Below are 57,671 nucleotides of genomic sequence, written 5' to 3'. Positions count from 1 at the left end.
CGTCATGAACCTTGGGTATTTGGCGATCGCGTTGAAAATATCTGTCGAGAATACATTAATCTACGTTACCAATTACTTCCCTATATTTATAGTCTTTTTTGGGAAGCGGCAACGACAGGCGCGCCAATTTTAAGACCCTTATTGTACCACTTCCCCAACGATCCGAAAACCTATAGCCTCTACGATCAAGTTTTGCTAGGTGCATCGCTGATGGCTGCACCAATTTACCGCCCTGGAGTTGAGCATCGAGCTGTCTACTTACCCGCTGGCACTTGGTATGATTGGTGGAGTGGCGATCGCTATGAAGGCCCGATTCACATTCTTGCTCATGCACCATTAGAAAGAATGCCACTGTATGTTCGTAGCGGTGCGATCGTTCCTATGCAACCTGTCAGCCAATACGTTGATGAAGCCCCACTCGACCAGATTCGGTTACGAATTTGGCCTGGTGACAACGAATATCAGTTATTTGAAGATGATGGACAGACAAGCAAGTATCAAGATAATAACTACTCAATAACTAACATCCGTGTATTTACTCATGCAAACCAAACAGTAGTGGAAATTGCAGCAAGAGTTGGAAAGTGGACACCTCCAACACGCGAAGCGATTGTAGAACTTGTTGGTATTGGAGAGCAACGGTTTCAAGATGACGGTAAGCGACATAGCCTACAATTCTGAAATACTCGTAAAGGTGGTTTTCGAGCCACCATTATTTCCTACTTTAAATTATGCAAGAAAAAATATGCATAGAGGTAGATGAAAGATCGGTCAAAGTGTAACCTAAAATACAAAGAACATCAATGATTAGCTCGTAAGAAACACGTAAGTTTACTACGCTAGATAGATGCGGTTACAAAACACTCAATGTTAAATATTAACCGCTTGCGGCTGCAAGATAGATTTAAAATGTCTACAAATGCACTTGTGGCAAGAGTCGCAAGTGCGATCGCTGTTTTTGTTGGTAGCTTGGTATTAGTTGGCTGGTGTCTGGGCATTGAAGTTCTTAAGCGCGGCTTCCCTGGTAGTCCTGCCACGATGAAAGTCAACACGGCGCTTTGTTTTGTGTTGTGTGGTTTGTCGCTGTGGCTATTTTTAAAAGCAGGAAAGCAGGGGAGCAGCACTTCGGCTACGCTCAGTGACCGAGGAGTAGGGGGGCAGAGGAGCAGGGGGGCAGGGGGAAACAATTCAAAATTCAAAATTCAAAATGACGTTCGCGGACTCGCTAACGCTGCGCTAACAAAATTATTTACCCGTTTCCCTACTCTTCTAATCTCTCAGGTCTGTGCAATAGCTGTCACCACAATTGCAGCGCTCACCCTTTGTCAATATCTGTTCGGCTGGAATCTGGGAATTGATGAACTGGTGTTTCGCGATTCGCGAACTAGTTTAGCGACATTGTATCCGGGGCGAATGGGGGTGAACACAGCACTGAACTTTATCCTGGTCAGCGTCGCCCTACAGATTCTGATTCATCCAAAAACCCACCGCAGTTATTGGTATGCCCAAATTATTGCTCTGATTGCTATTTTAATTTCCTTTCAGGCGCTGATGGGCTATGCCTACCAAGTGAAAGTTCTCTACGGACTGGCCCCTTATACAACATCAATGGCCTTACACACAGCAGTGTTGTTCCTCTTACTAAGTATAGGTATTCTGTGGGCGCGGGCAGAACATGGCTTAATGAGGGTAGTTACAAGTGATAGTTACGGCGGCTTACTTGCACGTCGTTTACTAGTTGCCGCGATCGCAGTACCTTTTATATTGGGATGGGTAATTGTCGAAGGTCAACGGGCAGGACAATACGATCCGGCATTTGCAGTATCAGTGTTTGCGATCGTTCTGATTGTAATTTTTACTATTTTGATTTGGCAAAGTGCCAGGGTTATTGAACGTCTCAGCTATCAACGCGACCTTGCCCAAGAAGCACTGAGAACCTACGAAGCTAAACTAGGAAGTTTTGTAGATGCTAACGTCATCGGTATTCTCTTTAGCGATGTGTATGGCGGTATCCAGCAGGCAAACGACGAATTCTTGAGGATGATTGGTTACGCGCGGGAGGATTTGTTAGCTGGTAAGTTAAGTTGGCGCAATATCACACCACCAGAGTATTTATACTTGGACGAGCAAGGTATCGCTGAAGCACAAGGAAACACCAACGCTACTTGTACGCCCTACGAGAAAGAATTTATTCGCAAGGATGGTAGCCGTATCCCGGTTTTAGTTGGTTACGTGCTGCTAGGAGAAAACCGCGAAGAGTCAGTAGCCTTTATCCTCGATTTGAGCGAACGCAAACAAGCAGAAGCAGAACAACAAAAATTAGCATTGCTGGTAGAAAATAGCTCTGACTTTATCGGCATTGCCACCCTTGAGGGTCAATTACTTTACATAAATGATGCAGGCCAAAAGTTGGTAGGGTTTGCCAACCTTAATGAAGTGAGGCAAAAAGCAGTATTAGATTACTTCATGCCCAAAGACAAAGCCTATTTCCAAAAATATATACTGCCGACTGTACTATCAGAAGGGCGCTGGCAGGGAGAATTCTGCTTCCGGCATCTCCAAACAGGTCAACCAATACCAGTTGATTACAATATCTTCACTGTTACAGATAACAACACAGGTCAGCCAATTGCCTTAGCAACTGTGACTCGTGACATCAGCCAGCAAAAGCAGACCGAAGAACAAATATTACAACTAAACAGGAATCTACAGCGCCGCATTAGTGAGTTACAAACTTTGTTGGAGGTAATTCCCATTGGAATTGGCATTGCCGAAGATCCAAAATGCCAAAATATTAAGGTCAACCCTGCTTTTGCCAAGCAGTTGGGGATATCCTCAGATGTAAATGCCTCCCTCAACGCTCCCTTGGACGAAAGACCAACAAGCTTTAAGATATACCGCGAGGGAAGGGAACTGTCAACAGAAGAACTCCCAATGCAGTACTCTGCTGCTCATGGTGTCGAAATTCTGAATTCTGAACTTGATGTCGTCCATAAAAATGGCAAAATTGTCAACCTGTTGCACTATGTTGCACCCCTGTTTGACGAAGAGGGGAAAACCAGAGGAAGCGTTGGTGCATTTTTAGATATTACGGAGCGCAAACAGGCAGAAGAAGTACTTTTAAATCAGCAAAAATGGCTGGAGGATGTGTTAAATCTGATGCCAAGACCGTTGCTGTTTATCGAACCAGGAACGGCGCGGGTAACTTTTGCCAATCGCTCTGCTGATGAATTAGCTGGGGGCGAATTTCCTAAAGGTGTACCTGCCCAAGAGTATCACACAGTCTACTACTATACAGATGCCGCTGGCGATCGCATCCCCAATGAACTTATGCCAGGAGTGCGGGTTGCCCGTGGCGAACGCCTGAATGGATTGGAGGTGGACTGGCACACTCCCACTGGCGTGCGCTCTCTACTAGTATTTGCTGATACCTTGCCAGCAATGCACGGTCATCCGGCTACCTGTATCTTAGTGTTCCAAGAAATCAGCAACCTCAAGGATGCACAAAAAGCCCTCTCGTTAAGTTACAAAAGGTTAAAGCTACTATTTGACACTGCCAACGATTTATTATCGAGTCAGGAACCAGTAGTACTAATCGATAGCGTCTACCAAAAACTAAGAGACCAAATTGGTTTAGATATTTACTTTAACTATTTGGTTGAGGATAACTCTCAGATAATGCGGCTAGAGTCTTACAGCGGCTTTTCCCAGGAGATAGCAAAGCAAATCGAGTCCTTGGAATTTGCTGAAGCGGTTTGTGGGACTGTCGCCGAGGAGCGTTATGCAATTTCTCTAGAGAATGTGCAGCAATCAATTGACCCGAAAACAGAATTGATTCGTTCTTTAGGAATTACTGCTTATTATGGTTATCCGTTGATTGCCCAAGGACGGTTATTGGCTACTCTTTCTTTTGGCAGCCGCACCCTGTTGAGCTTCACCGACAATCAAAAAGGGATGATGCAAGCAGTATGCGACCAAATAGCGATCGCAATGGAACGGGCTAGTTTAATTGCTTCTTTGCAACAACAAACTGAACAGTTGCAAGAAGCCAATCGGATGAAGGATGAGTTTCTAGGAATATTATCCCACGAATTGCGATCGCCCCTCAATGCCATCCTTGGTTGGGCGCAATTACTGCAACGAAGCAAGCTTAGTGATGCCCAAATGGCTAGGGCAACGGAGACAATTGAACGCAATGCCAAAGCGCAAACCCAGTTAATTGAAGACTTGCTGGATATATCGCGGATGGTTAGAGGCAAGTTACGCCTCGATGTCAGTACTTGTAATTTGGTTCCCATCATTGAGTCAGCCATCAAAACTGTTAGTTTAGCCGCCCAATCCAAGGAAATCGATTTGAGATTTTCCCTGATTCCCTCAAAAGCAACGCCAAATTCCGATTGGGAATTAGAAGTTAATCGCGAAAATATCGAATTTCCAGCAGCACAATCCCAAGCTAATCAACATTCAGAGGACAGCAAGCTGAGTGAAAATTCTCAATATTTAGTTTCCGGGGATGGCGAGCGCTTGCAACAAATCATCTGGAATCTGCTATCCAATGCCATCAAATTCACACCCGTTGGCGGAAGGGTAGAGTTGCAATTGTCAGTGGTTAGTGGACAAGAAAAACAACAGACAACGGATAAATATGCCCAAATTCAAGTGATTGATACAGGCATTGGTATAAGTCCTGATTTTCTTCCTTACGTCTTCGATCGCTTTCGTCAAGCTGATAGTTCTAGCACTAGAATCTATGGTGGATTAGGACTAGGATTAGCGATCGTCCGTAATTTAGTAGAATTACATGGCGGTACTGTGTACGTAGATAGCCCAGGCAAAGAACAAGGAGCGACGTTTACCGTCAAACTACCACTACTGAAAACTCCTCCCCAGTAGTCGCCAGCCCTAGCTATCTAATTGGTATACAAAGAAAATGCTTCAAACACGTTATGCGTCTCATCACGGTGTGTCAATATATACATAAATTTATAGGAAGGCGGTTTCTTTCCTTATCTATATTTTTCATGAATCTTCCCATAGTAGTTAACCATTTACTTACTACGTGCTTGGATTTAAGTAGCCCTTCTACTTACCGAGATTCAGGAGGTTGTTGCAGGCGTAATAGGGTATTGTAAACCTGCTTTTTTAAGATAGTATTATTTTGTAGTTCTATAGTAATTTTGTTGAACTGTTCAAATTTCAAACCATTATCTTCAACAATTTTTTGAGCGTGGTTACAGTAGTTCACTGCGATATCTTGAGCCTTCTTTGGAAGACCATTTATGCTGTTAGAATCGTTGCAAACAATCTGGGGAATTTCTCCATTGCCAATAAGTTTTTTAATTTCTTCAAAGGCATTTTGACGGGCTGGCTCCATTGCTAGCACGGCTTGAGCGTAACTGTTGATTTCAGTATTGTTAACTATTGGTGCTGGAGTTTGAGCCTCAGCTTTAGAACTCAATGAAAAAGCGTTGGAAATCACACTCACAGTAGCGATCGCACCGAAAAATAAAGAACGCGAAAGGGTTCGCTTTCGGCTAGTTCGAGAAAATAAATCGAAATTTTTCTTCATATAGTGTGTGACACGAAACTACATCAGGGATATTATAAGAACTTTGAATTATTTTCAGAGTTGGAAGTTCCAGGAACTGCTCAATAGATCGAGCTTTTATATTTGATTGTCAATTTCCTCGGCATACTTGACAAAGTTCGATTACTTTTGTCTGGAGTGTTGACATTTCTGATGCTCCTTGCTTGAGGCTGACTTCTAATTCCAGGAGTAGGGGTAAGCAAGAGATTAACTGTTGCACAGAAAGCAGCTTGATTTCTTGCTGTAAAAAGTAAATCCGTTTGGGATTACCGATATCAGCAGCTTTAGCGATCGCTTGTTGATTCCGTTCCCCACTTTCTATCATAATCTTGACCCACAGCCAGGTGCGAAATTGTCCAATCAGTGTGGCAACTATCCGTAATCCCGGCTCGGAAGCATTGTTCAAATCTGCCAGTGTTGTCAAAGCTTTAGCTGTATCTCCTGTTCTGATTGCTGCTGCTAATTGTAAGCTATTTTGAGTAGTATTTCTTACTAACTTCGTAACAGTATCTGTGTCTAAAGGCTTATTGCTATCTTGGACATATAGCCGTAATTTCTCTAACTCATTGTAAAGAAGCCGTGTATCATTACCAACAGATTCTGCCAATAAATGAGAAGTATTGGCAGTCAGTTTCACGCCCACAGTCTGGGCTGCTTGATTAACAGATTGCACCAGTAATTCTGTTTTCCAAGGTGGAATGAGAGGAAATTCTCGGAATTCAGTCGCAAACTGTTTTAACAATTTCGTGGATTTGAGGCGTTCATCTGGCTTATTGCGGCTGGTGAGCAATAAAAATGAGTTTTCGGGAATCACAGGTAGCGATCGCCCCAATTCTGCCAACACATTCTCTGGACAGTGCTGACACAGAGTAGTGTTTATCAGCCATACCAAGCGTCCACCAGCGCCAAAAGTAGGCGTCATCACCTGATTTAATCCCTGGATAGCAGCATCATCTCGATCTGGAGAGAATGCAGTGTAATTAAAACTTGTCCATAGAGGATCGAGGACGCGATCGCGCAAAAGTGCGATCGCCTTTTCCATCGCAAAATCATCTTCACCCCAGTAAACATAGATTGGCATAGATAAACCTCTTAGTAGATGGGGAATGGGGAATGGGGCATTGGGCATTAAGAGATTGGGGATTAATTATTCTCCCCTGCTCCTCTGCTTCCCTGCTCCTCTGCTCCCCTGCTCCCCTGCTCCCCTGCTCCCCTGCTCCCCTGCTCCTCTGCTCCCCTGCTCCCCTGCTCCCCACTTCCCACTTCCAAAAATTAAATACTTTTGAAATCATTCTCTTAATCAAGGTAATTTTCCCTAAAATCTATCAAGTGAGAGCATGAGGCTATGAAGATTGGACGACAACTATCAAACTTACTTAAATCGGTTAGCACGACTGACGCTACCAGAAGCCTACAGATCCCAAGCCCAGCATATTCAGGAATCTTCTAAATTTCAGCCACATTCTGGGTTGAGACAAGCAGCGTCCTTTCCTGGCTATACGCTAATTACCCCGCCGGCAGAAGAAGAATCACAAAACTCTGCTTTCTATGCCAAATTACAGACTTACCAACAGGAACTTTTGCAGTTGCCTGTAAACCGTAATTTGATTGTACCTGTACCTGCTGCTAGCTTCCATCTGACTTTAGCGGATTTAATTTGGGACAATGCTTACCTTGACACCTACGAAAAAAATCCTAAATTTGACGAGGAGTTACATTCTTGTTTGGCTGAAATGTTTCAGCAATATCAACAATTGATGACAAATAGGAATAATCCGATTAAATGGCAAATGCTGGGGCTGATACTGATGCCAAGAGCTATAGCCGTTTGTTTAGTACCTCAAGATCAACGCTGCTACGAGGAAATTATTCAATTTCGCCGAACAATTTATCAAAATCCCAAGTTAATTGCCTTGGGTATTGAGCAGCATTATCACTTCACAGCCCATGTTACATTAGCCTATTTTGGGGAGGTTCCATCTGACCTAGACCGCATAAGCTTCAGCACCATGCTTTCTCAATTGAATGAACAATGGCTGTTGAATTTGCCACAATTTTTAATCGATCGTGTTGAATTACGAAAGTTTGACAACATGACACGCTATTATCGTGAACCAGACTGGCCGATTTTAGCTTTTTAAGTAATTAGTTAGTAGTCAGTAGTTTCCACTCACTGACTACTGACTACTCATTATTAATTAACTTAAAATTTCGGTTGTTGATAACCGAGGTAAATTGCTTCTAAAAAAACATCAGGCGTAACAGCTTCTGGCAATTTTTCTAAATTAATAATAGCTTTAACTTGCTCGGCTAGCTTTAGAGAGAGTGAGGCTCTTGCCTTTAACGACATTGCGCCACGTCGCTGCAAATACTCACGAATCACAGCAAAATCATCTGGCATCAATTGCGAGAAATCAGCAATCGCTATTAACTGTTCGTGAAGCTCTTTTGCCTGTTCTGAAATTGTCAATCGTGCAGATGCAGTGGGTGTTTGGGCTTGAATTACAATTGTGCCAGCAGCTAAATCACCCAAGCGCTTTTCGCGGCTACCCAACATAATTAGAAAAGCACCGATAAACAAAGTTTCATCAAAAGGCCGCAGTAAAGCACGTAGCGTTGCTTGTTGTAACCCGATCAGTCTACCATCATCTCGAACTACACGAATTTTAGCAATCCGTTTACCAGGAGTTTGCCCAAACCATAAAGTTTCAAAAAATACAAAGTAGCCGACGTAAATAATAAAACTCACAAGCAATGCGATCGCCATCAGCCACAAAGTTACTGCGCTACCGAAAATATCTACCCAAAAATCTCCTAATTGGTCTGAAATGAGAGACCAAGCTGTGAAAATTCCCACCAAAAGTACAGCCAAAATGTGATAATCAATGACCAAAGCCCAGGCACGATTTCCGATTCCAGCAAGAGTGAATTCTAGTTCTACACTTTCTGGAGTATTAAATTTAACATTATTGAAAAGGTGCATAATCGTCTTTATACTGAGGTTTAAATTTCGCGATCGCGTAACTGCAAGCCTAACCCTTCACGACGACTCCGCAGGTCATAGTAAATAACAGCTTTAATTGCTTGCCAGAAGGGTAAAATAACTGCACTAACTAAAAATAATGTTACTAATATAAGTAAATAAACCATAGCAACAAGGAAAATTGCATTTGTTGAACCATTTATAATATTTGGTATTCCTTGCTGAATTAATACTGGCTGAATTAATGCTTGTATAATTCCTTTGACAATTAACTGAATAACTATTTGTATAGGCATTGGTATCAATAAAGATACGAACATTATTAAAACAATCCGCAATGCATTTCCTTTACTTAATTCCCAACTGCGGCTAACTGCTGTTATCGGATCGAGATGAGTTTCAATTCCTATTAGTACATCAGCTATAAAAAACCTTGCAGCGAACCAAAAAACAGCAGCCAATACAATAAAAACAGCCACAAAATTTAACAGCGGTAAAATCAAATTTAAGGGATTTATCCATTGTAAAGTCTGTAGGAGAGATAGTGAAATTACAAAAAATAGTAAGAGGGCAAAAGAAATCACCAAGAGCAAGAGTACAGTTAGTACAAACATCCATAAACGAGATTTAACTTTACTGCGAGCAGTATTAACAGTTTCGGGTTGATTGACTAATTCACCAAATGCTAATCGTGAAATAATGGCAGCATTAACTAAGAATTTTCCTAATGCATAAAAATACACAAATAGTTCAATTAGTACTACAATCAGCCAAACCAAAAAAGAATTATTGTTAAAGCGCAAGTTCCAAGAAAGTGCTATCACAGCAGGAATCAAAAGTAAAAATGGCAGCAATGACCACAAATACCCGATTAAAGCGAGCGAAAAGTAGGATTTTAGATGAGAGCGGTAAATTCGGAATCCAGCAGTAACTACATTCCCTAAACTCAGTGGTTGTATCTGGCCGGAAGATCCAAAGTTTTCAGACATAATGCTAAATTTTCCTTGAAATTACGGAGATGAATTTGAGGCTATCTTAAGCTAAGTTAAACTCAGTGTTCCCAAAATTCATGAATATTCAACGTTGGATTGCGCGACGAGAACCGAATTGGCAGCGTTTAGATGCCCTATTAAGGCAGATAGAAAAAAAAGGGTTAAAGTCCTTACAGGCAGCAGAAATTAGAGAGTTAGCGAGTTTGTATCGTTCAGTGGCAGCAGATTTGGCACGTGCCCGCACTCAGCAAATCGGCAATACTTTGATCCAAAGTTTACAATCTTTAACAACTCGTGCCTATACGCAGATTTACCAAGGTTCGCGGCGACAAGAATGGCAGGCAATCCTAGAATTTTATCGTTGGGGATTACCATCTGTAGTCCAGAAATCATTTGTATATATTGCTGTGGCAACGGCGCTGTTTCTAATAGGCGCACTAGTGGCTTGGTGGTATTCTTGGCAAAACCCCAGCTTTATGCCTTTGATTGTACCTGAAAGCTTGATTACCAAAGTACGAGATGAGCATAAATTATGGATGGGTTCAATTGTCGGTGTTGAACCTCTGGCATCCAGCGGCATCGCAATCAATAATTTGTCGGTGTCTTTTGGGGCTGTCGCCGGTGGTATGACAGGTGGAGCATACACAGCCTATTTGATGGTATTTAATGGTTTATTAATTGGTGCTGTTAGTACTTTAGTTGGCCAAAATAATCTGGCTTATCCTTTTTGGGCCTTTGTGTTTCCGCATGGTTCCTTGGAATTACCCGCGATTTTTTTTGCTGGAGGCGCAGGATTTTTATTAGCAAGAGCAATTTTATTTCCTGGTAAATATCGCCGTGGAGATGCACTGAAATTCTATGGTTATCAGGCAGTGCAGCTAGTATTTGGGATTGTACCAATGTTGATTATTGCTGGTGCGATCGAAGGCTTTTTCTCCCCTAATCCTAATATACCTGATGCAATTAAATATTTGGCAGGAATAGGATTATTTATACTTTTGGTAATGTATTGTAACCGCAAGAAAGCATGAAATAATTTAGATAGCGGCTGATTGGCAAATTAAAAAAATATTTTAGAATAAGGCAAATAGTAATTATGTAAATAAATCATCATAAATTGAAGCTAGGATAATCATGGTACAAACATCAAATAAAAGATTGACTCTAGAAGAGTTTCTCGCACTACCAGAAACTAAACCGTATTGTGAATACATTGACGGTCAAATCATTCCAAAACCTATGCCTCAAGGAAAACACAGCACTATTCAAGGAGAACTCTGCCCCACAATCAATTCTGTTATCAAAGTACAAAAAATGGGTTGGCCTTTTCCCGAATTACGTTGCACTTTTGCAGGACGTTCTATAGTTCCCGATGTCGCTGTATTCTCTTGGGCAAGACTTCCGATAGACGAAAATGGTGATATTGCCAATACATTTGCCGCAGCACCCGACTGGATAATTGAAATTCTCTCCCCCGAACAAAGCCATACAAAAGTTATCAAAAAAATCTTACACGCTCTCAATCACGGGACTCAAATGGGTTGGTTAATTGACCCTGATGAGCGCTTCATTGCTGCTTATCCTGCGGGACAACAACCTTTACCTTTTGAGGAAATTGAGTCTGTTTTACCAGTGCCAGAATTTTGTCAGGGGTTACAGTTGACGGTAGGTGATATTTTTGGATGGTTAAAGGTGACTGCCTAACAAATATTTACTGCAAGCCAACTTACTATTCTTACGCTGAAATATGCCAAGACGCACAAATGATATGCCAAAACGCATCATCACCGAATTATCTTAAAAAAATTATTAGTATCGTTATTCATAATATGCAGCAAGCCGATCGCGTCTCTGATTTTACGGCTTTCTTTAGCACCGATGAAAGTCGGATTGGTCAAATGGTTGAATTTGGCACTACAGAGCAAATCTTTAACAACCCATTAGACTCCCGCACCCGCGACTACATTTCAGGGCGTTTCGGTTAAGATACTTTCAAACGTGAATTATTGATTTTGTCGAACTAGCTTGCACTAGAAGATACTCATAAAATGTAGTTTAAAAAATTTACTAATCTTTATAAAAAAATAACTCGTCACTATCTATGAGAAATATACAGCAATACAGTTCAGTTAAGCCTAAAACTCAACTTCTACGTAGGTTAGCTTGAGGAAGGAAACCCAACACTTTCTTGACTTTGTTGGGTTTCACTTCGTTCTAACCAATCTACAATTTTGTTAACTTAACGGTATTTAAATATACAGCAAAATTCAGAATTCAGGAGTAAAACACGCTTTATATCTGGGTAACAGACTTAGCTTCTGTACTTCACCAAATTGAAATCTGCTGTATGTATGATATATTTTGATTTCTACGTAGCTATTTTAAATCGAACTAGACCTAATCCTTTTTCATAAGAAAGGATGCTATATCAGTCAAGGTGCAAAAGATGGGTATAAAAAGCCTGTAAAAGATCAATTTTAGAACACAGTCTTGATACAAATATCTAATAACACTTTATTTGCTGTATGACTACTGTATAGCTACGTAATTTCCATGAATATCTCATTTTGGCAGTAACATAGTGAAACGGCATTGCTGATTTGTACTGTTTTACTTAATCAAGTTTTATTTCATACGTTTTAGGAATATGAGTAAACTAATTCCAGCCATCAGAGTCAAAAACTTCAGCTTCTATTACGACACTCAAAAGATAGTTGAAGGCGTGTCAATGGATATTTACCAAAACCAAGTCACGGCAATTATTGGTTCTAGTGGTTGTGGGAAGTCTACTTTTCTTAAATCGTTAAATCGCATGAGTGAATTAGAAGCAGAAGTAAAAGTTGAAGGAAAAGTAGAATTTTTTGGGCAGAGTATTTATGAGCGTCGTGTCAACATCAATCGCTTACGTCGCCAAGTTAGTATGGTTTTTCCCAAACCAAATCTTTTTCCCATGAGCGTTTACGATAATGTTGCTTATGGGGTGAAGTTAGTTGGATGGCATCCGAAAGTAGAATTAGATGGAATTGTTGAATCTGCCATCAAAGCTGCCGAACTTTGGGATGAAGTGAAAAATAAGCTGCACAAATCTGCTTTAGAGCTTTCTGGTGGTCAACAGCAAAGATTATGTATTGCCCGTGCTTTAGCGGTCAAGCCGAATGTTCTTTTGATGGATGAGCCTTGTTCAGGCCTCGATCCTATGGGTAGTATAAAAATTGAGAATTTGATCCATAATTTGCGTTCTGAGTTGACAATTGTGATTGTTACTCACAATATGCAGCAAGTTACTCGCCTATCTGATTTTACGGCTTTCTTTTATAGTAATGAAAATCGTATTACTCAAATGGTTGAATTTGGTACTACCAATAAAATCTTTACTAACCCTGTGGATTCTCGCACCCGCGACTATGTTTTTGCTCGTGTCGGTTGAAGTGTTTCTTAAATTCTAGCTATTCAGAGGGTTAATACATAGTGCAAGCGGAAATGAGGAATTAAATTGAATTTCCGCTTGCTTTAAGTTTTTCTGGTGTTGGGCAATACGAACTGATGTTGACAGTACTTTTTTATACTATATACTTAAAGAAAAGTATCTGCTCTAGACCACCTGAATCATAAAATGAAATGTCCCCGGTGCGAATCTACTTCATATCGTAAAAATGGTCGTCGGAATGACAAGCAGAATTACCTCTGCAAAAATTGTGGTAAACAATTCCTAGAAGTTGCATTCTCTCGTTCGTTGGAAAGTGACTTGCTTGCTAACAGCAACGGACACAGTAAAGTATCTATACATGAAGCTAGAGAAATTTTTTTAGTAAAAAACTTACAAAAAGAAAAAGTTACAGAGGAAAGACTTAACCCTTTTAGTTTTATCTTAGCTGAAGAACTGCTGCAAACTATATTATCGCCTGATTGGCTAGAATCTACTGCGTTCAATCAATTACTCCTCAAAATTCAGCAAAAAAATGAAATTAAACCTAAGCTAGAAACAGGAATCTCTCTTCTACTTTTGGATGCAGAAAACTTAAAATTAGATGTAAATTCAGAATTATTTTTAGCTAGTGTCTGCAAGTACCCTCTCCAAGTTAAAATAGCATTTGCTAACTGGAGAAATCCAAGCACTGGTAAGCAAGACATTGAATTGTATAACCGTGGCTATCAACTTGTCCATGTACCTGGAGGTAAGGACAGTGCTGATGCAAAAATGATCGCATTTGGTTCTTGTATTTTACACTCTTATCCAACAGTTAAAGAAATTTTGGTCTGTTCTGGTGATGGAATTTTTATCCACCTTTGTAACCAACTCCAGAACCAAGGATTGATTGTCTACTGGGTACGTAGACAAGGGTCAACTTTGCATATAGAGAACCGAAGTAGTGGCAAAATTACTGATTATTCCTTAGCAATGGCAACAGAAGTTCCATCCTTGGAAACAGTGGTTGATACAATTCAAGATTTAATTAAAACTGAACAGGAATCAATCAATGCTCGACTAGACAGTTTGGTAGCTGTTGCAACTTTATTTCAAGAAAGATGCGATATCGATATTAAAGATAATCCAAAAAAAACAGAAGCTGAGAAAATCATCCCTATTTTAAATAATTCATTTTCAGAATCTATTCAAGAAGAATCAGCGGAAAATCCTAATGAAAAAACATTAGAGAAATTACTATTAAAAATTATTCAAGATATACAAATAAACTCTCCTCAAACTAAATTATCTGTGTCAAAGCTAGGCTCAGAGTTACGTAAAATAACCGGAGAATCTCCTAATTCGATTATTAAAAAATTAAAGTTAGGTTCCAATTTTACCAAATATTTAGAATCATCTTCCACATTTACATTAAAGGCGAGTGGCAAGGAATATGAAGTAATGGCGCTACTCAGCGAGTAAATACTTTCTAGATGCCTACGTACAAGCTGAGCCTGTAATTCTGTATTATGTAAAATAGATGTAAAGAAATGTAAATGATACAATGCAGGATAAAGTTGTTGTTATTGTCGGTGCTAGTGGTGGTATTGGTTCAGCTTTAACACAAAAACTTGCGCCTACTGGAGTCCGGTTGGTACTGGCTGCCAGAGATGCGGTGCGTTTAACCACATTGGCTGCTGATTTACCAGGACAAGTTTTAACTGTTCCCACCGATATTACTGACCCCAAACAGGTAGATACTTTGATAGAAAAGACGATCGCTGAGTTTGGTAAAATTGATATTTTAGTGAATGCAGCTGGTGCTGGTATACTCAAGCCCTACAACAGCCTAGAACCCGCTGATTTAGACAAGATGTTAGATGTCAACTTAAAAGGTAGCTTTTACACCACTCAAGCGGCCGCTGAAGAAATGCAAAAGCGCAAGTCTGGTCACATCTGTAATGTGGTAGGAATTCTGGGCAAGCATTCGATGGGGATGGCAGCAGCTTATTCGGCTTCTAAGTTTGGTGTTGTCGGTTTTAGCAAGTGCATGGCAGAAGAACTCAAGCGTTTTGGTATCAAGTTCACGCTATTCTACTTTGGTGGGGTAGATTCTCCTTTTTGGGATAACGTCAACCTAAAAGTAGACCGAAAAAAAATGCTCAGTCCTGAAACTGCTGCCAATGCGATTTTCTTTGCTCTTTCTGCTGAACCGCAAGCTGTACCAATGGAAATTAACATTCAACCTGATAGTCATTTGTTCTTTTAAAGGTGGAGTAAGTGTACATAATTATTGCTTAGGAAGGACGTGAAAATCTAGCAAAAAAGGCAAAATTTACAGATATATAAACTGTTATGCTGGATTTTCAATATCTATGAAAATTGATCGCATTCATTTCTATGTAGAAGACGCCAAAGTGTGGCGGGATTGGTTTGTACGCCATCTTGGTTTTCAAGCAGTAACCGATCGCATCAGTTCATTTCACACTTGTACAGAAGTGGTGAAAAATGGTGATGTCTGCTTTTTTCTGTCTTCACCACTATTACCTACAAGTCCAGTAGCTGAATTTCTGCGTCAATATCCACCTGGTGTGGCAGATGTCGCTTTTGCTGTCGAAGATGTCGAAGGCGCGATCGCACTAGCTCAAAAACACGGTGCGACAATCCTACAACCCATCCAGGAACGCCAAGAAGGTACGGAATTCATCAAATGTGGCAAAATTGCCGCCTGGGGTGGACTGACTCATACATTAATAGAAAGGTCATTGGTCATTTGTCCGTCGTCATTTGTAACTAACACAAATGACAAAGAACAAATGACAAATGACAACACTTTTACCGCCATAGATCACATAGTCTTAAACGTAGCAGTTGGTGAATTGGATCGTGCTGTGGCTTGGTACGAAAAAATTCTAGATTTTCAACCCCAGCAGGCATTTAAAATTAAAACCAATCGCTCTGCTTTACACAGCCAGGTGATGGTTTCGCGCAACGGTAGCGTCCAATTGCCAATTAATGAACCTGCTTCTAAGAATTCTCAAATTCAGGAATTTCTAGATGTCAATCGGGGCCCAGGAATTCAACATATTGCCTTGCGGACGACTAATCTTGTGAGTGCGATCGCTAAATTTCGTGCCAGTGGTTTATCCTTACTCTCGGTTCCTCAATCCTATTACTCGCAGCTAAAACAGCGGCCAGGACTCACGCTATCACCCTTAGAACTAGAAGCGATCGCTCAACAGGAAATTCTGGTGGACTGGCAAGAATATACTCCCGTAGGGACAAAACAAACCGCGCCCCTACTACTGCAAATTTTCACCCAGCCCATTTTTGAACAGCCGACATTTTTCTTTGAATTTATTGAACGCCGTTTCCAAGCTCAAGGTTTTGGCGAAGGTAACTTTCGCGCCTTATTTGAAGCTATTGAAAGCGAACAAATCAAACGCGGTACTTTGCAATGATTGCCTGAGTACAAAATATCAATTGAAATTAGCTAAAATTGATAGTCTCGAAAAATAGCCATACATCTGAGATAATTTTAATAAAAATTAACATTTTCCGCCGATGCTAAGATTGATTACTGACTTCGACGGCCCAATTATTGATGTTTCCGAACGATATTACCGCGTTTATCAATTCTGCTTAGATAAAACCCGTCGCCCAGATCAAGTAGTGCAAGAACTTCCGAAAGCGGAATTTTGGCAGTTAAAGCGATCGCGTGTTCCTGAAAAACAAATCGCCTTAAATTCCGGGTTAGACGAAGCTCAAGCTCAAGAATTCGCCCAATTACGGCGGCAAACGGTGCATACAGAAGCTTATTTCAACTATGACACCCTCGCGCCTGGCGCTGTGGATGCACTGTTAAAAATACAACAAGCTGGAATTGATTTGGCAGTTATGACGATGCGCCGAGTTCGAGAACTAGATTATGCCTTTAAAAAACACGATTTAGGGAGATTTTTCCCGGAAAATCGTTGTTACTGTCTGAGTAACGACTACGTTAAAACTCGCGATATTGAAGATAAGCCCTTGTTAATGGCTAGGGCATTAAAAGAACTGCCCCCAGCTGCTGATACTTGGATGGTGGGAGATACGGAAGCTGACATCACCGCTGCGAAAAATTATGGGATTAAGGTGATGGCTGTAGAATCTGGGATTCGCGATCGCACCCAACTAGAACTTTACCACCCCGACTTAATTGTTCAGGATTTTAGCGCTGCTGTAGATTTAGTTCTAAAAGCTAAACACCTTGTCTAAAAGGCTCTGTACCTGCAACATATTCAATTGATCGGCATTCGGGTTGCAAATTAAAATAGGAGTCAGAATAGGTATTCTGACTCCTGACTTTTTATTTTAGAAGAACACACATAAACCATGTCTTCTTTATACAAACCTACTTACGGCAGTGGTTTAACGTAGAAAACTACTAACTAACCACAACAATATAAACGTCACTACAGTAGAGAACTGATTCGTTTCCAGACTGATAAATGATATTTGTGGTAAGAGCCAGCTAGCAACTAGTCCCCCAACGATTAGGCCAATTATTAAACTGACCAGGGTGAACAAAACTGCTCGGCCAAATTTGCCTTCCTTGCGATTAAGAAAGTAAATACTAGTGCCCACGCCAACCACCAATGCTAACTGCAAAACCTGATCGCCTCCCTCTGGATAGAACAGGCTAATAGAACTCAAACCGAGAAACCAAGCTCCTGGTAAGAGTATATCCGCAGGAGTTGGCTGATCCAGCATCCGTTGCAGCCATGCGGGTGACTGCTCGCGAGGGGTTGGACTTTCTTTAGGAGGCGATTGCACTCGCAACTCTGGAAACCGTATCCGCTCAGGGACTTTGATTTTACCTTCCTGGCGCATCCGTAAGCGATCCATTAAAATCGCATCGTAAGCTGCCTCAATCACTTCTAAATGCTTGGCATCGCCATTATGTTGCTCGAATAGGCGATTACGAGCATCCTGAATTTCATCGAAGCTAGCCTCTTCTGATACCCCAAGTTTTTCGTAGGGATTTTGATCGCTCATGGGAGTTTGTTACTTCAGCCTCAATCAGCGGCAGTCTTTTATCGAATAAAAAACAGCTTTAGGTTTTATTTTGATCGAAACTAAAGTCTCGACCTAATTTATATGCCCTACCAGGATAGTAGCACGGGTTAGTTTGATCGACTTTGTAATTTCAACTATAGTCACTTTAACATATCGCTATAACTCCGTGTATACCCTCATGTCGTTGTCTAATTCTGGCTCTAATCTAGAATTTGAACGGAGAGTACCTAAAAGTCATGGTTTTTATGAAAAAATCAACTTTAATGTTTCAAATTTGGCAACTTACTGTGCCCTAAAAGAGTTTTTTTTAATTATACTGAATAATCGCTTGTGGTATATATCCACATATCGATTTAAAATTGAAACGTTTTAAGTTGCCACCTAACTGGGATTGAGAAGGTGTCTTGCTATCAAGAACGGTTGCAGTTAAAGTCAGAGCGCTTATATACTGTTGGCTAACAGAAGTTTCGCCTTCTAATTGCCTACAATCCTGATTAGAGTATTTATTTTGAGCGATCGGGATTGTTATACCGTAGCCATGTAGATTCTTAGTTAGTCCTAAAGTGGCAACTGCGTTTTTACGCAATTCTCTTGTTAATCTTACGAATTTTTGTGCAAAGTAATGGTCATGGCTCCCGCCAAGATTCTTGTAGTTGACGACGACCCTGCGGTTCGGAATTTAATCCAACGCTTTTTGATTAAACAGAACTATCAGGTGGAGGCTGCCGAAGACGGAAAAACAGCCTTAAATCTATTTGAGCAATTTAACCCCGATCTGGTGATTCTAGATGTGAATTTACCAGATGTCACAGGGTTTAACCTCTGCCAAGAGATGCAAAGTCGTAATGGTGTTTTTGTTTTGATGTTGACTAGCCGTGCTGACGAAGCTGACAAAATTCGCGGCTTTGCTAAAGGTGCTGACGACTATCTCACCAAGCCTTTTGGGCTAGGAGAACTAGAAGTCAGAGTCGGAGCTATTTTGAGGCGTCAGCGAGTGATAACTACGGCCGAGCAGAAACGCTTGGTATTTGAAAAACTTATGATCGATCCAGTGCGACGGGAGGTAGCACTTAATAACCAAGCAGTACCCTTAACTGCTCTGGAATTTGACTTGTTGCATTTTTTAGCTAGTCATCCAGGCCGAGTTTGGCGGCGGGCGGAGCTAATCCAAGAGGTATGGGATTATGAATATGTCGGCGACCAACGGGTTGTAGATGTACATATCGGCCAAATTCGCAAGAAGATTGAAATTGATGCTAGTCAGCCAGCATTAATTCAAACTGTACGTGGCGTAGGCTATAAATTTGAATCCCCTGCTCATCCCCAGCATTTGGAAGCCAAATCCTAAGTTTATAGTCTAGAGTTTTTTAACTCTTGACTGTTGACTCTTGGGGTAGTGGTTGATGAATTTTCTTGGTTTTAGTAACAGACAAATTTAGATAATCAAAATAAGTAGATATTCCTCAAATACACCCCAAACAGTGATTTGAGATATTTATTTGTCTATCTATTTAAGATAGTGGACAGGGGAGAGAGTCCACTAGAAAAAATTTCTTGGCATGTTACCGTTTTGGTAGATATAACGGTGCTGAGATTAGAGTTCATAGGGTAAATAGCTGTGCATTGGTAGCCAACTTAAGCTAAAGTCCTCTTGAAACCCCATTTCTACCCTCTATCTTGAAATGCTGCTCATTGGGCTGCTGCTGTAAGTCAGGGAGGCGGCAGCCTCAAAATAGGTATTCCCAGTCTTAGACTGAGAAAAAAGGTAAATTCCGGTCCGTTACCAACTACTTTTGGCTATAAGAGAAACTATTAGAACTTTTTTATGGATCGGAATCTACCGATCTTTTTTATTTTAATATTGCCGATCGCTATTAGCTTAAAATCCCGTCAATGGGGCACGGTATGCCGTGCCCCATTAATAGGGGAATAACGCCCTTGATACCAGTACCTATGGGGTGTCTAGTAAATTAGCTGTTGCTGGTGAGTCGGTACAGGGCATTTCTACTGTGGAGTGGTGGAACAAAGTTTCCAGATAGACTCGAGCCGCACGGCGATCGCTATCTCCATTTTGGAGTAAAAACAATGATAGTGCCGCCGTCAGTACTCTGTTTTCATCCCAATCGGGATGGGTTTCTAAGTAGTTTTTTAAGGATTCGTGGAGTGTTTCAGGAATTTCTGTAAAGATGCTAACCGTTGATTTCATGAGATTTTCCTCCTATGAGGATAATCAAGAGGGACAAGTTGCTTGCGGTAAAGCGGTTTAGGGCTTTACACGCTCTTTCGCTATCCCGACAATCTGCACTTACATCTGATGGTAATATATTTTACACATTTGATGCTAGCCGATTGAACGGATTATAAAAGCAAGCCGCATCATTGTGCGCCAAGAGGGGGTGGGTTTGTCAATGCTGCGAAATGTTAAAAACGATTGTATAAAAAATAAATACGAACGACAGAATAGGCATTTAAGGCAATTTTTTGTTACTTTACTTCATAAAAACTCAGTCCTTAAACTTCTTTGGTACTTATAATCAACAATCCCCAGTAAGACAGCAAGAAGCCTATTAGCTCGTATAGCGCCTGTGGAAAACTGCTAAAATCCCTGTGGAAACGCTGTGGAATGAGTGAGGAAAATAGTAGCCAATGATAAGAATTACAAAAATGTCATCAACCTATGACATTTAAGCTCATGAAATTAGCTTCTCAATCTCAGTTATCATCGTGGTTGCCCTCGATACATCCCCAGGTCTGGATTTTCGCAATTGGGAGATTTCTCTCAGAAGTTGGCACCGGCTGTACCTTGTTTTATGCCCCCATCTTTTTTGTTAATCAACTTGGTTTATCTGCAACCAGTGTTGGGGTAGCCTTGGGTAGCGCCTCGATTTCCGGCATTCTAGGGCGGATTGCAGGTGGTTCTTTGGCTGATTCTGAATATTGGGGACGCCGCCGCACTTTATTGCTAGCGACGGCGATTTCAGCAATTGCTTCTCTAGTTTTAGCGACAACCAATAATTTCACTACTTTGATAATTGGTAGCTTGATTAGCGGTTTAGGGATAGGTTTCTATTGGCCGGCGGCTGAAGTTGTGGTTGCTGACGCTAGCCAAATTGACAATCGCCGCGAAACTTTTGCGATCGCCAGACTAGCTGATAATCTTGGGTTAGCGATCGGAATTGTGTTGGCTGGGTTTTTGATCGCGATAATTGGGAGTTATCGCTGGCTATTTGTGATTGATGCCATCTCTTTTATGGTATTTTTTGGGGTTGTCTATGTGGGGATTAGTGAAACTGAACAACAGCAGATAGAGGAATCTGAAAAGACAGAACTTTTTGCTGCTTGGATGGCAGTATTAAGCGATCGCCGTTTCCTGGTCTACATCGCAGTTAATATATTCTTTACAATCTATATTTCTCAAATCCACAGCACCCTGCCGCTTTACTTCAAAAACTTTGTCTTTGTCGAAAGTACCGCCAAGGGATTTGCTGAAACTACCATTAGCGGACTATTTGCTTGGCATCTAGTGTTCGCAATTATTTGTCAGTTGCCTGTCACTAGTATTTTAAAACGCTGCTCTCACACACTCGCGCTCACTGTTTCCGCCATTTTCTGGGCAATTGGTTTCGGCCTGATTTGGGTAAGCGGTACAGCCCCATCTCATCATCTGGTTTGGGTAATATTGGCATTGGGAGTATTTGCAGTGGCGATTGTTTCTTATACCCCATCTGCTGCCTCTTTAGTGACTGAGTTAGCCCCAGAAAATCAACGCGGCGTTTATTTCTCCATCAACGCTTTATGCTGGGCTGTTGGCTCTTTTATTGGTCATCCCTTGGGTGGATGGGCATTAGATCGACCACAAATTATTACTAATAGTTACTGGCTAGGCTTCATCTTGAGCGTAGCGATCGCTGTGGTAATTTTACAGTATCTCAATCGAATTCTGGCTGAGTAGGGGCGCACAGATGTGCGCTTATTTTCCCTCTATTGACGACGTTCTTGGAGCTTGCGATATACCGATTTTAAATCCACTTGATGGTGGGCTAAGGCAACCAAAGTATGATATAGCAAATCAGCCACTTCACCTGCGATCGCATCTGCTTCATCATCCTTAAAAGCCATTACCACCTCAGCGGTTTCCTCACCAATCTTTTTCAAAATTTTGTTATCGCCACCTGCGAATAACTTAGAGGGGGTTGAAGAGGTTTAGTAAGTTATCTTTATACGTGTTAATTAATGCCGAGGTGTATAGATGAGGATAACTGCTGAGGAGTTGTTGCAACGATATGCTGCTGGGGAAAGAGATTTTACTGGGGTTGATTTGAGTGGGGCTGACTTGAGTGGTATCAATCTTACTGGGGCTAACTTGAGTTTTGCCAATTTGAGTAGTGCTAATCTCATCGGTTCCAATTTGAGTGGTGCTAACTTGTTTAGAGTCAGGTTGGATAATGCGGAATTGGTGGGTGCTAACTTCGCTGGGGCTGATTTGAGAAGAGCCAAGTTGGAAAGTGTTTACGTGAGAGGAAGTGCTAACTTCGCTGGGACTGACCTCAGAGATGCCTCCCTGACTGTTCTTTTCGAGGGCGTTAATCTGACAGGGGCTGACCTCAGTGGTGCTGATTTGTATAGGTCTTGCCTGGAAGACACTATCTTGAGGGATGCTAACCTGACTGGTGCTGATCTGACTAACGTTTCTTTCAGGAATGTTGACTTTACCAATGCCAATTTGATAGATGTCACTAATATGAGTTTTGACAGTCATGATACTGTTATTCTCCATAACACCACTATGCCAGACGGCAGTATTATCACTGATAACCGTTGGAGTGGATAAGGAATAAAAACTATTCAGCAAAGATTTTTCACAAATCCACGGTAGGATGAATTGTTTTTTTGATCTATTGCCGACGTTCTTGGAGCTTGCGATATACAGATTTTAAATCAACTTGATGGTGAGCTAAGGCAACCAAAGTATGATATAGCAAATCAGCCACTTCACCTGCGATCGCATCTGCTTCATCATCTTTAAAGGCCATTACCACCTCAGCGGTTTCCTCACCGATTTTTTTCAAAATTTTGTTATCGCCACCTGCAAAGAGTTTACAAGTGTAAGAACTTTCAGTAGGATGATCGCGGCGATCGCATATTATTTGAAACAATTGCGACAATGTATCTCCTGGAGGTGAGACAATCTTCCCTTCTATTTGGTGAAAACAACTGCGCTCTCCAGTATGGCAGGCAACATCTCCTAATTGTTCTACGCCAATGAGCAGCGCATCACTATCGCAGTCATAACGGATACTCTGCACTTTTTGGATATGCCCAGAAGTCGCCCCCTTGTGCCACAATTCTTGCCGGGAACGGCTCCAAAACCAAGTTTCTTCAGTTTCTAAAGTCTTTTGTAACGACTCCTGATTCATCCACGCCATCATCAGGACAGTACCATCTAGATAGTTTTGGACTATTGCAGGCACCAGACCCCGTTCATCGTAGCGAATTTTCTCAACCGGGATGGTGTAATGCAGCGATCGCGAATCGTTAGAAGACATACCAGCTAGTTTGCTCTAATGAGAATAATTTATGGATTCACGATACCATTCAAAATAGGGCAGTTGGTATGTTTTTTTTAATTAAATATCCAAAGTCAAGTCTTCATTGGACTTGCATAACATAATGTTATTTTTTTGGTTCCGCTAATTTTATAGGATAGAAATTCTAAGCAGTGTTTGACCCTATTCTAAGATAGACCGTTTTATTGCCCACTGTTAGGAGAGAACTTTGGTAAATACCACAATTAAAACAACAAAATCACAAGAAGTCTTCGCCGCGGCTCAAAATCTCATGCCCGGAGGAGTCAGTTCTCCAGTTCGTGCCTTTAAATCTGTGGGCGGACAACCCATCGTTTTCGATCGTGTCAAAGGCGCGTATATTTGGGATCTAGATGGCAATAAATACATAGATTATGTAGGCACTTGGGGCCCAGCTATTTGCGGTCATGCTCATCCAGAAGTAATTGCAGCGTTGCATGAAGCTTTAGAAAAAGGCACCAGTTTCGGCGCTCCCTCAGTCCTAGAAAATGTTTTGGCAGAAATGGTCATCGATGCCGTTCCTAGCATCGAAATGGTCAGATTTGTCAACTCTGGAACTGAAGCCTGTATGGGAGTTTTGCGGCTGATGCGGGCTTTCACCAACCGGGAAAAAATCATCAAGTTTGAAGGTTGCTACCACGGACACGCCGATGCGTTTCTAGTAAAGGCGGGTTCAGGTGTTGCTACACTTGGTTTGCCAGACTCACCGGGAGTACCTAAATTAGCAACTAGCACCACTCTAACTGCACCTTTCAATGACTTAGAAGCAGTCAAAGCTTTATTTGAAGAAAACCGCGACGAGATTGCCGGTGTCATTCTTGAGCCAGTCGTCGGCAATGCTGGATTTATCGCACCTGATGCTGGCTTCCTAGAAGGGTTACGGGAACTAACTCACGAGTATGGAGCGTTATTGGTATTTGACGAAGTGATGACAGGCTTCCGCATTGCTTACGGTGGCGCTCAAGAAAAATTTGGCGTCACTCCCGATTTAACAACCTTGGGTAAGGTGATTGGTGGTGGTTTGCCAGTAGGGGCTTATGGTGGCCGCCGAGATATTATGTCAATGGTTGCGCCCGCCGGCCCCGTATATCAAGCTGGGACTCTTTCTGGTAATCCCTTGGCGATGACTGCTGGGATTAAGACTTTAGAATTGCTGCAAAAGCCAGGTACTTACGAGTCTCTTGAGCGAATTACTAAAAAACTAGCAGATGGTTTGCTGCAAATTGCCAAAGAAACTGGTCATGCAGCTTGCGGCGGTCAAATCAGCGCCATGTTCGGCTTATTCTTTACCGCTGGCCCAGTTCATAACTACGAAGATGCGAAAAAGTCTGATACAGGCAAATTCGGACGCTTCCATCGCGGAATGTTAGAGCGTGGTGTTTACTTAGCACCCTCTCAATTTGAAGCTGGGTTTACATCTTTTGCTCACACAGAAGAAGACATTGAGCAGACTTTAACTGTTGCACGCGATGTAATGTCTAGTCTGTAACCCTTTAAAATAAGGGATTTCCAAATAAAAGTATCCTTCCTGTTAACTCTTGTTGTGGGGTGGGCATCTTACCCCACAAAATGGATGATTTATAGGAAGTCCCTTTTTTGAGACAGAAACAAGCGTGCGGAATTTTCGGACTCACTTTAAAAGCATTATTTGCAGAATTTTCAGCAGTTAATGGTGTTCAATGCTCTAACGCTGCTGGGGATCGAAGAAATTTTTTAACAGATTTGCTCTCTACCGTCATTACTCAAGAAAGGTCACATCTTCGTCATCATTTCGCAATGGCTTCGTCAATAGAATATGCAATATTTAGCCTACATTAAGATTCATAGTTAATGAGGCAGGATTAATAAATTATAGGGGGTTAAGTCCCTCGCAACTAAGAAATGTCAAGTTTTGTGGCTCTTATCTGAATGTCCGTTGCAAAACTTAACTTAATTACAAATTATTTTACTTGCCTTTTACAGTTCTCGAAATTTCCTCATACCCTATAGATTACAAAAATTAATGCGTAAGAAGGTTCTCACCTTTATGGTGAGGGTTTTGCTTATAGATATTAGATTATCCATCGGGTAAGGTATTTTTTCAGAGTCAGGGTTGGAGCTAACTTAAAAAAATATACCAGTCATAACTGTAGCTTGTATGGTAAGGCTTACAGAGTAGAAAAAGCTGCCATAAGTATTGTGAAAAAAAGATGGTTCGACCTTGAAGGAGCTATGAAGTGGACGACAATAAGTCATTTTTTGGTCTGCAAAAAATATTAGTTACGTTGCTTGTCTTGAGTGGGAGTGTGAGTGTCAGCACGATGATGCTTATTAAGTCAAGCTCCTCTAATGCTCAAAGTACAGAGAATATAAATGTAAACAATCAACCAAGCAAAGTTGGAATTCAGCAGCAGATTGAAGAACTCAAAGCGACGATGCTTAGAAGTTGGCAGCAACAAGTACAAACAAAAGGTTTTTCATATACTGTGCCACTACGTTTTCAAGGGGCAGTAGTTGATGCGGCAAAATTGACTCCCAAACAGAAAGTAATTGCGCTCACCTTTGATGATGGGCCATGGCCTGAAAGTACCGGGGAAGTACTAGATATTCTCAAAAAAAATCAGATTAAAGGGACATTTTTTCTCATTGGGCAAAACGTGAAGAATTATCCAGGCTTAGTAAAGCGGGAGATTGCTGAGGGTCACGTAATTGGTAATCACACTTGGCATCATTGGTATCAATTCTTAAATCCACAAGCAGCTGCCTATGAAATTGACCACACAGCAGACTTGATTTATCAAGTGACAGGGATTAAAACAAATTTATTTCGACCACCAGGGGGAATTATGCATAATGGGGTGGCTAGTTACGCTAGAAATAGCAAATATGCCATCATTCGCTGGTCATCTGACTCTGTAGACTACTCACGTCCTGCTGTACCAAAATTAATTAATAATGTGTTTAGGAGGGCCAAGCCAGGTGGAATTGTGCTAATGCATGATGGTGGTGGTAATCGCTCTAAAACTGTGCAAGCTTTACCAGAAATTATTGCCAACTTTCGGAAACAGGGCTATAAATTTGTTACTATTCCTGAACTTTTAGAAATGCAAGATAAAGATCAAAAACTAACTGCAAACAAAAAAACCGTCCAAAACTAACATCTGAACGGAATTTTAACGTATTAATACTTTATACCAATCTAGTTATGTTGCCAGTTGTGCTGATACCTTACAACTACAAGTCAGGGGGTAAAATCACCTGATCGATTGCGTGGATTACGCCGTTACTACCTGTGATATCTGCCTGTGTTACTTTAGCATCATTGACAGTTACACCGGTAGCAGGATCGACTTTAACGTTGATTGTGCCACCTTCGAGGCTTTTAACTTCGCCAGACTTTAAGTCAGTAGACAATACCTTACCAGCTACTACATGGTAAGTTAAAATCTTGAGCAATACTTCTTTGTTATCTGGTTTTAACAATTCTTGCAAAGCATCTGGTGGCAACTTAGCAAAAGCTGCATCAGTGGGTGCAAAAATAGTTAAGTTATCTTTGCCTTGCAAAGCTGCGCTTAATCCTGCTGCTTTCAAAGCCTTGGTCAAGGTGGTAAAGGAAGCGTTTGACTCTGCCAAGGCTAACAAGTTTTTGCCTTGATTGTTACTTGCTCCTGGTTTTGGTGGAGTTGTAGAAGGTGTATCAGTAGATGGTGTGGTAGGTTGAGTTTCGTCCGGGATAGGACGTGGGGTGCGGGGTGTAGGTTCACTAGGTGTAACACTACCACCACCACGGTTATAGGGAGGCTCGTTGAAAATACTTGGTTTGGGATTTAGCGTTGCACCACTATTCTGTGCTACTGGTTTGCGTTTGGTATTGCCCTTTTCTATTTGGGAAACAGCTTCGGCAGGTGTATAAGTGTTTGCTTGGAGGCGTTGACCTTGGTTATAGGGAGTTTCGTTGAAAATACTAGGGTTAGGATTTAGTACCTCTTTTGCATCAGATGGTAAAGTAATGAGGACGCTGAAACTAGTAAATCCTGCTATGCCTGCCAACGCGGTCAGCAATTTGCTGTAATTTGTCTTCATAAATTTTGTTTTTCTTTTTGTCCACACATTACATAAAGATTTATAACATTTTGCTATGCACAAAATCTAACTCAAGAGGGAAGTAAGATTTTTCTCTAGAAGAGCTTGTGCTAGTGAGGTAAGATATTTAACCTCGATTCGCGTTGATAAGTATGAAATATATCTACCATATATTTCGCAAATTTTCTCTATCACACGAAAATTTAAAAATCCCACTCGGTGTAACATAAATTCTCAGAAAGTGTGAAACTCTTACCCCTACAAGTTATGAGTTAAAATTGGGTCTGGAGAAAAATTATACTCAAAAGACAATTTATATACATACTTATACGTAAAATAATAGTTGATTCATAAATCCTGAATTACATAGAGAAGAAGGCTATATTTCCTAATTAACCATTGATTATTCAGCAAAAACACAGAAATTAATTACCGAAATCTTTTAACGTAGACTAACGCTGACAAAAATTGCACTAACTGTTGAAGACTCACGAATGAGGGGTTGAGTTTATTTAGATGCTGAATTAAATTACTTAATTATTTGATATTGCAATCTATCAGAAAACAATATTTTTTTTAATTGATAATTTTGCCAAAAATCAGGCATCGGTTAAACCCTAATGTCAATTAAATAGACAGCTAACCAACTAATACCAATAAAAATTACTTAAACTAAAGATACAATTGTAAAGTTAATAAGTTGACCAGTTACAAGAGATAGAACACATGCTGGAATTATACCAATGGGAACTCTCTCAATACTCAGAGAAAGTGCGCCTAATTCTAGATTTTAAAGGACTAGATTACCGCAAAATAGAGGTCACGCCTGGGATTGGACAAGTGGAACTGTTCCGGCTGACTGGTCAAAGACAAGTGCCTGTATTAAAGGATCGTAATAAATATATTGCGGATTCTACGGAAATAGCTAAGTATTTAGACTTAGAGTATCCCGATCGCCCCATAATACCGCAAGATTCTAAACAACGGGGTTTAACTTTATTAATAGAAGAATGGGCGGATGAGTCCATAGGCATCAAAGGTCGCAAAGCACTATTTGCAGCCGTAAGTCAAGATCAAAATTTCCGTAAGTCTTTATTACCCACCTCAACACCAGATATATTTAAAAGTCTGGTTCAAGGAGTACCTAGTGACTTACTGACAGTGTTGGGTTTTGGCGTAGGTTACAGTCCAGATGTGATACAGTCAGCGATCGCATCTTTAAAACAAGACTTGGAAGCCTTGACGTTATTATTGGCAGATAGTCCCTATTTAACAGGAGATGAGCCGACTTTAGCTGACTTAGCGGTGGCTGGATTATCGATATTACTTAAGTTCCCCTCTGGGCCCTATCTGGATTTACCAGCTTCTATCAGAGGTAAAGGATTGCCAATCTTTGCCGAGAATATAGATTATGCACCATTCTTCACCTGGCGCGATCGCCTTTACACCCAATTCCGCAAACCTTTAATTAGTACTACTCCATCAACAGGAAGTGCGCCAACCTCGATTCAGATTGATTAGATAATTGGGCATGAGAAATTGGGCATGGGGGATGGAGAAGAAAAACAAATGACCAATGACCAATGACCAATGACAAATGACAAATGACAAATGACTAATCAGATGAATTCGGCACAGCCATTAGGTTCGGTCATTCAAGGTTCTTTAACTGAAGGTTTAGAAGTCCGATTGCATCCTGACATTTCTGTAGAAGATATGCGGGTGGGTAAATTTCTTGTTGTGCAAGGGATGCGATCGCGTTTTTTTTGTATGCTGACAGATGTAGCATTGGGAGCTGCTAATGCCCGAATTATTGCTAATCCCCCCAGTTGGGAAGACACTTTTTTACGAGATGTTTTAGCCGGAAGTGGTACTTACGGTACTATCAACCTCGCGCCGATGTTGATGTTCACTCCCGAAACTGAAGAATCTTTCTCCCCAACAAATGGCAAATCAGCAAATCCTTTCCTCCCATCGGTGACGGGTTTGGCTTCATTTGTGCCCCAAACCAGCACGACGATAGAATTGTTGCCTGTTAAAACTATTCCTAGTCACTTTAGTCAAGTTTACGAAGCAAGTGTTGAAGATTTTCGCCGGGTATTTGGTTGGGAAGATGACCCCCAAAGACGCAACTTTTCCATCGGCAAACCTTTGGATATGGATGTGCCGGTTTGCATCGATTTAAATCGCTTCGTGGAACGGAGTAATGGGGTATTTGGGAAATCTGGTACTGGTAAATCTTTTCTAACGCGGTTACTTTTAGCTGGCGTTATCCGTAAAAATGCGGCAGTCAATTTGATTTTTGATATGCACTCCGAGTATGGCTGGGAAGCCGTTGCAGAAGGTAAGAACGTCAATACGGTTAAAGGTTTAAAGCAATTATTTCCCAGTCAAGTGGAAGTTTACACCCTCGACCCAGAATCGACAAAGCGGCGTGGTGTGCGTGATGCCCAAGAACTTTATTTGAGCTATGAGCAAATAGAAGTTGAAGATATTAAGTTATGTAGCCGAGATTTAGGACTCTCTGACGCAGCCTTAGATAACGCCAATATTCTGTATAGCGAATTTGGCAAGTCTTGGATTGTCCAGTTGCTAAATATGACTAACGAAGAAATCGAGATGTTCTGCGACGAGAAGCGCGGACACAAAGGCTCGATTATGGCATTGCAGCGCAAACTCTTGCGGATGGATAGCTTGAAGTATATGCGAGCAGTTTGCCCCCAGAATTATATTAGTAAAATTGTGCAATGTCTGGAATCTGGGAAGAATGTTGTGATAGAATTTGGTTCCCAGTCTAATATGCTCTCTTATATGTTGGTGACGAATATGATCACCCGACGCATTCACGAGCATTATGTCAAAAAAGCAGACAAATTTCTGCAAAGCAAAAATCCTTGCGATCGCCCCACCCCATTGATGATTACCATTGAAGAGGCGCACCGTTTCCTTGACCCGGCTATCGTCCAAAGTACTATCTTTGGGACTATTGCCCGCGAACTGCGAAAATATTTTGTCACACTTTTGGTAGTCGATCAACGTCCATCAGGCATAGATAATGAAGTTATGTCGCAAATTGGGACTCGTATTACCGCTTTGCTGAATGATGAAAAAGACATTGACGCGATTTTTACAGGTGTATCTGGTGGTAGCGGACTGCGATCGGTATTGGCAAAGCTAGACTCGAAACAACAAGCTTTAATATTGGGTCATGCCGTTCCCATGCCCGTAGTAGTCCGCACCCGACCTTACGACGCAACTTTTTACGCAGAAATTGGTGAGCCAGCCTGGGAAGAAAAACCTGACGCAGAAGTATTCGCCGCTGCGGAACTAGCCAAAGCTGACCTTGGATTTTAGATTGTCATTTGTCAGTTGTCCTTTGTCCTTTGCAAATGACCAATACAACTCTTGGAGACGCTCCGCCAACGACTACGCGGTGGTTGAATCTCGACTTCGCTCGATTTTTGCGCAGTTGAAACTCAGTACAAATGACAAATGACCAATGACTAATGACCAATTCGTGACATCCCTCCATTGTCACAGCAAATTAAGTTCGGTTATCCGGCTAGTTTTTGGCAACAGAAGAGGGGTTTTTGGCGTCACTATAGATATAGTCAGTGATTTCAAGGAAATTTAAATTTTTTTTCTATAACGGCTGCTTTTGAATTATAATGATAGGTTTTATCTTAAGATAGTTTACTATTTGGCTGATTTATCGTATTATAAGTTAAGTAGAACTCATACCGACTTCAGATTTACCGCTCGGTGTTAGTAACTGTCCAAGAGAATAATTCTCAAAAATAACCAGCGTGCTTATAAAAGATTGAAAATTTAGGGAAGGTAGAAAAACCTATCATTGGGGGCTTACCGTTTTAACAACGGCTGCATTAACTAATTTATTTTGGTAGCTCTTGATATTTCATGATAGATGTACTACTTTTACCCATCCATTTTAGTAATAAAACATACATTATCTTTACGAAGTAGAGGACATCGCACCAATGCCTACTGTCAATACCCAAACCGAAAACCTCAACACCAAATTCACGGCTGATATGGTGCGAACCTATCTGCGAGAAATTGGTCGTGTACCACTGCTAACCCGCGAACAAGAAATTGTCTTTGGGAAGCAAGTGCAACAAATGATGACGCTGATCGACGCCAAGGAAGCTTTGGCGAAGAAGTTGCAACGCGAACCGGATATTTCAGAGTGGGCCGAGCACGTTAAACAATCGGAAACCGATGTGCAACAAACAGTGGCGCAAGGTAAGCGGGCAAAGCAAAAAATGATCGAAGCGAATTTACGCTTGGTTGTTGCTATTGCTAAAAAGTATCAAAAGCGGAATATGGAGTTTCTGGATTTAATCCAGGAAGGAACACTAGGATTAGAGCGGGGTGTGGAGAAATTTGACCCGATGAGGGGTTATAAGTTCTCAACTTACGCTTACTGGTGGATTCGCCAAGCAATTACTCGTGCGATCGCTCAACAAGGTCGTACCATCCGCTTACCGATCCACATTACCGAGAAACTGAACAAAATCAAAAAAGTGCAGCGCGAGTTAGCTCAAACTTTGGGGCGATCGCCGACTCCAGCCGAAATTGCCAAAGCACTAGAACTAGAACCTGCTCAGATTCGCGAGTACCTGAATATGGCTCGTCAACCAGTTTCTTTGGATGTGCGAGTTGGGGAGAACCAGGATACTGAGTTGCAAGAAATGCTCGAAGATGATGGTCCATCACCAGAGTATTACACCAACCAGGAATTCTTACGCCAAGACTTGAACAACCTGCTAGCAGAACTAACCCCGCAACAGCGAGAAGTTGTAGCTTTACGCTTTGGTTTAGAAGATGGTAATGAAATGTCATTGGCGAAAGTTGGTGAGAGATTGAATCTCAGCCGCGAACGCGTTCGTCAGTTAGAGCATCAAGCTTTGGCTCATCTGCGTCGCCGTCGTGCCAATGTCAAAGAATACGTTGCTAGTTAAAACAAGAGACGCGAAATTTCGCGTCTCTACACCACCTTGGTGATGCGCTTCCTGAATTCAGGAGGCGATTTTTTTTTGCTGAAAACTTAGCGGCGAAAGCGGAGGCTAATAAAGATTAGTACAGCAAAGAAGACACCAATGCCTACACTCCAGCCAAAAACTTCAGCCCGGAAGCGGAGATGTTGTTGATAATCGTTAGGCTGGGCGAGAATGACGGCGGAGGCTATTTGGCTACTGGCAAGTCCAACACCTGCGATCGCTATAGTTGTATTGAGAGTGCGATCGCTTTTAGTTTGCTCTAGGTCAATAATACCTTGGATAGTGTTATTGAGATTTTGCAGCAAGGTTAATCCTGGACTGAGAATCACATAATCTACTTCTACTTGTCGCTGATATTTTTTGCCATAAAATTCACTTTCGCTAAACTCTTGGAGAAATTTTAAGTCGCTACTTGTGTATTCTTTCTGGATATATGCTAAACGAGATTTATAATTTTCTAAGTTTAATTGAATAGTCTGGCTTTGATTTTCTAGATCGTTTAAGGCAATCGTGTAGTCTGATAAGTTGATTAAATTATTTGTCAGACTTTCTTGGAGTTTACTTAATTTTAAGCTGTTGGTTTGCAGCAACCTTGGTAATTCGATTGTCTGGTTAATCGATGGTTGAATTTCGATATATTCTTTTTTGAGAATCTGTTTTTGATAGCGACTTTGATAATATGACCAAACTACTTTATGACGGTATTGGCATAAACGTAATAAATCATAATATACAGCTTGTACTTGTTTCCTCATCTCATCTGGTGAAATATGTTCGGGAAACAACCAAATTAAGATATGATAGCTTGATTTTCTAAATTCATCCCAAAATTCTTTACCATCTACGCCTAAATCTTGTGGACAATACCACAATTCAAAAATCGTACCTTCTTGGAACTTACCCTTGCCAATAAAATCTCGTTGCCATTTGTAATCGCTGACAATTTTGGTGTAACATTCTTTGGCTATCTCTTCAACTTCCGCCTCTGTTTTAGTGTTGGTTAGCTTTCCCCAAAGTAACCAAGTTTGTCCAATTGTGCCTGTTTGCTGAGATAAGCGATTAGTAATTTCTTCTTTTAGTTTTCTAAAAGGTGCGCCGTCAATATCTTGGGGAGCATAATTAGGTTTACTGTCAGCATCTAATTGACCAGAATAGTCAACTTGTAGCGCGTAAGTATCACCAATTTGCAGAGGATAGTAATAGCCATCTAGAGGTGATGGAAAGTCTCTAGTTTGGGCTTTTCCGAGCAACTTTACATCTCCACTATTATTTTTATGCTTCAGGAATTCTTGGTGCTTTTCCTGAAAGCTCGTTTTATCTAAATCGCCATATATTTTTCGACAAAAATCTTGGCAGTTCTCGTTGATTTTTGTCTCATCTTCTCCTAAACCATCTTTTAAATCGTAGAGGAATAAATCAATACTGGGATAAATAATCTTCTCAGTCATTTACTGTTCTGCCATGAATAAAGTCCCGAACCTTTTGCAGAAGATTTGGTTTTACAGCTATCTTTGCAGCAGATACCGAATTATTGTTACTAAAAGCATTAAATGCTGCATTCGTCAATTCCGCAGTTGGTTCAGTTGGTAAAGGCAGAGGTGGTAAACCTTTAGTACGTTCGCCAGTTTTTTCAATTCTAGTAAGTTCTGTTTGATAAACTTTATCTAAGGGTGGATAACTTTCGGCGATCGCATCTAATTTTCCGATAATATTATCAGGATCGACTATTAGGGCTTTGCTGATGTCATGTAGCTGTGTTTGGATATTGTCTGGCAAAGGTTCATCCAATTGTGTGAGAGCCGTGAGGAAGGCTGTCAGAGTAATTATGTTGTTAGGTTTCATAGAGATTTTTTAGAGTCATCTATTAATGTCTCACGCAAAGGCGCAAATAAATAAGAAATTTTATCCACCAGTAATTGTGAAAGCTGCCCAATAGTAGGGATGGTGAAAAGGTTGTTGGTTCTTTTCTGATAACTCCATTTGACTAATTTGATTAAGTTTTCTTCTGATAAAAGGACGGAGAGTCGTTTCATCTGATGCTAACTTAGCCAAGATTACTCGATAAATTCTTTCAAGTTGACTAAATGTTAAACTACGTAACCATTTTGTTGCTTTATTGAGGGCAACTACTGGCGATTTGCCTTTCTTTATTTGCCAGTAAAAGTAAATCATTAAAAAACTACTAGCATCGTCAGTCACAGTCCACAATGTACTAACGACATCGGTAACACCCTGATAGAGAAAGGCACTGACTAAACCAACATATTCAGCAGTGATAGTTTGATTGCTAGTGATGGCAGTTTCACAAGATGAAAGGCTAACTAGTTGATATCCTCTGAGGTTCTCAATATGAAAAATCTCCTCTAAAGTCAGTAACTCTTTACCGCTAAGAGCCAAAGCAGATTGTTGAGGATTATGGAAATTATAGGTGCTATGTCCTGTGAAGTGAAAAATAGCGTAACGATCTTTTAGGGCTGCTTTAAGTGTGGTATTCGTCGCGGCTTCTCCAGAAATTCGTTTCGGCGTAGGGTTTTGGAATAACTGGGTAATAGCAGCAGATTCGATTTCTGCATGGGGCAAAATAGGAAAACCTTCACTGTCGGGATGTTCTACACTCAATAGGGGCAATTCACCAATTGCTCTGAGATTTGTTTGCTTCAAGCTTTGTAAGGTAATACCTATTTGGGCGCTAGGTAAATAGGTGATGGTGAAGTTATCTGTAAATATTGCATGGAGTGGTAAGCGGTGCAAATCACGATGAGGAATGAGAATTAAGTTTGTGATGCCGTTTAATTCTTCTTGAATAGCAGAAATATTGAGGATATTTTTCAACTCCTCAAGTTTATCTGGCATTAACTGTCGCCAAAGTTTGTTTTTGGGGCTTTGTTCGTCTTTTGCTTTGTCTCGATAATCGGCATATTGTTGATTCCAATTTTTCACCCAGCCTTCAAAATCGCGTAGACGCAGATCCCCTCTAGCCCCGTTTAAAAAGAGAGGAGTTGTAGGAGCATTTTCATTCTGGCTGGAAAAGGAGGGAGTAGAGAGGATGATGGGTGATGGTGCGTTGTGTTTCAGGATGAAAGTGTGTAGGGCGTAAGGGCTGAGATGCCAATAAACAACAGCAGTTGAGGGATTCAGCAGTTGTTGCATTGTTGAATAACTGGCAGAGGAAATTTCATCAGTCCATTCATCCAAAAGCCAACGCAAGCAGGTATTTTTGCTCTGTTCTGCTAATTCAACAGCTTGTACTAGCTTCTCAGACTGCACAGCTAAATCAACAGTTAACTGTTGAAACCATGCAAATTTCAGAGCTAGTTGTTTTTGACTTTTATCAGAGCGATTTAGTTCATTTAATAAGCGCCGCAATAAATCAGTACCCTGTCGCTGGAGTTCTGTAACTTCGGCTGTTTCGTTTAAATCTAACTGGACGTGAATCAAGTTTTGCAAAACCTCTAGATGCAACTCAGGAAAATTTGTTGCTGTAAGAGTTTGTAGTGCCTTTTTGTAGCTGGTAACAGCTTTGTCAAAAAAATAGCGGGCGTTATAATCATCTCGCCCTCGCAAATAATGAGCATCACCTATTGTCTTATGCAATTCTCCCGAATATTGTGGGTGCGTGTCTTGCGGGCAATGCTTCAAACCTTCTTTATAGTTTGCCAATTTACCTTCATAGCCAGGCTTGTTTAAATCGGGATTGTTAAATTTTTGAGCAAATTTTTGAGCAGGGTCGGGTACTGCTGCACTAAATAAATCTATCCTCTTTCCAGTTACGTTTCCTCGGTTAATCCAACCTAAGTGTAAGTCTGGTTTTATTTCGAGAGCTTTGTCGTATGATGCGCTTGCTTCTTCTAGTAGCTCTAAGTTAAATAGCGCATTACCCCGGTTGTACCAAGCTTGGTGTAAGTCTGGTTTAATTTTGAGGGCTTCATCATAGAATGTGATCGCTTCTTGAAATCGCCCTAATTTAAATAACGCCGCACCCCAGCTGTTTGAAACTTCGTGGTCGTTGGATCTAATTTTGAGGGCTTTAGCGTAGGATATGATCGCTTTTTCAAATTGCTCCAAATTACTCAGCGCATTACCCCGGTTTTGCCAAGCTTCGTGGTCGTCGGGTTTGATTTTCAAAGCTTCGTCGTAGGATGTAATCGCTTCTTCAAATTGCTCTAAATTACTTAATATGAAACCCTTGTTGTACCAAGCTTCGTAGTGGTCGGGTTTGATTTTCAGGGCACTTCCAATAGATACAATTGCTTCTTCAAATCGCTTTAAACTACTCAGCGCCAAACCCCGGTTTTGCCAAGCTTCGTGGTCATCTGGTTTGATTTTCAAGGCTTCATCGTAGGATGCGACTGCTTCTTCAAATTGCTCTAAATTACTCAGCACATTACCCCGATTGTACCAAGCTTGGTATAAGTCTGGTTTGATTTTCAAGGCTTCATCGTAGGATGCGATCGCTTCTTCAAATCGCTCTAAATTACTTAATATAAAACCCTGGTTGTACCAAGCTTCGTGGTCGTAGGGTTTGATTTTCAAGGCTTCATCGTAGGATGCGATCGCTTCTTCAAATTGCTCTAAATTACTCAGCGCATTACCCCGATTGTACCAAGCTTGGTATAAGTCTGGTTTAATTTTGAGGGCTTTGTCGTAGGATGTGATAGCTTCTTCAAATCGCTCTAAATTACTTAATATAAAACCCTGGTTGTACCAAGCTTCGTAGTCGTCGGGTTTGATTTTCAGGGCACTTCCAATAGATGCAATCGCTTCTTCAAATCGCTCTAACTTATTCAAGGCTGTTTTAAAAGATGTGTTTGCTTCCTCATATCGCCCTAACTGACGCAACGCCACGCCGCGATTCTGCCAAGCATCATAGAAATCAGGTTTAATTTCAATAGCATTGTCGAAGAATGCGATCGCTTGTTCATATAGCCTGAAACCATACAGCACCGTCCCTTGATTAAACAAAGCTTCTGCTTCATCTGTAGTAGATTCACCAACAACATCAACTTGCTTAATCCCTTCTTGATTTCGCCTTCTCTCGGCGTCCTCTGAGCCTTTGCGGTTCATTTGCTGCAACCATGTATTGCTTTTGTAGTGTATTTTAGCAATTTTACGGAAAGTTATATCGGCGGTTGAAAAACGTATCTACAGAACCAAAACCCACCTTCGTGGGTTTTAAACCCTCAATTTTTCCTTAATCTACGGAGGTAGACTTTGCCTGTGTAGGCGCGAATGACCTTCACCCTAGCTCTAAGTTGACACACATGCTATTGTTAGTCCATACAATCGCAATGTAACTCAAAACAATCGCATTATCAGGCGAAACAATCGTATTGTCAGCCTATAGTTTAGATAAACAAAAATATTTACAGTCATTGTGAGCAGAGCGAAGTAATCCCAGCCTTTGCGATTGCTTCGCTTCGCTCGCAATGACATTGTGTAATTAATTATAGTTCAGCCGCGATTTCTAATCGCCAGGGCTACATCCGTTTCAAATCTTGTAAAACTTCGGTGGCTGATTGATAGCGATCGCTAAAATGATAGCAAACCATTTTATCTAAAATTGCCGCTAATTCTTCACTCACTTGCACTGTTTGCCGCCACATCACATTACCCGTTTCTGGATCTGGGTGAAGTTCTTGCGGTGGTATCCCAGTTATGGCTTGAATAGCAATCATTCCTAAAGCATATATGTCACTGCATAAGCGGGGATGACCGGCAAATTGTTCTGGAGGTGCATAACCCCGCGTCCCAATGGCTACTGTGGCTAATTCTGTTTGCTCGCTACTCGACGGTTGCATCAATTTGACAGCACCAAAGTCAATCAATACCAGCCGATTATTTTGAACGCATCTAATAATATTAGTCGGTTTAAGATCGCGATGAATCACTCGATGTTGATGAACAAATTCTAGAACTTCTAAAACTTGTTTGAGCATCTCGATTACAAATGATTCATTCTGCACATTCTGTACGGGTGGTAATTCTTCGCTTAGGGTATGTCCCTCAATATATTGTTGAATTAAATAAAATTCGTGGTTATCTTCAAAATAAGCAAGTAGTTCGGGAATCTGATGATGTTTACCCAAAATTTCTAAAATTTCAGCTTCACTATGAAACAATCTGCGAGCGACTTGCAAAAATCGTGTATCTTGACGCGCTGGCATTAACTTTTTAACTACACAAGTAGGATTACCCGGCCGTTGAGTATCCTGTGCTAAATAAGTCCGACCAAATCCACCTGCACCAAGAGTTTTAGAAATTTTGTAGCGTCCACTCAAAAGCAAATCACCTGATTTTATTTCTGGTGAATCAACTGGGGGAGGAAAGTCAACAGACGAGTCGGGAATTGCTGTTTTATCTTCTAAGAGTACATTTAATTGGGCGATCGCTTCTTGTTGTTTTTCAATTTGCAGAACAATCACCTGAGTTTGCCGCTGATTTTGGTAGCTAGTATAAGCGATCGCACAGATACTACTAATCGCCAACGCAAGAGCCGGAGGGATTAACGGCACCCATCCAGCTTGTAAAAACAAAGCAACGCAGATTACTACTAAGCCAAATAGAGTTATCGTTTCTACCACTAGCAAAAGCAGCGGATTTTGCCACCGCAATGCTAAAACACCACCTAATAGCGACCAGCCCCATACCCAAATAAGTTCCACCCAGTTTGGCCAATACCAAATCAAGGGTCGCCCATCCAACACTGTACTGATGAGTTGACTTGCTATCTGTGCATGAATCAATAGAGCAGGCATTCTGGCTGGTTGATCTGGCAAAGCGCTGTAGGGCGTATAAAAGCCACCTGGAGGGATATTAGCTGCTGTAGTGCCAATAATTACCAGACGGTCTTTGAATAAACTGGGGTTGACTTGCCCACTAAGAACATCTGTGAGGGTTACTTGGTCGGCGAGGCTGTTGGGGTGACGGTAGTTTAATAATATTTGATAGCCTTGTGCATCCAAATGTTGGTAGCCGCCAGAATTAGGTTGTAAACGCCGGAACAGGATTTTACCTAATATAAAATCTCCTTTTTTAGTGAAATCGTATTCAATACCTTGTTTTTCTAGATAATTAATTGCAATTAATGCACCAAATGCAAATTGTGTTGTACATTTCTTATCTGTAGAGTTAGCAAATAATAAAGTGCGGCGGAGACTTTGGTCGTTTTCATTGTCAGCGACCACATCGCTAAACCCAACATTATCGATAGCGGCATTCGGCGGCGGGGGAATTTCATCTCTACCCAAACTGCTGAACAAACAGGTAGTGACAATGTTATCTTGATTTTGGAGATTAGCCGCCAAATTATTGTCTTCCGGTCGGAAAAGATATAAACCAACAATTCGCGGTTGATAAGACTCTATTTTCTTTAATAGCTGATTGATTGTCCGATCTGATAGAGGCCATTTCTCGCGTTTGAGATCGTTATCAGTAATTTTTACTAGCACAATCCGCCGATCGGGTGCTTCTGCTGGCCGCGATCGCAACATCTGGTCATAAACTCTTAACTCCCAAGGCTGTAACCATTTAAGTTCCCGAACTCCCCAGATAAAGGCGGTAACTCCGACACTGGTAACAAAAATAATTTGCAGCCAGCTTTTGCTCTTAGAAGTTTCACGGGAATCCTGAACTTTGACAAAAGGTAAGCGGAGTTTTTCTAATAGTCCACTAATCACGGCGTTGCGGCGATAGCCTGAATTGGGTAGATTTGTAGGCGCAGAAGTTAATTTTCGGAAGCTAGGTTAAAAGCTATTTAACCTGATGTTTATATTAATGTAGCAATTTAGTTGCTATTTAGAGACTTTGACGTATTCCTATTTTTAAAGCAAGCTTACGTCCAGCGTCAACCATAAAATCAGATAAGCACTAATCATCTGTTTGAGATGTTTGAACATCTTCAACAGAACTGGTAATTGGGAAAGAAATCGGATTAGGAGATGGAGTTAGTGAATCTAACTGAGGTTGTTCAAGTGATGCTTCAATGCTTGAATCAGCAAAATAGGAACCAACGATCTTATCATAGTTAGAAGCAACAGCTAAAAAAGCGCCACCCAAAATATAGATAGGTAATGGCAGATTAAATTCTTGCAACCAGTCAAACAGTTCCGCTAAGGCAAACAGCACTAAAAAGCAAGCAAGCCAAACCTTCATATTTTTATCCCCTGAATTGAAACAATTCTATTACTAGCTTAAATAGCTTGCATGATAGTTGATGTAATACATAATCACTAACTTACAAGAATGCAGAGGGGCAGAGGGGCAGAGGGGTAGAGGGGCAGAGGGGCAGAGGAGAAAAATGATTTTCGGTACAAGCCCTGCCCCTTGGCGATCTTCTTCCCCATTGCCCCCCTGCTTCTTCTTATAACCTTAGATGGGTGCAGTTAGAGCCATAGCATCTGCTATATTGCATGAGAAAAATCAAAATATATTTAGCTTATGCCAGCAATCGAACAGCCAAGGATTGCACAGTTGGTTCGTGAGACTCGGCAGTGCCTTAAATTTACACAGGTAAAACTGGCAACGATATTAGGAGTTTCCTTCCACACTATAAATCGATGGAAAAATGGACAGACACAACCTTCGCTACTGACGATGAAACAAATTGCAGAACTATTACGGCAGATGGGAGAATCTGGCGAGTCGCTTTTAGCCAAATACTTTTAAAATGAGTGAGAACCTGAAAGCTCAAGAGGTTATTGATTTGCAGCAATATTTGAGCGAACAGCAAGTTGCGCTGCGCGATAGTGAAGCACGCTACCGTTCACTGGCAGAGGCCAGCGCATCCATTGTCTGGAGGGCAGCACCTTGGGGCAATGTTGTTGATGAGATTCCAACTTGGCAGGGGTTCACAGGGCAAAGTCCCGAACAATATAAAGGATGGGGTTGGGTTGAGGCTCTACACCCAGAAGATCGTGCATCGATGGTGGAAATTTGGCAACAGGCGTTTCCTACACGCAGTGTTGCAGTTGCTGAGTATCGCGTTCTACGGCATGATGGCGAATACCGTTATATGAATATACGCGGTGTGCCTATACTCGATGAAATAGGCGAAATCCGCGAATGGGTGGGAATGTGCGTCGATATTACCGAACGCAAGCAGGCTGAAGCCAAATTGCGCGACAGTGAGGCGTGTTTTCGGCTGCTGGCTGAAAATTCAACTGATATTATTTCACGCCTTACAGTAGATGGAATTATTCTGTACGTTTCACCAGCTTGCTACACAGTACTGGGATATCAACCAGAGGAGCTAGTTGGTCATCCCAGCCAGGAGTTAGTTCACCCTGATGATTTGGTAGAGATTGCGAAAAATTATCCAGTCAATGCTGATTTACCAGATATTTATACCATTACTCACCGTGCCCGTCACCAAGACGGACATTATATCTGGTTGGAAGCAACTATTCGAGCTATCCGCGATCGCCAAACTCAAGAAATTTTAGAAATGCAAGCGTCTTCGCGAGATATCACTAAGCGCAAACAAGTGGAAGAGGAGCAGCGTTTCTTAGCTGAAGCTAGTAGGATTTTGGCTGCATCATTGGATTACGAGATAACCCTAGCAGGTTTGGCGCGTTTAGCAGTGCCGGAAATCGCTGATTGGTGCTTAGTTGATATTATTTGTGACAATCAATTAGTCCGTCGGGTTGCAACAGCCCATGCCAATCCAGAGAAACAAGAATTGGTAGAACAGTTACAAAATTATCCGCCTGATTTGGCACAAACAGTAGGTGTTGCGAAGGTAATACGGACGGGTAAATCAAAAATTACTCATTTTATTTCTGAGGAACAAATCCAAGGGTTAACCCACAACGCCAGTCACTTCAAAATATTGCAAGAACTAAATCCAACATCTGGGATGAGTGTACCGTTAATCCTTCGGGGGCGAGTGCTGGGAGCTATGACTTTGGTATCTTCTTCAGGTCGTTTCTACGATACCAAAAACCTGATGTTAGCTGAGGAGTTGGCTAGCCGAGCGGCGATCGCTGTTGATAATGCCCGACTCTACAGAGAAGCACAGCAATCTCAACAGGCGGCTTTACGCGCAGCATCTCGCACTACCCGTCTGCAAGCAATTACCGCTGCCCTTTCTGAATCTCTAACTCCGACACAAGTTGCTGAAGTAATTGTAGAGCAAGGTATAGCAGCTTTGAGAGCTAGTTCTGTTTTTGTGGCACTACTGACTCAAAGCGGCACTGAATTAGAAATTGTCCAAACTGTTGGCGGGCAAAAAGAAATATTAGATTCCTGGCGTCGATTCTCGATTAATGCATCCGCGCCACTGGCAGAAGCAGTAAGAACTAAGCAGCCTATTTGGCAAGAGCCAACCGAAACAAGGATTGCTCGTTACGCAAATCTTGCCAAAGAATACGCTCAGTCCAACTACGGCGCTTGGATTTCGATTCCACTGATCGTAGAGGGACGAGCTATCGGTGGAATGTCTCTAGCTTTTACCGAAATTCAGAACTTTAATCAAGACGATCGAGCCTTTATGCTGGCACTCGCACAGCAGTGCGCTCAAGCGATGGAACGTGCCCGTCTATACGAGGCAGAACAAACCGCCCGGAAAGCAGCAGAAAATGCCAACCGAATAAAAGATGAGTTTCTGGCAGTACTTTCTCATGAATTGCGATCGCCACTCAACCCAATTTTAGGTTGGTCAAAGCTACTCCAAACCAAAAAACTTGATGAAAAGACAATCCCTCAAGCGCTGAAGACTATTGAGCGAAATGCGAAGTTACAGGCTCAACTGATTGAAGATTTACTGGATATCTCCCGGATTTTACAAGGTAAAATCAGCTTGAATATCTACCCAGTCGATCTGACATCTGTGATTTCGGCAGCAATGGAGACAGTACGGCTATCAGCAGAAGCTAAATCAATAGAGATGCACATCAGCCTGGAACCAAATTTGGGACAAGTTTTGGGAGACTCCAACCGATTGCAGCAAATCGTTTGGAACCTGCTCTCAAATGCGGTTAAGTTTACACCAGAAGGCGGACGGGTTGATATTCGACTATCATCATGTTCTAATGTCAACTCAGCACCCAGCACTCATAACTCAGCAATCATTCAAGTCAGCGATACAGGTAAAGGCATCGACCCCAATTTTCTGCCTTACGTGTTTGAATATTTTCGTCAAGAGAATAGCAGCACCACCAGAAAATTTGGTGGATTGGGGTTAGGATTAGCGATCGTTCGTCACTTAGTCGAACTGCATGGCGGGACAGTGCAAGTAGAAAGTGAGGGCGAAGATCGGGGGGCAACTTTTACTGTAAGATTACCGTTAATCCAAAATCAATTAGAGATTAAACAAGACAGTAGCAATTCTGAGCCATCCTCAAATTTGAATGGTGTCAAAATTTTAGTCGTGGATGATGATACAGATACGCGAGAATTTATTGTCTTCTTACTAGAGCAGTATGGGGCAAATGTAACAGCAGTAACATCAGCAAATGAAGCCCTAGCTACTTTAGCCCAATCCTTGCCAGATATACTTTTAAGCGATATTGGGATGCCAGAAGTGGATGGATGTATGTTCATGCGACAGTTGAGAACACTGCCACCAGAGCAGGGAGGAAAAATTCGCGCGATCGCACTTACCGCCTATGCTGGAGAAATGAACGCTCAACAGGTGCTAACAGCCGGATTTAACAAGCATATTGCCAAACCAGTAGAACCAAGCGAATTAGTAGATGCGATCGCCAACTTAATCGCTGAATAAACCTGCCTCTACCTTCAAGGCTACCAACCAAGGGAGATAATAAAGTAAAAAGTCCCAATGCAGAATATTGGAAAATACGCTTTAAGACTGTACGGCGTTGTGGTTGAAATGACTTGTTCATCAATTATGATTTTCCTCGTAAGTTTTAGCGTTTACGTTGTCAGTCTTACTTTCAAAAGCAAGTAAGATAATCGGAAGTTATTATTTAAACCTCCTAGAATACCAATCCACGATCAAAAAATGAGATTGTGCTAATTCAACAAATCTCATTTTGCATTTAGCAAATTGGTATTCTAGTTTGTTTAAAAAAACAAACTTCATGTTTGATTATTCTCTACTTTTCACTTATCAGTGTTGGTGGAGTAATAGTTGCATATTCTTGAGGCGTGAGCAATGCTTCTTTAACATCAATCTTTTTGGGTAAGATTTTTTCGTTATAGAACAAATCAGCAACACTTTGCTGGGCTTGCATTAGTTCTGGAGTAATTCCTCTGAGTCGATAAGTAGCACGACTAGAAATTATTTCCTGAATGGGTAAATCAATTTTGAGTACAGGTGCTATGAGTTTGGCTACTTCTTTACGATTCGCTTCTGCCCATTGACCATTTTTATCAATTTCTTCTAAAATTATCCGAACTAATTCGGGATTTTCCTTAGCAAATTCTCGTGTTCCTACATAGTATCCGCCTGGAGTACCGATATTTGTCGCATCTCTCAGCACACGCGCACCGTGGAGTTTTTCTACCAAAGCTAAATGAGGATCGCCAGTTACCCAAACTGGAATAGTGCCCTGAATAAATGCACCACGAGCTTCGACATTGGGCATACTCAAGACTTGAATATCACTATATTTTAAACCTACTTCTTTTAAGGCTTGGATGATAAAATAGTGAGAAGCAGAACCTTTTTGAAAGACTACTTTTTGACCTTTGATATCAGCTAATCTTTTAATTGGAGAGTTTTTCGGAACTGCGATCGCACTACCTTTACCAGAATTAGGGCCAAGTCTTCTCCCAGCCAAATAGATAATTCTGGCACCCGCAGCTTGGGCAAAGATCGGAGGCGTTTCTCCAACTGAGCCAATATCAATTTTGCCCACATTCATCGCCTCCATAAGTTGTGGCCCTTGAGCAAATTGCGACCACTCTACTTTCAAACCCAAAGGCTCTAAACGTTTTTCTAAAACTCCTCTGACTCTAACTAAATCACCAGAGCTTTGATACCCTATTCGCAGTAACTTTGTTTTAAAAGTTATAGTCTTAGCTCCTGCTGGCTCTGCTTTAGGAACAGTTCCTGTATTTGTGTTAGATACAGTTGACGTACAACTAATTAAAGTAGTAGATAAAGCTATAAAACCAGGTATTAAAAACAATGAAAATTTACTAATTACTGTTGTCTTAGATTTCACTAAATTTTGAAACATTTTTGCACCTCAGCTTTTGATTAAATACTGATATAAAAACATTAGCGAAAAGCTTAACTTTTCCAATTACTAAAGTTGATTCTAAATCCCGAATTCCGAATTTTTATTCAATTACTTATTAGACTTAATTAAATTAGGCGTGAAAGCTGCATATTCTTCTTTATATTTTGCTTTTATAGGTTTAGTATTTAGGCTATACTCAGATAGTATTTTTATCTTGTTCATTTTTGATTGTTGCAGCTTATTCATAGAAAAAATGAGACTTTGCGAAAACCTGAAAAGTGCCATAATATGTTTTATCTTTAAAATTAATAATTTTCGTTGTAGCGCTTTAAACGAGTGCTAATAAATCTCAGTTTCAGTTTAGATATTATCAAGTTTTGTTTGGACATAAAGTATTTATAAACACTTGTTTAAAACAAAAACAATTAAGATTTTTATTATTTGTATTGATAAGCATATAGTGTGAGATTTAGACAAGTTTAATCAGTCAAGAGTCAGAATAACTCTTGACTCTTGACTGCCTTAAAAATGTATAGAATCAAATGCCCATTAGCTTAATCTTCTGAGCTATAAATCCTAAAAGGGACGACTACCTGCAAGGCTAACCCGCTTTAATACTCGTCGCTCATTTGGATCAAATGCTTGACGGTAATGCAAGGTAGCTTGATTATCCCAGTAGACGATATCACCTACAGACCATTTGTGTTCGTAGTAAAACTTGGGTTGAGTTAGATGTTGTCTCAACTGTTCAATCAGTTTAAATCCTTCTTCCGGCTCTAACCCGACAATTTCAACTTCTGTAGCAGCATCTAAGTAAAGATGCTTTTTACCACTTTCTGGATGTGTCCTAACTAAAGGATGGGGAAAGATCGGACTGATTAAAGGAATAGTTTTGTCTAAACGATACAAAGAGCGGGGTGCATTCCGATCTCGCAAAAATGGGTTGTAGGTAATTAACTGCAAATCTGCAATCCGTTCTTTGGTAGCTTCATCTAATGCCTCATAGGCTAAATTGGTGTTTAACCAATACGTATCTCCACCATGAGTTGGTATTTCCAACGCATAAAGAAGCGAACCACTAGATGGGGTAGGAGTCCATTTGCGATCGGAATGGAAAGTTAATTCTCCAGTACCAGCATAGCCACCATCGACATTGGAAATTGGAATCACTACCGGAGTTTCTCCTGGTTTAGAAGCCAATACTGGAGTTTCATCAGATGGTACAAAAAGCGCACCAAAGTATAGAGAAAAGTTCAAAAGTTCTCGATCGGAGAGCTTTTGGTCTTTGAAGATTAAAATGTGGCGATCGCGCAAAGCTTCTTTAAGTTGTAATATGACTTCAGGCGCGATCGCTTGACTGGCATCCAGATCGGTAACTATCGCTCCCAAAGGAGCATCGATAGGACTGATTTTAACCTTTGTCAAAGTCGAGATAGCCATAATATTCTCCTGTGTTTTAATTTTTTATTGGGTATAACTACTTATTAGCTAATACATCTGAAGGAGTAATTTTGGCGTATTCTTCAGGTGTCAAAAAACCGTCTCTAACATTTACCTTCTTGGGGATAAGCCCTAAGCTGTACCACTTATCTGCAACTTGCTGTTGCTTAATAATGGTTTTATCAGTGATTGGTACCAGCCCATAGTCATATTTCTGATGCATTATTTCTAGAGTTGGTGGATCTAGCTGAGTTACAGGAGCAAGTAATTGTGCAACTTCTTTGGGATGATCCTTAGTCCAGATTTCTGCCTTTTCTAACTCCTCTAGAAACACTTTGATAACATCAGGATGAGCCTGATAAAATTGGCGTGAAGTTGAATAAAAGTTGCCAGTATCCCGCAACTTACCACCATCTGCTAAAACACGAGCTATTTTATTTTGTACATTTCTAGTAGCAAATGGCTCCCAAATATACCAAGCATCCACCTTGCTCTGACTGAATGCCGCATTTGCATCTGGCGGCGCTAAAAAAACTGATTGCACATCGCTCAGTTTCAACCCCGCATCTTCTAACGCTTTAACTAATAAGTAGTGGCCAATAGAAGCTTTCTGGAAAGCTACTTTTTTACCCTTCAAATCACTAACACTTTTAATCGGAGAGTTTACAGGAACTAAAAGTGAAATAGCTTTACCACTAGGGCGTGTAGTAGCTAGATAAACAAGAGGCGCTCCGGCTGCTTGTGAAAATACAGGAGGCGATTCGGCTGTAGATGCAATATCTAGTCCATTTGCATTCAAGGCTTCTAGCTGTTGTGGCCCAGCAGCAAACTCAGGCCACTGTACTTTAAAACCCAGAGGCTCTAATCGCTTTTCCAAGGAACCCTGTTTTTCTAAAACTGCTAAAGCAGAAAGTTGTTTGGAACGTACAATCCGTACTACTTGTTTCTCAGTTGACTTCTCTGTAGTGCTAGATGAAGCTACCGACTCAGGGGAAGCTGGTGACTGCTGAGTGCTATTTTTTGCTTCACCACAACTTGATAGGGCCGTCGATAGCATTAAGCAGTAGCCTAGAGCAAACAATAAAGAACGACGTGTTGTTCTCTGGCTTTTTCTGAATTCAAACTTTCCTTTTAAAGCTGGCATGGGTTGTTTTATTGATTTTCCTCTAAGTGGTTAAAACATGATGATTAATTGCTATGTAAAAAAACAAAAAATCTTTTTTATTAAGTTATTTAAGAATTAAAAAAATACTTTTAACTCAAAAAACTTTATCTATTAACTTAAAAAATAGGTGGGTATAACCCACCCTAAAACGACTCGAGGAACTGAGAATTTAATAGTTAGGAGGCAAAAATTTAGGAAGTGGAGTGAGTCTTTCTCACTCCAATGTCGTGCTAGTGGAAGATTGAAATTTGTGAATGAAGCTCTGTTTTATTTGCGTGCAATTTTGTTAGTGCTTCCAAGCGACTAAAATTGTAGCTTGGAGTTCTTCTGTAAAATGTCCAGACGGCTCAACTGCGAGTAACGCTTCTCTGAGATCCTTTTCAAATGCTGGGGCGTTATCGCCATAGAAAATTTTGAGAGAGAAGGCTGTAGTGTATAAGTAGCCAAGATAGCTATCGACAGTCCAAGATTTTTCAAATGGCACTTCATAGTTTTCTTGACGAGCAAAAGCCGAATTGCCAATTACGACTTCATGGGGAGGATCGAGTGGTTTACGAGTGCCTTGTCCTCGTTGTCCAGTCCGGCGTTCTTCACCTAACCATTTTTTCACTACTCCAACAGCAGCTTGTTTCCAAGGTAGATTGCTTTCCCAAGGGTTATCACCAGTTTGAAGCAGTGCTAGCGCACCATCATCAGTTAGCAATTCATAAAGGCGCTCAAGCACTAGTTCGCGTTCCATCCAGTGGAAGGCTCTACCAATTGTGGTTAACTTAAATTTCCCTAAACTAGAGTCAATTAATTCTGCTCCTTGTTCTAACCAAGTAATATTATTTGCTCCAACTGCTGCTGCTTGCCGTTTAGCTTCTGCAATCATGCCGGGATCGGGATCGATCGCCACAACTTCTTCAAATTTGGTTCGTAGACCAATTGAAATTAATCCTGGGCCAGTACCTAAATCAAGGAGTCGTCCTTCACCATTGAGATTAAATATTTCGGCTAATTTGTCAAATACAATCGGTGGGTATTTGGTTCTATATTGAGCGTAGCCCTCTGCGGCTCCCTCAAATAAACTTGGGTCGTAGGTAGGAAGTGTTTTTAGTTGAGTCATATCAATTTTGGATTTTAGATTTTGTAGAGACGCGATTCATCGCGTCTTTGGGGATAAAGGTAGAGAGAGAAATAACCAATGCACTAAGAATATTGGGTGATGACGGGTAGTTGATCGTTGAGTACCCAATCGCCGATCGCACGTAATTTGTAGTCCACAGGATCGTGCAGGGTAAAGGTTCGCAAATCTCGCCAGTAACGATCAAATCCATATTTGGTTGCTGTGGCGCGGGTTCCTGTAACTTCAAAGATGCGGTTGGTAATATCTATACCTACACGGCTAGCTAATGCCTTGGCTGCGGACACTGCAATGGCAACTTCTCCCCTTTCTTGATGAGTCAGTTCTGCATCCTTTTCCCAGGCTGCTTGTACCTTCTTGGCTGCTTGGTCGGCTAGTGCGATCGCAGCTTGAATTTCCACCCAAAAATCACCGTAATGATGCAGAATATATGGGTCTTGAGTCGCACTATCTACACCTGATGTAATCCACGGTTTAGTAGTAGTTTTAGTATATTCACGAGCGGCGGCGAAGGCTGCTTTTGTAATTCCTAGATAAATATTGGTTTTTGTTAGCTGGGCAATAATGCCAAGAAAAGTTGAGAAGGCACTATCACGGGGATTTGGCGGCCCCAAAATCTCATCTTTTTCTACTAGGACATTGTTAAATGTATAACTACCGCTATCAGTGCGGCGTTGCCCGATGTTGTCCCAATCTTGATTAGAAACTAACCCTTCCCTGTCTTTGGGAATTATGAATATGAAGGGCAATTCTACACCATCTTCTAAAGCGGAGAATACCCGGTAATCTGCAACGGAAATACCTGTACCAAAGCTTTTAACACCATTAACCCGAAAATTGTCACCTTCTGGGTTAATTTTCAGCCTAGTATCCTTTGTATTAATCGCATTTGCCCAAAATAAATTATTTTTAGCAGTTTCTCTATAATATTTTTCCTTTTGGGCTGGCGTGCCGGAAACGTGAGCCAAAGCCGTCAAGTTGAGATGATTACCATACAATTGACCAATTGAACCATCAGCTTTTGATAGCTTTCTGACAATTTTTAAAGCATCAATCCAAGTAGCTCCAATCCCACCATATTGCTTAGGTACAATTAGTGGTAGCAGTCCACTTTCACGCAGTTTATTAATTTCCTCTTCTGGAACTCCAGCTTTAGCATCCCGTTCAACTGCGGATTGAGTAAGTTCCTTGGATAGAGAAGTTGCTAGGTCAATGTAATCTTTTGGTTTTGTAATATCTACTACCATAATTAAACCATTTTTGTGTAGGTTAGTTTTTGCAAGTCGATGCAATAAAGGTATAAACCAATGCATCAAAGGCACAAACCAATGCAATAAAGGTACAAGTCGATGCATCAAAGGTGCAAACCGATGCAATAAAGGCGCAAGTTAATGCATCAAGGGTGCAAGTCGATGCAACAAAGGTGCAGATTGTTGGTATTAGACACAGAATTTAGGAGAAATGTAGAGTGGGCAAAGCCCACGCTACAAATGAACAGAGGAAATGGAACATGGAACGTTGTAAAGAATTGTCCTTTGTCCTTTGTCATTAGTCCTTTGCAAATGACCAATGACTAATGACAGTTACTTCTTGGTCGCAAGATATTCATTTGCGGCTTTCTCAACACCTGTACCCTTGAAGAAGTCTTGATTGAGACTGGTGTACAACTCCAAAGGATGGATTGAGAGGAAGTAGCGGAGGTCTTCTTCGGTAATGATTTCGCGTTCTGCCATTGAGTAGGCATTGGCTGTAACGGCGGTGATATCAGGCACATCCCAGTGACCGGAATCGGAACCTAAGAATGCTTTAACTCTGTCCCCAAATGGGTTAGCGGCACGATTAAAAGCCTGGGATACACGGGTATCGTCTGATTCTGTACCGAAGTAGAAATGATTCAAGAAGCGATCGCGCACATCTTCTGGCTTCTCAATTCCCGCTAGTTCAAATTCGTCGAGTTCGCCCGGATTTTCTGGAGCCAATAATTGATGATGGAATCCTAAACCGTCACCAATCTGATCTAAGCGTCCATCTACAAGTTCGCCACCGTAGCGGGTGTACAACTCTACTAATGCTTCCTTGTCGATAATAGCAGGATTGTTATTTGACAACAAATGTTGTTTGTTGCGGGTTTCCCAATGCCAAATAATATCGGCGTATAGACTAGCACCCCAAGCTGAACCACCTTCTAAAAAGGCAAACTTTAATTGTGGGAAGCGGCGGGTAACTCCACCAAAGAACAGCGATTTGCATAATGCTTCTGCTGCAAAGGCGAAGTGATTAATGTGATTGTACTGGGCGTTGGTGACAGAACGTTGAGTTGTCCAACCTTGGCTAGAAGCGTGAGTTGTGGGTACAACTTTCAGTTCTACGCACTTAGCCCAGAATGAATCGTAATCATACTTGCTATCTAAGCCAAAGTTATCAATCCAAACTACTTCGTTAGCGACTTCTTTGCCATACTTCTCAAAGGCAGGAATTGGACGACGGACGTAACCGGGGATTTGAATTGCTTTGAGTCCCAGAACATTCACCGCATATTCCAACTCTTCAATCCCTTCTTCAGGAGTATGTAGGGGAATTGCCGCGATGGGTGTTAGGCGGTCAGAAAAAGGACGGAAAATGTCAGCATGGTAGGTGTTAACTGCCCGACAAACGGCCCGCCGCATTTCCTCGTTGCCGATATTCGGGGCCATTGTTGCCAAGTTGGGGTAGACAACGGCAAAGTCTGTACCTGCTTCTTGCAAGCGTTCGTGCAGCAACTTGGGTAAGCTAATGGTTGCCAAATTCAAAGTATTTTTTGTCGGACGACCCCACCAGTTAGGGCGATTGGTGCGATAAGCAAAACGTTCTTCCCAACTTTGCTTGTACCATTTAAAGCGAGAAGATCCTGGTAAATTCTCTTTGAAACGTTCTACAAGTTCAGTTCCACCAACTTGTTCTAAATAATCTAAAACTGCTGGTTCAAATTCTTGGGTATGTACATCGGTATCAATGATGGGATAACCAAGTTTTTCCCGAATTTGAGCAGACTTGGTTTTTTGTGGACGGTCTAGAGCAATCGTCATGATAGTTTACCCTATTTATTCAAAAGATTGGTATTTGGGTATGTAGTAAGCGCTGAAGCGCTTTCTTCAGCACTAAAGTGCTTACTACGAACAATGATTTTTAAACCTTGCTAGCCAAAAATTCATCTGCGGTTTTCTCGACAGCCGTACCTTTGAAAAAATCACGATTCAGGCTGGTGTACAACTCCAAGGGATGAATTGACAGGAAATATTGCAAATCTTCTTCGGTGATAATCTTGCGTTCTACCATTGAATAGGTATTAGCTGCGATCGCAGTAATATCAGGTACATCCCAATGACCAGAATCAGAACCTAAAAAGGCTTTAACGCGTTGGCTTTGCCCGCCGTAGGCATCGCCATAAGGATTAGCTTTGCGGTTAAAAGCTTGAGCTACACGGGTATCATCTGATTCTGTGCCGAAGTAGAAATGATTCAAGAAGCGATCGCGGATATCCTCTGGCTTGGTAACTCCTGCAACGGCGAATTCATCTAAATCACCGGGTTCTAGAGGAGATAATAACTCAGCGTGGAAACCTAAACCGCTACCTAGTTGATCCAAACGACCATGTACTAATTCGCCACCGTAACGGGTATAGAGTTCTAGCAGTTCTTGGCGATCGATATTGGCGGGATTGTTATTTTCCACCAAATGATCTTTATTGCGAGTATCCCAATGCCAAATCAAATCGGTGTACAAACTAGCACCCCAAGCTGCACCTCCCTCTAAGAAAGCAAACTTGAGTGTGGGGAAGCGGTGAGTTACACCACCAAAAAACAGAGATTTACATAGTGCTTCCGCAGCCGATGCAAAGTGACCAATATGGTTGTATTGGTAATTGCTAATGGAACGGCGATTTATCCAGCCCATACCGGAAGAGTGGGTGGTGGGTACAACTTTCAGTTCTACGCACTTCGCCCAGAAGGGATCGTAATCATATTTACTATCCAAGCCAAAGGTGTCAATCCAGATGGCTTCGTTGGCTACTTCTTCGCCATACTTCTCAAAGGCGGGAATTGGGCGGCGGATATGTCCGGGGATTTGAATTGCTTTGAGTCCCAGCACTTTCACCGCATATTCCAACTCTTCGATCGCCTCTTCGGGCGTGTTCATTGGAATAGCAGCAATGGGTGTTAAGCGATCGCTATAAGGGCGGAAAATATCAGCGTGGTACGTGTTAGTTGCACGACAAACAGCCCGCCGCATTTCTTCATTCCCGATGTGTGGAGCCATCGTTGCCAAGTTGGGGTACACAACGGCAAAGTCTGTACCAGCTTCTTGCAAGCGTTCGTGCAACAACTTTGGCAAACTAACGGTAGCTAAATTTAGGGGATCGTTAGTGGGACGAGTCCAGAAAGGAGGGCGGGCGGTGCGGTTAGCGCGGCGTTCTTCCCAAGATTGTTTAAACCATTTAGAGCGAGATGCACCCGGTAAGTGTTCTTGAAAACGCTGTGCGATCGCAGTTCCAGCAACTTGCTCTAAGTAATCTAAGAATGCTGGGGGAAATTCTTGGGTATGTACATCGGTATCAATGATCGGATAACCAAGTTTTTCCCGAATTTGAGCAGACTTGGTTTTATGTGGACGGTCTAGTGCAATAGTCATAGTTTCTACCTGATTTTTCAATTGGATTGGGTAGATAGTCAATGCTGATTCAGAAGGTTGTTTACTCTCTTCTCAACAGCAATTCTTTTGAAGAAGTTGGGATTTTTCTTTATATGTGGCGTGATTAGTAAAGATAAAATCTCGAAAATCAGCTTCACTGATAATTCCCTTCTCCATAAATTCTCTCTGCGTTCTCTGCGCGGCAGTCGCTCATGGGGGAAACCACGCCAGATGCTCCACTTGGGGAGACCCCAAGACCGCACTGGCTCCCCAAGACCGCGCTGCCTTGCCTCTGTGGTTCGTTAAAAAAAACAAGATAAATAAAATTAACGCGGCTGTTCATTAACAGCCCAATCTGTTAATTTAAAGTCCGACTTTGCTAAACCCTGCGATACTAAAAAGTTCTTCGTGCCTTCTAAAAGTTTTACACCCTCGGCTGGTAATGGTTCTTCTGATACCTGTTTGAGTGGAAACGATACTTTTATAATATCGATGGGATATTTAGTAGTTTGAGCATGATACTGATAGTATTCTTCAGAATTAGCTTTTAAATCCTTGGCTGCTTCTGTCAGGATTCCATTAAACTTCTGCGGGAAATCAGGCTGTTTTGCCAGAAAGCTTTCGGTTGCGACAACTAATGATGTCCCTGACAAACCTTTATGATTTGCCGAAGAATCAATTACTGGAAACCCTTGCGATTTCAGAAAAGGGCCTAGATCGCTTGAGGTTGCATAAGCTGCGACATCACCACGTTCTAAAGCTGCTTTTGCCTCAGTAGTCATCAAGTGAACAACTTTTACATCCTTGGCAATTTTAGCTTCAGCTAATAGTCCCAGCAGATATCGATGCATATAAGAACCTTTTTGGGTGGCTATTGTTTGACCCTTAAGTTCAGCAAGCGATCGCGCACCATTCTTCTTTGCCACTAACCAAGCTGTTGTATTAAATTGACTGATTCGTAGCAATCGGGTTTCTTGACCCCTTGCTCTCAAAATTATGGCTGGTGTATCGCCTAAAGAGCCAACATCTAATTGTCCGGCGACAAGCGCTTCATTTAGATCCGGCCCGTTAGGAAATCTTGCAAAAGTAATGTTTTTAAATCCCGCTTGTTGCAACTCACGATCTAAAATTCCTTTTTTCTTTGCCCAACCAAGTGGCCCTGTAGGTTCTGAACTACCTACATAACCTATACGTAGCGTAGAAATGTTATTGGATGCAGCAACAGTGTTATTAACATTAACAGCCTCAACAGATTGAGCAGATTTAGTTTCTCCTTGGCTACATCCTGTAGTTAGTAGCAGTAGGACACAAGCCACTGAAGTTGAGAATCTCTTACTAGACATAAGGTATCTAGGGCGTGTTTTCAAACCTCTGGTTAAGCAAACTAGTCTTTGAAGATCCCCCCAACCCCCCTTAAAAAGGGGGGCTTTAAGAATTTCTTTTTCCTCCTTAAAAAGAAGGGCTTTAAGAATTTCTTTTCCCCCCTTTTTAAGGGGGGTTAGGGGGGATCTTCGAGTTTGAACACAGTCACTAAACTCAAAATTCCTAACTTTTCTAGGACTACGTTCTGCTTCCTGCTTCTTGCCTCCAGCCTTCTTTAATGCCAGCATGACTTTTTCTTTGCCGTACTATTTCATCTGCTTCAAAATTTGGAATGTTTCATCGGCTTTTGCTGTTGATGTACGTTTGTGTCCCCAACCGATGTTTTGCCGATAACTACCCAGTAGCCCCACTTCTGCCAATTCTGCCTCGTTGACTGAAGTCGTCACATCGCTTTCTGGTGCTACATAAAGGGCATCAACTGGACAATACAATTCGCACATATAACAGGTTTGGCAGTCACTCTGTCGGGCAATGGTTGGCGGCGCATTAGGTACTCTGTCAAACACGTTGGTTGGACAAATATTCACGCAGATATTACATTCTATGCACCGCGACTCGCTGACCAACTCAATCACACTGCTGCTCCTATTTTGGGTTGTGACTTTTCTGTACCATGTAAAGACTGACTCTTCACCCAAACTCGATCTAATCCGCCACTAATTAGGTGATGTTGCTGGTTAGCATCAAGTTCTGGATAGTCTAGATGTCTGTGCATCCCACGAGTTTCTTTACGTTCAATGGCACTGCTGTACATCCACCGCGCTGTAGCTACCATTGCCGCAGCTTCTCGCGCCCTGGGAAGCTCTTTCTCTGATGTTACCTGGCTACTGCGGAGTTCTTGCCAAAGATGATTTAGCTTACCCAAAGACTCGGTTAAGCCTTGTTCTGTACGGAAATAGTTCTTTTCGTAAGGGAATACTTCAGCTTGGACTGCTTGAATAATTTCATCAGTTGCTAAAGAGCGATGCCTTCGGCGGCAAGCTACGCTCCCACTCTCTAATACTACCTCTCCAACTCCCTTAACTTGTCGTTGAGTTTTGTATTCTCCCAAACTGCGGCTATATTCAGCAGCCGATTTCCCCGACCAATAGCCAGAAGATATTGCCCAAGCCGCATTATGACTACCACCGCCAGTAAATCCGCCACAAATCAGTTCTCGTGTAGCAGCATCTCCGGCCGCATAGAGTCCCCGTACAGAACTGGCACAACTCTCATCGACAATCCGAATTCCCCCCGTTCCGCGCACAGTTCCCTCTAGGCGCAGAGTCACAGGGAAACGTTGGGTAAATGGATCGATGCCTGCACGATCGAAGGGTAAAAAGAAGTTGGGCTGTGCTAAACGCATAGATGCCCGCATCGATTCCGCCGCTCTGTCTATGATGGCGTAAACTGGCTGTTGCAGCAATGTCTGGGCTATTACTGAACGTCTATGAGAACTTGCCCCCGGAATTACAGTACCGTCTTCGTAGGTGAAAGTTGCCCAATTATAAAACAGGGTTTTGGTAACTGAAGAAAAGGCGGGAGAGATGCCATAAGCATTGGAGAATTCCATACCCGACATCTCGGCTCCTGCTTCTGCCGCCATTAGATAACCATCCCCCGTCAGGACGTTGCATCCTAACGCTTTACTGAGAAATGCACAGCCACCTGTGGCGATAATTGTGGACTGCGATCGCACTATCCATTTCTCACCAGTCTGACGGTTCACACCTGTTGCACCAGCAACAGCACCATCGTCATCAACCAGTAATTCTAAGGCGGGGCTGTTGTCTAAAATCTTGACTCCAGCGCGTTGAATTTGCCGCCGCATCAGCCGCATATATTCCGGCCCTTGCAGCGATCGCCGATAGGGTTTGCCTTCATCGTCGGTAGGGAAGGGATAACCCCACTCTGCTAACTGATTGACGTTTGCATAGGTCCGATCCAGTACTCGATCCATCCAGTTGCGATCAGATAAAAACCCACCCAACGATTCCCGACTTGCCTTCGCTGTTTCCCGTGCTTCGGGATCGGGTGGCACATACCATACACCATTACCAGATGCCGCAGC

The 57,671-nt window shown here is 41.7% G+C and carries 45 protein-coding genes and 3 pseudogenes (2 of these 48 running past the window's edge); 22 read left to right on the top strand and 26 right to left on the bottom strand.

The features are described 5' to 3' along the window. On the top strand, window positions 1-681 hold the 3' portion of the coding sequence (locus V7K84_RS19110; protein ID WP_334840302.1) for a glycoside hydrolase family 31 protein. Its footprint begins 1,719 nt before the window's first position; only the last 681 of its 2,400 coding nucleotides appear in the window; the start codon falls outside the window, past its left edge; it ends in the stop codon at window positions 679-681. 186 nt (window positions 682-867) lie between these two features. Then, a complete protein-coding gene (locus V7K84_RS19105) occupies window positions 868-4,893 on the top strand; it encodes a PAS domain S-box protein (RefSeq protein WP_334840301.1) in 4,026 nt (1,341 codons plus the stop codon). 193 nt (window positions 4,894-5,086) lie between these two features. Here the strand turns inward: V7K84_RS19105 and V7K84_RS19100 are convergent, their stop codons facing one another. The 3 genes from V7K84_RS19100 to V7K84_RS19090 all read right to left on the bottom strand — a co-directional run bounded on the left by V7K84_RS19100 (window position 5,087) and on the right by V7K84_RS19090 (window position 6,879). Continuing rightward, entirely contained in the window at window positions 5,087-5,569 is a 483-nt protein-coding gene (locus tag V7K84_RS19100; protein ID WP_334840300.1) for a DUF4168 domain-containing protein, read from the bottom strand. A 109-nt stretch (window positions 5,570-5,678) separates the two neighbouring features. Next, a complete protein-coding gene (gene holA, locus V7K84_RS19095; protein WP_334840299.1) occupies window positions 5,679-6,668 on the bottom strand; it encodes a DNA polymerase III subunit delta in 990 nt (329 codons plus the stop codon). Then, a complete protein-coding gene (locus V7K84_RS19090; RefSeq protein WP_334840298.1) occupies window positions 6,643-6,879 on the bottom strand; it encodes a hypothetical protein in 237 nt (78 codons plus the stop codon). Before V7K84_RS19090 ends, holA begins: the two co-directional genes overlap by 26 nt. A gap of 60 nt (window positions 6,880-6,939) precedes the next feature. Here V7K84_RS19090 and V7K84_RS19085 point away from each other — a divergent pair, with 60 nt between their 5' ends. Then, window positions 6,940-7,728, top strand: a complete 789-nt coding sequence (locus V7K84_RS19085; protein ID WP_334840296.1) for a DUF1868 domain-containing protein — start codon at window positions 6,940-6,942, stop codon at window positions 7,726-7,728. A 62-nt stretch (window positions 7,729-7,790) separates the two neighbouring features. On the opposite strand, the gene V7K84_RS19080 is transcribed toward V7K84_RS19085, so the two are convergent. Then, window positions 7,791-8,570, bottom strand: a complete 780-nt coding sequence (locus tag V7K84_RS19080) for an RDD family protein (protein WP_334840294.1) — start codon at window positions 8,568-8,570, stop codon at window positions 7,791-7,793. Window positions 8,571-8,590: 20 nt separating this feature from the next. Then, on the bottom strand, window positions 8,591-9,559 hold the full coding sequence (locus tag V7K84_RS19075) for a DUF975 domain-containing protein (RefSeq protein WP_334840292.1): 969 nt from the start codon (window positions 9,557-9,559) through the stop codon (window positions 8,591-8,593). Window positions 9,560-9,639: 80 nt separating this feature from the next. Here V7K84_RS19075 and V7K84_RS19070 point away from each other — a divergent pair, with 80 nt between their 5' ends. From V7K84_RS19070 to V7K84_RS19035, 8 genes and pseudogenes are all read left to right on the top strand, one after another. After that, window positions 9,640-10,593 carry a stage II sporulation protein M gene (locus tag V7K84_RS19070; protein ID WP_334840291.1) on the top strand — a complete coding sequence of 318 codons (954 nt, stop codon included), beginning with the start codon at window positions 9,640-9,642 and terminating at the stop codon, window positions 10,591-10,593. A 103-nt stretch (window positions 10,594-10,696) separates the two neighbouring features. Next, a complete protein-coding gene (locus V7K84_RS19065) occupies window positions 10,697-11,266 on the top strand; it encodes a Uma2 family endonuclease (protein ID WP_334840290.1) in 570 nt (189 codons plus the stop codon). A gap of 104 nt (window positions 11,267-11,370) precedes the next feature. Next, window positions 11,371-11,547, top strand: a pseudogene (locus tag V7K84_RS19060) (phosphate ABC transporter ATP-binding protein); the annotation flags it as partial. 662 nt (window positions 11,548-12,209) lie between these two features. Then, window positions 12,210-12,989, top strand: coding sequence for a phosphate ABC transporter ATP-binding protein PstB (gene pstB, locus V7K84_RS19055; protein ID WP_334840288.1), 780 nt, complete (start codon window positions 12,210-12,212; stop codon window positions 12,987-12,989). 186 nt (window positions 12,990-13,175) lie between these two features. Next, window positions 13,176-14,450: an IS1/IS1595 family N-terminal zinc-binding domain-containing protein gene (locus V7K84_RS19050; protein ID WP_334840287.1), complete on the top strand. Its 1,275-nt coding sequence runs from the start codon at window positions 13,176-13,178 to the stop codon at window positions 14,448-14,450. 82 nt (window positions 14,451-14,532) lie between these two features. Continuing rightward, window positions 14,533-15,237: an SDR family oxidoreductase gene (locus tag V7K84_RS19045; RefSeq protein WP_334840286.1), complete on the top strand. Its 705-nt coding sequence runs from the start codon at window positions 14,533-14,535 to the stop codon at window positions 15,235-15,237. A 106-nt stretch (window positions 15,238-15,343) separates the two neighbouring features. Next, window positions 15,344-16,429, top strand: coding sequence for a 4-hydroxyphenylpyruvate dioxygenase (gene hppD / locus V7K84_RS19040; RefSeq protein WP_334840285.1), 1,086 nt, complete (start codon window positions 15,344-15,346; stop codon window positions 16,427-16,429). 103 nt (window positions 16,430-16,532) lie between these two features. Continuing rightward, window positions 16,533-17,225 (top strand): HAD family hydrolase, encoded by a 693-nt coding sequence (locus tag V7K84_RS19035; RefSeq protein ID WP_334840284.1) that lies wholly within the window; start codon window positions 16,533-16,535, stop codon window positions 17,223-17,225. Window positions 17,226-17,378: 153 nt separating this feature from the next. Here V7K84_RS19035 and V7K84_RS19030 read toward each other — a convergent pair whose 3' ends face one another. Then, window positions 17,379-18,005, bottom strand: coding sequence for a CPP1-like family protein (locus tag V7K84_RS19030; RefSeq protein WP_292780627.1), 627 nt, complete (start codon window positions 18,003-18,005; stop codon window positions 17,379-17,381). A gap of 328 nt (window positions 18,006-18,333) precedes the next feature. Continuing rightward, window positions 18,334-18,612: a hypothetical protein gene (locus V7K84_RS19025; protein ID WP_334840282.1), complete on the bottom strand. Its 279-nt coding sequence runs from the start codon at window positions 18,610-18,612 to the stop codon at window positions 18,334-18,336. Between the two features lie 42 nt (window positions 18,613-18,654). Here V7K84_RS19025 and V7K84_RS19020 point away from each other — a divergent pair, with 42 nt between their 5' ends. Continuing rightward, window positions 18,655-19,374 (top strand): response regulator transcription factor, encoded by a 720-nt coding sequence (locus V7K84_RS19020; protein ID WP_094348795.1) that lies wholly within the window; start codon window positions 18,655-18,657, stop codon window positions 19,372-19,374. A gap of 666 nt (window positions 19,375-20,040) precedes the next feature. Here V7K84_RS19020 and V7K84_RS19015 read toward each other — a convergent pair. Then, window positions 20,041-20,232, bottom strand: a pseudogene (locus V7K84_RS19015) (DUF2811 domain-containing protein); the annotation flags it as partial. A gap of 471 nt (window positions 20,233-20,703) precedes the next feature. On the opposite strand from V7K84_RS19015, the gene V7K84_RS19010 reads away from it, so the two are divergent. Continuing rightward, on the top strand, window positions 20,704-21,978 hold the full coding sequence (locus V7K84_RS19010) for an MFS transporter (protein ID WP_334840281.1): 1,275 nt from the start codon (window positions 20,704-20,706) through the stop codon (window positions 21,976-21,978). Window positions 21,979-22,007: 29 nt separating this feature from the next. Here V7K84_RS19010 and hisE read toward each other — a convergent pair. Next, window positions 22,008-22,226: pseudogene (hisE, locus tag V7K84_RS19005) on the bottom strand (phosphoribosyl-ATP diphosphatase); the annotation flags it as partial. A 49-nt stretch (window positions 22,227-22,275) separates the two neighbouring features. On the opposite strand from hisE, the gene V7K84_RS19000 reads away from it, so the two are divergent. Then, complete coding sequence (locus V7K84_RS19000) at window positions 22,276-22,857, top strand: pentapeptide repeat-containing protein (protein ID WP_334840280.1); 582 nt, start codon at window positions 22,276-22,278, stop codon at window positions 22,855-22,857. Window positions 22,858-22,921: 64 nt separating this feature from the next. Here the strand turns inward: V7K84_RS19000 and hisIE are convergent, their stop codons facing one another. Next, entirely contained in the window at window positions 22,922-23,572 is a 651-nt protein-coding gene (gene hisIE, locus V7K84_RS18995) for a bifunctional phosphoribosyl-AMP cyclohydrolase/phosphoribosyl-ATP diphosphatase HisIE (RefSeq protein WP_334840279.1), read from the bottom strand. Between the two features lie 229 nt (window positions 23,573-23,801). Between hisIE and hemL the strand changes: the two genes are divergently transcribed. Further along, on the top strand, window positions 23,802-25,100 hold the full coding sequence (gene hemL, locus V7K84_RS18990; protein ID WP_334840278.1) for a glutamate-1-semialdehyde 2,1-aminomutase: 1,299 nt from the start codon (window positions 23,802-23,804) through the stop codon (window positions 25,098-25,100). Between the two features lie 727 nt (window positions 25,101-25,827). Continuing rightward, window positions 25,828-26,748 carry a polysaccharide deacetylase family protein gene (locus tag V7K84_RS18985; RefSeq protein WP_334840277.1) on the top strand — a complete coding sequence of 307 codons (921 nt, stop codon included), beginning with the start codon at window positions 25,828-25,830 and terminating at the stop codon, window positions 26,746-26,748. A 76-nt stretch (window positions 26,749-26,824) separates the two neighbouring features. On the opposite strand, the gene V7K84_RS18980 is transcribed toward V7K84_RS18985, so the two are convergent. After that, a complete protein-coding gene (locus tag V7K84_RS18980) occupies window positions 26,825-27,673 on the bottom strand; it encodes a fasciclin domain-containing protein (RefSeq protein WP_334840275.1) in 849 nt (282 codons plus the stop codon). A 726-nt stretch (window positions 27,674-28,399) separates the two neighbouring features. Here V7K84_RS18980 and V7K84_RS18975 point away from each other — a divergent pair. The 4 genes from V7K84_RS18975 (at window position 28,400) to V7K84_RS18960 (ending at window position 32,655) form a co-directional block, all read left to right on the top strand. Beyond that, on the top strand, window positions 28,400-29,194 hold the full coding sequence (locus V7K84_RS18975; protein ID WP_334840273.1) for a glutathione S-transferase family protein: 795 nt from the start codon (window positions 28,400-28,402) through the stop codon (window positions 29,192-29,194). Window positions 29,195-29,296: 102 nt separating this feature from the next. Continuing rightward, window positions 29,297-31,027 (top strand): ATP-binding protein, encoded by a 1,731-nt coding sequence (locus tag V7K84_RS18970; RefSeq protein WP_334840355.1) that lies wholly within the window; start codon window positions 29,297-29,299, stop codon window positions 31,025-31,027. 145 nt (window positions 31,028-31,172) lie between these two features. After that, on the top strand, window positions 31,173-31,307 hold the full coding sequence (locus V7K84_RS18965) for a hypothetical protein (protein ID WP_334840271.1): 135 nt from the start codon (window positions 31,173-31,175) through the stop codon (window positions 31,305-31,307). Window positions 31,308-31,671: 364 nt separating this feature from the next. Then, entirely contained in the window at window positions 31,672-32,655 is a 984-nt protein-coding gene (locus V7K84_RS18960; RefSeq protein ID WP_334840270.1) for an RNA polymerase sigma factor, RpoD/SigA family, read from the top strand. Window positions 32,656-32,741: 86 nt separating this feature from the next. Here the strand turns inward: V7K84_RS18960 and V7K84_RS18955 are convergent, their stop codons facing one another. The 5 genes from V7K84_RS18955 to V7K84_RS18935 all read right to left on the bottom strand — a co-directional run bounded on the left by V7K84_RS18955 (window position 32,742) and on the right by V7K84_RS18935 (window position 40,845). Beyond that, window positions 32,742-34,142: a hypothetical protein gene (locus V7K84_RS18955; RefSeq protein ID WP_334840269.1), complete on the bottom strand. Its 1,401-nt coding sequence runs from the start codon at window positions 34,140-34,142 to the stop codon at window positions 32,742-32,744. Further along, complete coding sequence (locus tag V7K84_RS18950; RefSeq protein WP_334840267.1) at window positions 34,135-34,536, bottom strand: hypothetical protein; 402 nt, start codon at window positions 34,534-34,536, stop codon at window positions 34,135-34,137. Before V7K84_RS18950 ends, V7K84_RS18955 begins: the two co-directional genes overlap by 8 nt. A gap of 60 nt (window positions 34,537-34,596) precedes the next feature. Further along, a complete protein-coding gene (locus tag V7K84_RS18945; RefSeq protein ID WP_334840265.1) occupies window positions 34,597-37,758 on the bottom strand; it encodes a CHAT domain-containing protein in 3,162 nt (1,053 codons plus the stop codon). A 413-nt stretch (window positions 37,759-38,171) separates the two neighbouring features. Continuing rightward, complete coding sequence (locus V7K84_RS18940) at window positions 38,172-40,370, bottom strand: CHASE2 domain-containing protein (RefSeq protein ID WP_334840262.1); 2,199 nt, start codon at window positions 40,368-40,370, stop codon at window positions 38,172-38,174. Window positions 40,371-40,560: 190 nt separating this feature from the next. After that, window positions 40,561-40,845, bottom strand: coding sequence for a hypothetical protein (locus tag V7K84_RS18935; protein ID WP_334840260.1), 285 nt, complete (start codon window positions 40,843-40,845; stop codon window positions 40,561-40,563). A gap of 285 nt (window positions 40,846-41,130) precedes the next feature. Here V7K84_RS18935 and V7K84_RS18930 point away from each other — a divergent pair, with 285 nt between their 5' ends. Both V7K84_RS18930 and V7K84_RS18925 read left to right on the top strand, forming a co-directional pair. Beyond that, window positions 41,131-41,358, top strand: coding sequence for a helix-turn-helix transcriptional regulator (locus V7K84_RS18930; RefSeq protein ID WP_334840259.1), 228 nt, complete (start codon window positions 41,131-41,133; stop codon window positions 41,356-41,358). 1 nt (window position 41,359) lies between these two features. After that, window positions 41,360-44,413 carry a hybrid sensor histidine kinase/response regulator gene (locus V7K84_RS18925; RefSeq protein WP_334840257.1) on the top strand — a complete coding sequence of 1,018 codons (3,054 nt, stop codon included), beginning with the start codon at window positions 41,360-41,362 and terminating at the stop codon, window positions 44,411-44,413. Window positions 44,414-44,747: 334 nt separating this feature from the next. Here V7K84_RS18925 and V7K84_RS18920 read toward each other — a convergent pair whose 3' ends face one another. The 10 genes from V7K84_RS18920 to V7K84_RS18875 all read right to left on the bottom strand — a co-directional run. Beyond that, window positions 44,748-45,836, bottom strand: a complete 1,089-nt coding sequence (locus tag V7K84_RS18920) for a sulfonate ABC transporter substrate-binding protein (RefSeq protein WP_334840255.1) — start codon at window positions 45,834-45,836, stop codon at window positions 44,748-44,750. Between the two features lie 579 nt (window positions 45,837-46,415). After that, window positions 46,416-47,279 carry a TauD/TfdA dioxygenase family protein gene (locus tag V7K84_RS18915; RefSeq protein WP_334840253.1) on the bottom strand — a complete coding sequence of 288 codons (864 nt, stop codon included), beginning with the start codon at window positions 47,277-47,279 and terminating at the stop codon, window positions 46,416-46,418. Between the two features lie 37 nt (window positions 47,280-47,316). Continuing rightward, window positions 47,317-48,423: an aliphatic sulfonate ABC transporter substrate-binding protein gene (locus V7K84_RS18910; protein WP_334840251.1), complete on the bottom strand. Its 1,107-nt coding sequence runs from the start codon at window positions 48,421-48,423 to the stop codon at window positions 47,317-47,319. 307 nt (window positions 48,424-48,730) lie between these two features. Beyond that, the gene (locus tag V7K84_RS18905) at window positions 48,731-49,552 is read right to left on the bottom strand and encodes a class I SAM-dependent methyltransferase (RefSeq protein ID WP_334840249.1); all 822 of its coding nucleotides are present in this window, start codon (window positions 49,550-49,552) and stop codon (window positions 48,731-48,733) included. Window positions 49,553-49,635: 83 nt separating this feature from the next. Continuing rightward, window positions 49,636-50,817: an acyl-CoA dehydrogenase family protein gene (locus V7K84_RS18900; protein WP_334840247.1), complete on the bottom strand. Its 1,182-nt coding sequence runs from the start codon at window positions 50,815-50,817 to the stop codon at window positions 49,636-49,638. A 336-nt stretch (window positions 50,818-51,153) separates the two neighbouring features. Beyond that, entirely contained in the window at window positions 51,154-52,635 is a 1,482-nt protein-coding gene (locus tag V7K84_RS18895; protein ID WP_334840245.1) for an amidohydrolase family protein, read from the bottom strand. Between the two features lie 100 nt (window positions 52,636-52,735). Then, a complete protein-coding gene (locus V7K84_RS18890) occupies window positions 52,736-54,238 on the bottom strand; it encodes an amidohydrolase family protein (RefSeq protein ID WP_334840244.1) in 1,503 nt (500 codons plus the stop codon). Window positions 54,239-54,564: 326 nt separating this feature from the next. Continuing rightward, the gene (locus V7K84_RS18885; protein WP_334840242.1) at window positions 54,565-55,581 is read right to left on the bottom strand and encodes an ABC transporter substrate-binding protein; all 1,017 of its coding nucleotides are present in this window, start codon (window positions 55,579-55,581) and stop codon (window positions 54,565-54,567) included. Window positions 55,582-55,866: 285 nt separating this feature from the next. Continuing rightward, window positions 55,867-56,196 (bottom strand): ferredoxin family protein, encoded by a 330-nt coding sequence (locus V7K84_RS18880; protein ID WP_334840240.1) that lies wholly within the window; start codon window positions 56,194-56,196, stop codon window positions 55,867-55,869. Continuing rightward, window positions 56,193-57,671 carry the 3' portion of an FAD-binding protein gene (locus V7K84_RS18875; protein WP_334840238.1) on the bottom strand. Its footprint extends 159 nt past the window's final position, so only the last 1,479 of its 1,638 coding nucleotides appear in the window; the start codon falls outside the window, past its right edge; it ends in the stop codon at window positions 56,193-56,195. Before V7K84_RS18875 ends, V7K84_RS18880 begins: the two co-directional genes overlap by 4 nt.

Origin of the sequence: Nostoc sp., from assembly GCF_036917315.1 — a bacterium.
Classification (GTDB): domain Bacteria; phylum Cyanobacteriota; class Cyanobacteriia; order Cyanobacteriales; family Nostocaceae; genus Nostoc.
The sequence above is the reverse complement of the archived record's forward strand: the minus strand, read 5'-3'. Positions and strand labels throughout refer to the sequence as shown.

What these genes read in the sequence shown, in the direction of transcription:
- V7K84_RS18950 (WP_334840267.1), bottom strand. Translation starts at nt 34,536, where the DNA reads ATGAAACCTAACAACATAATTACTCTGACAGCCTTCCTCACGGCTCTC.
- V7K84_RS18980 (WP_334840275.1), bottom strand. Translation starts at nt 27,673, where the DNA reads ATGAAGACAAATTACAGCAAATTGCTGACCGCGTTGGCAGGCATAGCA.
- V7K84_RS19035 (WP_334840284.1), top strand. Translation starts at nt 16,533, where the DNA reads ATGCTAAGATTGATTACTGACTTCGACGGCCCAATTATTGATGTTTCC.
- V7K84_RS18895 (WP_334840245.1), bottom strand. Translation starts at nt 52,635, where the DNA reads ATGACGATTGCTCTAGACCGTCCACAAAAAACCAAGTCTGCTCAAATT.
- hppD (WP_334840285.1), top strand. Translation starts at nt 15,344, where the DNA reads ATGAAAATTGATCGCATTCATTTCTATGTAGAAGACGCCAAAGTGTGG.
- V7K84_RS19000 (WP_334840280.1), top strand. Translation starts at nt 22,276, where the DNA reads ATGAGGATAACTGCTGAGGAGTTGTTGCAACGATATGCTGCTGGGGAA.
- V7K84_RS18935 (WP_334840260.1), bottom strand. Translation starts at nt 40,845, where the DNA reads ATGAAGGTTTGGCTTGCTTGCTTTTTAGTGCTGTTTGCCTTAGCGGAA.
- hisIE (WP_334840279.1), bottom strand. Translation starts at nt 23,572, where the DNA reads ATGTCTTCTAACGATTCGCGATCGCTGCATTACACCATCCCGGTTGAG.
- V7K84_RS19050 (WP_334840287.1), top strand. Translation starts at nt 13,176, where the DNA reads ATGAAATGTCCCCGGTGCGAATCTACTTCATATCGTAAAAATGGTCGT.
- holA (WP_334840299.1), bottom strand. Translation starts at nt 6,668, where the DNA reads ATGCCAATCTATGTTTACTGGGGTGAAGATGATTTTGCGATGGAAAAG.
- V7K84_RS18910 (WP_334840251.1), bottom strand. Translation starts at nt 48,423, where the DNA reads ATGCCAGCTTTAAAAGGAAAGTTTGAATTCAGAAAAAGCCAGAGAACA.
- V7K84_RS19030 (WP_292780627.1), bottom strand. Translation starts at nt 18,005, where the DNA reads ATGAGCGATCAAAATCCCTACGAAAAACTTGGGGTATCAGAAGAGGCT.
- V7K84_RS18965 (WP_334840271.1), top strand. Translation starts at nt 31,173, where the DNA reads ATGACTAATGACCAATTCGTGACATCCCTCCATTGTCACAGCAAATTA.
- V7K84_RS18915 (WP_334840253.1), bottom strand. Translation starts at nt 47,279, where the DNA reads ATGGCTATCTCGACTTTGACAAAGGTTAAAATCAGTCCTATCGATGCT.
- V7K84_RS18960 (WP_334840270.1), top strand. Translation starts at nt 31,672, where the DNA reads ATGCCTACTGTCAATACCCAAACCGAAAACCTCAACACCAAATTCACG.
- V7K84_RS18925 (WP_334840257.1), top strand. Translation starts at nt 41,360, where the DNA reads ATGAGTGAGAACCTGAAAGCTCAAGAGGTTATTGATTTGCAGCAATAT.
- V7K84_RS19010 (WP_334840281.1), top strand. Translation starts at nt 20,704, where the DNA reads ATGACATTTAAGCTCATGAAATTAGCTTCTCAATCTCAGTTATCATCG.
- V7K84_RS19100 (WP_334840300.1), bottom strand. Translation starts at nt 5,569, where the DNA reads ATGAAGAAAAATTTCGATTTATTTTCTCGAACTAGCCGAAAGCGAACC.
- V7K84_RS18970 (WP_334840355.1), top strand. Translation starts at nt 29,297, where the DNA reads ATGAATTCGGCACAGCCATTAGGTTCGGTCATTCAAGGTTCTTTAACT.
- V7K84_RS18930 (WP_334840259.1), top strand. Translation starts at nt 41,131, where the DNA reads ATGCCAGCAATCGAACAGCCAAGGATTGCACAGTTGGTTCGTGAGACT.
- V7K84_RS19045 (WP_334840286.1), top strand. Translation starts at nt 14,533, where the DNA reads ATGCAGGATAAAGTTGTTGTTATTGTCGGTGCTAGTGGTGGTATTGGT.
- V7K84_RS18975 (WP_334840273.1), top strand. Translation starts at nt 28,400, where the DNA reads ATGCTGGAATTATACCAATGGGAACTCTCTCAATACTCAGAGAAAGTG.
- V7K84_RS18945 (WP_334840265.1), bottom strand. Translation starts at nt 37,758, where the DNA reads ATGAACCGCAAAGGCTCAGAGGACGCCGAGAGAAGGCGAAATCAAGAA.
- V7K84_RS19080 (WP_334840294.1), bottom strand. Translation starts at nt 8,570, where the DNA reads ATGCACCTTTTCAATAATGTTAAATTTAATACTCCAGAAAGTGTAGAA.
- V7K84_RS18955 (WP_334840269.1), bottom strand. Translation starts at nt 34,142, where the DNA reads ATGACTGAGAAGATTATTTATCCCAGTATTGATTTATTCCTCTACGAT.
- V7K84_RS19065 (WP_334840290.1), top strand. Translation starts at nt 10,697, where the DNA reads ATGGTACAAACATCAAATAAAAGATTGACTCTAGAAGAGTTTCTCGCA.
- V7K84_RS19105 (WP_334840301.1), top strand. Translation starts at nt 868, where the DNA reads ATGTTAAATATTAACCGCTTGCGGCTGCAAGATAGATTTAAAATGTCT.
- V7K84_RS19070 (WP_334840291.1), top strand. Translation starts at nt 9,640, where the DNA reads ATGAATATTCAACGTTGGATTGCGCGACGAGAACCGAATTGGCAGCGT.
- V7K84_RS19020 (WP_094348795.1), top strand. Translation starts at nt 18,655, where the DNA reads ATGGCTCCCGCCAAGATTCTTGTAGTTGACGACGACCCTGCGGTTCGG.
- V7K84_RS18890 (WP_334840244.1), bottom strand. Translation starts at nt 54,238, where the DNA reads ATGACTATTGCACTAGACCGTCCACATAAAACCAAGTCTGCTCAAATT.
- V7K84_RS18905 (WP_334840249.1), bottom strand. Translation starts at nt 49,552, where the DNA reads ATGACTCAACTAAAAACACTTCCTACCTACGACCCAAGTTTATTTGAG.
- V7K84_RS19075 (WP_334840292.1), bottom strand. Translation starts at nt 9,559, where the DNA reads ATGTCTGAAAACTTTGGATCTTCCGGCCAGATACAACCACTGAGTTTA.
- V7K84_RS19090 (WP_334840298.1), bottom strand. Translation starts at nt 6,879, where the DNA reads ATGATTTCAAAAGTATTTAATTTTTGGAAGTGGGAAGTGGGGAGCAGG.
- V7K84_RS18920 (WP_334840255.1), bottom strand. Translation starts at nt 45,836, where the DNA reads ATGTTTCAAAATTTAGTGAAATCTAAGACAACAGTAATTAGTAAATTT.
- pstB (WP_334840288.1), top strand. Translation starts at nt 12,210, where the DNA reads ATGAGTAAACTAATTCCAGCCATCAGAGTCAAAAACTTCAGCTTCTAT.
- V7K84_RS18885 (WP_334840242.1), bottom strand. Translation starts at nt 55,581, where the DNA reads ATGTCTAGTAAGAGATTCTCAACTTCAGTGGCTTGTGTCCTACTGCTA.
- V7K84_RS18900 (WP_334840247.1), bottom strand. Translation starts at nt 50,817, where the DNA reads ATGGTAGTAGATATTACAAAACCAAAAGATTACATTGACCTAGCAACT.